Origin of the sequence: Rhizorhabdus dicambivorans (assembly GCF_002355275.1) — a bacterium.
In the GTDB taxonomy this organism is placed as follows: Bacteria; Pseudomonadota; Alphaproteobacteria; order Sphingomonadales; family Sphingomonadaceae; genus Rhizorhabdus; species Rhizorhabdus dicambivorans.
Genome location: NZ_CP023452.1, coordinates 1 through 40,865 on the forward strand (window position 1 = coordinate 1; position 40,865 = coordinate 40,865).

Annotated in this window: 46 protein-coding genes, 4 pseudogenes and 1 other annotated feature; of the genes and pseudogenes, 22 read left to right on the plus strand and 28 right to left on the minus strand. The window is 60.6% G+C overall.

The features are described 5' to 3' along the window. Window positions 1-540: 540 nt before the first annotated feature. The 7 genes and pseudogenes from CMV14_RS27310 to CMV14_RS25840 form a co-directional block, all read right to left on the minus strand. Entirely contained in the window at window positions 541-861 is a 321-nt protein-coding gene (locus tag CMV14_RS27310; RefSeq protein WP_331251149.1) for a TraR/DksA family transcriptional regulator, read from the minus strand. Window positions 862-887: 26 nt separating this feature from the next. Beyond that, window positions 888-1,139: a universal stress protein gene (locus CMV14_RS27315; RefSeq protein ID WP_238147338.1), complete on the minus strand. Its 252-nt coding sequence runs from the start codon at window positions 1,137-1,139 to the stop codon at window positions 888-890. Then, a complete protein-coding gene (locus tag CMV14_RS25820; protein ID WP_238147339.1) occupies window positions 1,031-1,729 on the minus strand; it encodes a universal stress protein in 699 nt (232 codons plus the stop codon). Before CMV14_RS25820 ends, CMV14_RS27315 begins: the two co-directional genes overlap by 109 nt. 11 nt (window positions 1,730-1,740) lie before the next feature. Then, complete coding sequence (locus CMV14_RS27320; protein ID WP_238147340.1) at window positions 1,741-2,271, minus strand: STAS domain-containing protein; 531 nt, start codon at window positions 2,269-2,271, stop codon at window positions 1,741-1,743. Window positions 2,272-2,365: 94 nt separating this feature from the next. Next, window positions 2,366-3,222 (minus strand): annotated as a pseudogene (locus CMV14_RS27325) (SulP family inorganic anion transporter). Window positions 3,223-3,308: 86 nt separating this feature from the next. After that, window positions 3,309-3,363: a sequence feature (sul1 is cis-regulatory element that is thought to sense ions involved in sulfur or methionine metabolism; They are found in Alphaproteobacteria), on the minus strand. Window positions 3,364-4,061: 698 nt separating this feature from the next. Then, entirely contained in the window at window positions 4,062-4,400 is a 339-nt protein-coding gene (locus CMV14_RS25835; RefSeq protein ID WP_238147341.1) for a hypothetical protein, read from the minus strand. A 63-nt stretch (window positions 4,401-4,463) separates the two neighbouring features. Then, window positions 4,464-4,700 (minus strand): hypothetical protein, encoded by a 237-nt coding sequence (locus tag CMV14_RS25840; RefSeq protein WP_008831822.1) that lies wholly within the window; start codon window positions 4,698-4,700, stop codon window positions 4,464-4,466. A gap of 463 nt (window positions 4,701-5,163) precedes the next feature. Between CMV14_RS25840 and CMV14_RS25850 the strand changes: the two genes are divergently transcribed. The 3 genes and pseudogenes from CMV14_RS25850 to istA (CMV14_RS25860) all read left to right on the plus strand — a co-directional run bounded on the left by CMV14_RS25850 (window position 5,164) and on the right by istA (CMV14_RS25860) (window position 7,285). Beyond that, window positions 5,164-5,352, plus strand: coding sequence for a hypothetical protein (locus CMV14_RS25850; RefSeq protein WP_238147342.1), 189 nt, complete (start codon window positions 5,164-5,166; stop codon window positions 5,350-5,352). 115 nt (window positions 5,353-5,467) lie between these two features. After that, window positions 5,468-5,737 (plus strand): hypothetical protein, encoded by a 270-nt coding sequence (locus tag CMV14_RS26970; protein WP_192876319.1) that lies wholly within the window; start codon window positions 5,468-5,470, stop codon window positions 5,735-5,737. A gap of 57 nt (window positions 5,738-5,794) precedes the next feature. Next, window positions 5,795-7,285: pseudogene (gene istA / locus CMV14_RS25860) on the plus strand (IS21 family transposase). Here the strand turns inward: istA (CMV14_RS25860) and CMV14_RS27330 are convergent. Further along, complete coding sequence (locus tag CMV14_RS27330) at window positions 7,195-7,401, minus strand: hypothetical protein (RefSeq protein ID WP_238147344.1); 207 nt, start codon at window positions 7,399-7,401, stop codon at window positions 7,195-7,197. The pseudogene istA (CMV14_RS25860) and the gene CMV14_RS27330 overlap by 91 nt on opposite strands. Here CMV14_RS27330 and istB point away from each other — a divergent pair. After that, a pseudogene (istB, locus tag CMV14_RS25865) lies at window positions 7,336-8,039 on the plus strand (IS21-like element helper ATPase IstB). The gene CMV14_RS27330 and the pseudogene istB overlap by 66 nt on opposite strands. Window positions 8,040-8,177: 138 nt before the next feature. Here the strand turns inward: istB and istA (CMV14_RS25870) are convergent. From istA (CMV14_RS25870) to CMV14_RS25900, 7 genes and pseudogenes are all read right to left on the minus strand, one after another. Further along, window positions 8,178-9,002: pseudogene (istA, locus tag CMV14_RS25870) on the minus strand (IS21 family transposase); the annotation flags it as partial. 195 nt (window positions 9,003-9,197) lie between these two features. Further along, window positions 9,198-9,629 (minus strand): DUF3768 domain-containing protein, encoded by a 432-nt coding sequence (locus tag CMV14_RS25875; RefSeq protein WP_096367892.1) that lies wholly within the window; start codon window positions 9,627-9,629, stop codon window positions 9,198-9,200. Window positions 9,630-9,955: 326 nt separating this feature from the next. Further along, window positions 9,956-11,236 carry a Fic/DOC family protein gene (locus CMV14_RS25880; protein ID WP_066969399.1) on the minus strand — a complete coding sequence of 427 codons (1,281 nt, stop codon included), beginning with the start codon at window positions 11,234-11,236 and terminating at the stop codon, window positions 9,956-9,958. Between the two features lie 3 nt (window positions 11,237-11,239). After that, window positions 11,240-11,500, minus strand: coding sequence for a hypothetical protein (locus CMV14_RS25885; RefSeq protein ID WP_006968047.1), 261 nt, complete (start codon window positions 11,498-11,500; stop codon window positions 11,240-11,242). A 147-nt stretch (window positions 11,501-11,647) separates the two neighbouring features. Beyond that, on the minus strand, window positions 11,648-12,520 hold the full coding sequence (locus CMV14_RS25890) for an ArdC family protein (RefSeq protein WP_066969397.1): 873 nt from the start codon (window positions 12,518-12,520) through the stop codon (window positions 11,648-11,650). A gap of 434 nt (window positions 12,521-12,954) precedes the next feature. Then, window positions 12,955-14,730, minus strand: coding sequence for a ParB/RepB/Spo0J family partition protein (locus CMV14_RS25895; RefSeq protein WP_066969395.1), 1,776 nt, complete (start codon window positions 14,728-14,730; stop codon window positions 12,955-12,957). Window positions 14,731-15,008: 278 nt separating this feature from the next. Then, window positions 15,009-15,260, minus strand: a complete 252-nt coding sequence (locus tag CMV14_RS25900; protein ID WP_238147343.1) for a hypothetical protein — start codon at window positions 15,258-15,260, stop codon at window positions 15,009-15,011. Between the two features lie 44 nt (window positions 15,261-15,304). Between CMV14_RS25900 and CMV14_RS25905 the strand changes: the two genes are divergently transcribed. After that, complete coding sequence (locus CMV14_RS25905) at window positions 15,305-15,997, plus strand: plasmid pRiA4b ORF-3 family protein (protein ID WP_066969391.1); 693 nt, start codon at window positions 15,305-15,307, stop codon at window positions 15,995-15,997. Between the two features lie 3 nt (window positions 15,998-16,000). On the opposite strand, the gene CMV14_RS25910 is transcribed toward CMV14_RS25905, so the two are convergent. After that, complete coding sequence (locus CMV14_RS25910; protein ID WP_061772305.1) at window positions 16,001-16,597, minus strand: recombinase family protein; 597 nt, start codon at window positions 16,595-16,597, stop codon at window positions 16,001-16,003. Window positions 16,598-16,769: 172 nt separating this feature from the next. On the opposite strand from CMV14_RS25910, the gene CMV14_RS26615 reads away from it, so the two are divergent. After that, window positions 16,770-18,194 (plus strand): ISKra4 family transposase, encoded by a 1,425-nt coding sequence (locus tag CMV14_RS26615; RefSeq protein WP_066488601.1) that lies wholly within the window; start codon window positions 16,770-16,772, stop codon window positions 18,192-18,194. 222 nt (window positions 18,195-18,416) lie between these two features. Here the strand turns inward: CMV14_RS26615 and CMV14_RS25925 are convergent, their stop codons facing one another. The 3 genes from CMV14_RS25925 to CMV14_RS25935 all read right to left on the minus strand — a co-directional run bounded on the left by CMV14_RS25925 (window position 18,417) and on the right by CMV14_RS25935 (window position 20,776). Further along, entirely contained in the window at window positions 18,417-19,007 is a 591-nt protein-coding gene (locus CMV14_RS25925) for a thermonuclease family protein (protein ID WP_020819817.1), read from the minus strand. After that, window positions 19,001-19,882, minus strand: a complete 882-nt coding sequence (locus tag CMV14_RS25930; RefSeq protein WP_007016055.1) for a DUF7146 domain-containing protein — start codon at window positions 19,880-19,882, stop codon at window positions 19,001-19,003. The genes CMV14_RS25925 and CMV14_RS25930 overlap by 7 nt, the downstream gene beginning before the upstream one ends. Window positions 19,883-19,993: 111 nt before the next feature. Further along, a complete protein-coding gene (locus CMV14_RS25935; protein ID WP_066969390.1) occupies window positions 19,994-20,776 on the minus strand; it encodes a replication initiation protein in 783 nt (260 codons plus the stop codon). Window positions 20,777-21,488: 712 nt separating this feature from the next. Between CMV14_RS25935 and CMV14_RS25945 the strand changes: the two genes are divergently transcribed. From CMV14_RS25945 to CMV14_RS26015, 14 genes are all read left to right on the plus strand, one after another. Beyond that, the gene (locus CMV14_RS25945; protein ID WP_004213195.1) at window positions 21,489-21,797 is read left to right on the plus strand and encodes a hypothetical protein; all 309 of its coding nucleotides are present in this window, start codon (window positions 21,489-21,491) and stop codon (window positions 21,795-21,797) included. Between the two features lie 397 nt (window positions 21,798-22,194). After that, window positions 22,195-22,860, plus strand: a complete 666-nt coding sequence (locus CMV14_RS25955) for a lytic transglycosylase domain-containing protein (RefSeq protein WP_004213200.1) — start codon at window positions 22,195-22,197, stop codon at window positions 22,858-22,860. Between the two features lie 21 nt (window positions 22,861-22,881). Further along, window positions 22,882-23,223 carry a TrbC/VirB2 family protein gene (locus tag CMV14_RS25960; protein WP_004213202.1) on the plus strand — a complete coding sequence of 114 codons (342 nt, stop codon included), beginning with the start codon at window positions 22,882-22,884 and terminating at the stop codon, window positions 23,221-23,223. A gap of 6 nt (window positions 23,224-23,229) precedes the next feature. Beyond that, window positions 23,230-23,574: a VirB3 family type IV secretion system protein gene (locus CMV14_RS25965; RefSeq protein WP_006949650.1), complete on the plus strand. Its 345-nt coding sequence runs from the start codon at window positions 23,230-23,232 to the stop codon at window positions 23,572-23,574. Beyond that, window positions 23,561-25,945, plus strand: coding sequence for a VirB4 family type IV secretion/conjugal transfer ATPase (locus CMV14_RS25970; protein ID WP_006949654.1), 2,385 nt, complete (start codon window positions 23,561-23,563; stop codon window positions 25,943-25,945). Before CMV14_RS25965 ends, CMV14_RS25970 begins: the two co-directional genes overlap by 14 nt. 13 nt (window positions 25,946-25,958) lie before the next feature. Continuing rightward, complete coding sequence (locus CMV14_RS25975) at window positions 25,959-26,672, plus strand: type IV secretion system protein (protein ID WP_066969388.1); 714 nt, start codon at window positions 25,959-25,961, stop codon at window positions 26,670-26,672. Window positions 26,673-26,683: 11 nt separating this feature from the next. Further along, window positions 26,684-26,980 carry an EexN family lipoprotein gene (locus CMV14_RS25980; protein ID WP_238147334.1) on the plus strand — a complete coding sequence of 99 codons (297 nt, stop codon included), beginning with the start codon at window positions 26,684-26,686 and terminating at the stop codon, window positions 26,978-26,980. Window positions 26,981-27,020: 40 nt separating this feature from the next. Then, a complete protein-coding gene (locus CMV14_RS25985; protein WP_066969387.1) occupies window positions 27,021-28,025 on the plus strand; it encodes a TrbL/VirB6 family protein in 1,005 nt (334 codons plus the stop codon). A 40-nt stretch (window positions 28,026-28,065) separates the two neighbouring features. Then, window positions 28,066-28,839: a type IV secretion system protein VirB10 gene (virB10, locus tag CMV14_RS25990; protein ID WP_238147335.1), complete on the plus strand. Its 774-nt coding sequence runs from the start codon at window positions 28,066-28,068 to the stop codon at window positions 28,837-28,839. Then, window positions 28,836-29,828: a P-type DNA transfer ATPase VirB11 gene (gene virB11 / locus CMV14_RS25995; protein WP_066969386.1), complete on the plus strand. Its 993-nt coding sequence runs from the start codon at window positions 28,836-28,838 to the stop codon at window positions 29,826-29,828. Before virB10 ends, virB11 begins: the two co-directional genes overlap by 4 nt. After that, window positions 29,806-31,707, plus strand: coding sequence for a type IV secretory system conjugative DNA transfer family protein (locus CMV14_RS26000; protein WP_066969384.1), 1,902 nt, complete (start codon window positions 29,806-29,808; stop codon window positions 31,705-31,707). Before virB11 ends, CMV14_RS26000 begins: the two co-directional genes overlap by 23 nt. Continuing rightward, window positions 31,697-32,878, plus strand: a complete 1,182-nt coding sequence (locus tag CMV14_RS26005; RefSeq protein WP_066969382.1) for an LPD7 domain-containing protein — start codon at window positions 31,697-31,699, stop codon at window positions 32,876-32,878. The genes CMV14_RS26000 and CMV14_RS26005 overlap by 11 nt, the downstream gene beginning before the upstream one ends. Window positions 32,879-32,917: 39 nt before the next feature. After that, complete coding sequence (locus CMV14_RS26010; RefSeq protein ID WP_066969380.1) at window positions 32,918-33,367, plus strand: hypothetical protein; 450 nt, start codon at window positions 32,918-32,920, stop codon at window positions 33,365-33,367. A gap of 59 nt (window positions 33,368-33,426) precedes the next feature. Continuing rightward, a complete protein-coding gene (locus tag CMV14_RS26015) occupies window positions 33,427-33,657 on the plus strand; it encodes a hypothetical protein (RefSeq protein ID WP_022684499.1) in 231 nt (76 codons plus the stop codon). Here the strand turns inward: CMV14_RS26015 and CMV14_RS26020 are convergent, their stop codons facing one another. The 9 genes from CMV14_RS26020 to CMV14_RS26060 form a co-directional block, all read right to left on the minus strand. Next, on the minus strand, window positions 33,658-34,701 hold the full coding sequence (locus tag CMV14_RS26020; RefSeq protein WP_004213271.1) for a relaxase/mobilization nuclease domain-containing protein: 1,044 nt from the start codon (window positions 34,699-34,701) through the stop codon (window positions 33,658-33,660). Next, a complete protein-coding gene (gene mobC / locus CMV14_RS26025; protein WP_004213273.1) occupies window positions 34,688-35,239 on the minus strand; it encodes a plasmid mobilization relaxosome protein MobC in 552 nt (183 codons plus the stop codon). The genes CMV14_RS26020 and mobC overlap by 14 nt, the downstream gene beginning before the upstream one ends. Before the next feature lie 191 nt (window positions 35,240-35,430). Further along, a complete protein-coding gene (locus CMV14_RS26030) occupies window positions 35,431-36,456 on the minus strand; it encodes a ParB/RepB/Spo0J family partition protein (RefSeq protein WP_066969378.1) in 1,026 nt (341 codons plus the stop codon). Further along, on the minus strand, window positions 36,453-37,211 hold the full coding sequence (locus CMV14_RS26035; RefSeq protein WP_004213275.1) for a ParA family protein: 759 nt from the start codon (window positions 37,209-37,211) through the stop codon (window positions 36,453-36,455). Before CMV14_RS26035 ends, CMV14_RS26030 begins: the two co-directional genes overlap by 4 nt. A gap of 30 nt (window positions 37,212-37,241) precedes the next feature. Further along, window positions 37,242-37,589 carry a hypothetical protein gene (locus tag CMV14_RS26040; RefSeq protein WP_238147336.1) on the minus strand — a complete coding sequence of 116 codons (348 nt, stop codon included), beginning with the start codon at window positions 37,587-37,589 and terminating at the stop codon, window positions 37,242-37,244. 9 nt (window positions 37,590-37,598) lie between these two features. After that, window positions 37,599-37,850 (minus strand): type II toxin-antitoxin system RelB family anti-toxin, encoded by a 252-nt coding sequence (gene relB, locus CMV14_RS26045; protein ID WP_007016081.1) that lies wholly within the window; start codon window positions 37,848-37,850, stop codon window positions 37,599-37,601. A gap of 108 nt (window positions 37,851-37,958) precedes the next feature. Beyond that, window positions 37,959-38,273, minus strand: coding sequence for a single-stranded DNA-binding protein (locus tag CMV14_RS26050; RefSeq protein WP_004213277.1), 315 nt, complete (start codon window positions 38,271-38,273; stop codon window positions 37,959-37,961). Between the two features lie 393 nt (window positions 38,274-38,666). Further along, window positions 38,667-39,359, minus strand: coding sequence for a recombinase family protein (locus CMV14_RS26055; protein ID WP_066969374.1), 693 nt, complete (start codon window positions 39,357-39,359; stop codon window positions 38,667-38,669). Beyond that, window positions 39,349-40,077: a sigma factor-like helix-turn-helix DNA-binding protein gene (locus CMV14_RS26060; protein WP_176489143.1), complete on the minus strand. Its 729-nt coding sequence runs from the start codon at window positions 40,075-40,077 to the stop codon at window positions 39,349-39,351. The genes CMV14_RS26055 and CMV14_RS26060 overlap by 11 nt, the downstream gene beginning before the upstream one ends. A 155-nt stretch (window positions 40,078-40,232) precedes the next feature. Between CMV14_RS26060 and CMV14_RS26070 the strand changes: the two genes are divergently transcribed. Further along, window positions 40,233-40,490: a helix-turn-helix domain-containing protein gene (locus CMV14_RS26070; RefSeq protein ID WP_066969372.1), complete on the plus strand. Its 258-nt coding sequence runs from the start codon at window positions 40,233-40,235 to the stop codon at window positions 40,488-40,490. A 32-nt stretch (window positions 40,491-40,522) separates the two neighbouring features. Next, window positions 40,523-40,783, plus strand: a complete 261-nt coding sequence (locus CMV14_RS26075; RefSeq protein WP_238147337.1) for a hypothetical protein — start codon at window positions 40,523-40,525, stop codon at window positions 40,781-40,783. Window positions 40,784-40,865 lie beyond the last annotated feature (82 nt).

Genomic DNA, 40,865 nt, shown 5'->3' on the forward strand with positions numbered 1-40,865 from the left:
TATCTGCCACTGGCGCGTGGCGCCGTGCTCAAATTAGCTGCCAATGTGCTCGCCCTCATCCGGCGCTGCTCGCAAACGAGGCGTCGCACTCACGCTGTCTGCCAACAGCTTCGACCGCCAGCGGGAGGTCGATCAGACGGCCATAGGCTGTCCCGTTTCTCCATCTGCACCGGGCAGTTTCGGGAAAAGCCAATCGGGAACACATTTCGGGAAAATGGCACCTCGTTGCCATCGAGCGCGCCTTGCCGCCGTCAGCCGTCCCACGCGACCTTCGTTTTTGGGAAACTGCTTATCGTCCGGGCGGGGGCGGTTCGTCGAACAGCATTTCCAGATCATCGGCCTCAAGCCCGCCCTTGGGGCGCTCGACGAGCGTGAAGCGCCATCGCTGTCCGCGCCGTAGCTCAGTGAACCCGGCGCGCTCCGCCGCTCGGACGTGGACAAAGACCTTGGGCTGCTTGTCGTCACGAGAGATGAAGCCCCAGGCCCACCACGGTCGAGGTATTTGATCGTTCCGGTCGGCATGATGCCTTCCTTTCGGGCCTAGCCCTCCTTGGCGCAGGCGAGGCACATCGTCGTCGCGGGCGCACGATCGAGGCGCTTGGCCTCGATTTCCTCACCACAGCGGACGCACCAGCCATAATCGCCGCTGTCGATCCGCATCAGTGCGGCGTCGATGCGGCTACATTCGGCTTGCCGGTGCCGCTGCGCCGCCAGTGCCATTGCCTGCACCTGCATGGCGTCGATCCGCGACAGGCGGCCGACGCTTTCCTGATCGAGCGTGACCGGGGCGCGTTTCCTCGGCCGCCGCATCATCGGCGACGAGCTGATCGCGAAGCGCCAGCAGTTGCCGACGCCGCGCATCAAGGTCCGGCGCGTCCCCGGCTATGTCAGCGTACCAACAGTACCGGGGCGCGAACGGTGCGGATCATCGTTGTCGTCGTGCTGCCGACGATCAGGGTGCGAAGCGGCGAGTGTCCATAGGCACCCATCACCAGCATCGCGCCGGGATGCGCCGCCATATGATCGCCGATCACCGCATCGACCTTGCCGTCACGCAGGACGGTTTCGGAACAGGCGGGCAGCGTTGCTGCCGCTGCGCCGAGCTGGTCGCGGTGTTTGCCATCATCCGGCCCCGCCATGACAAGGTGTACTGGCAAACCACCGAACAGCGGCGAGGTAGCGACATGACGGACAGCGCGGCAGGCGGCGGGCTGTTGTCGAAGGCGATCACCACCGCGTCAGGTGCCTTGGCTTCGCGTGAGGCGATCAGCACCGGCTTGTCGCTGGCACGCACGACCCGTTCGACCTTGGAGCCGATATGGTCGGTCGCGAACTCGCCCGACGCGCCGCGCTTGCCGATGATGACCAATGCAGCATCGGCTTCACGCTCGACGATCGTCTCCACGATCCCTCCATGCAGGTGCATCGACGCGACCGTGATGCCCTGCTCCTTCAAGCGAGTGCCGCCTGCGTCCAGCAGGATGCGCCCTTCCTCGATGGCAAGACGCCCCGCCGCTTCCTCGATGCGGGTCAGCTCTTCCAGCAGCTCGCTTTTGACACCGAGGCCGATCGCGCCGCTATGATCGTTGCGCGATGCCACGGCATCCTTGCGCTGGACGACGTGCAGCAGCTCGACATCGGCCCCGAGCCGGGTAGCGGCCCAGGCCGCCAGATCGACGACGCTGGTCGCGTAGGTGGATGCGTCGATACAGGCCAATATGCGGTTCATAAGCCCTCTCCTCAGTGGGCGCCGAGCGCTGCTTCGGCGCCGGGCTTGTCATGGACGGCGAAGCGATCGACCATCGTCGCGCTCGCCTGATTGAGGCCGATGACCTCGACATGGGTGCCTTCGCGGCGGAACTTGAGGATCGCCTTGTCGAGGCTCCCCACCGCCGAAATGTCCCAGAAGTGCGCGGCGGTCAGGTCGATGACCACATTGTCCAGCACCTCCTTGAAGTCGAAGGCGTCGGCGAACCGCTCGGACGAGGCGAAGAACACCTGACCCGAGACGCGGTAGGTCCGCGTCCTGCCATCCGCGCTCAGCTCGGATGCCACGTCGAACAGGCGCTTGACCTTGCTGGCGAAGAACAGACCGGACAGGATCACGCCTGCGACCACGCCTTGCGCCAGATCGTGCGTCGAGACGACAACCAGCACCGTCACCAGCATGACAACCGACGACTGCCACGGATGGCTCTTGAGGTTCCTGATCGATCCCCAGGAGAAGGTGCCGATCGACACCATAATCATCACCGCGACCAGCGCCGGCATCGGAATGCGGGCGACCAGCGGCCCAGTACGACGATCAGGAACAGCAGGAACGCGCCCGACACAAAGGTGGAAAGGCGGGTGGAGCCGCCCGACTTCACGTTGATGACCGACTGCCGATCATGGCGCAGCCGCCCATCCCGCCGAGGAAGCCGGTCAGAAAATTGGCGATACCCTGCCCCTTCATCTCGCGGCGCTTGTTCGATGGCGTGTCGGTCAGATCATCGACGATCTGCGCGGTCATCATCGATTCCAGCAGGCCAACCGCCGCCATCGTCAGCGAATAGGGGAAAATGATGCGCAGCGTTTCCAGCGTGAACGGCACCTGTGGGATGCCGAACGCTGGCAGCGACGAGGGCAGCTTGCCCATATCGCCCACCGTGTTGACCTTGATGCCGGCATAGATCGAGACGATCGTCAGGATCACGATCGCGACCAGCGGCGACGGGATCGCCTTGGTCAGACGCGGGAACAGGTAGATGATCGCCAGGCCCGCCGCGACCATCGCGTAGGTTTCCCACCCGACGTTCGTTAGCTGGGGAAGCTGCGCGATGAAGATTAGGATCGCGAGCGCGTTGACGAAGCCGGTGATGACCGAGCGTGACACATACTGCATCAGCAGGTCGAGCTTCAGGAAGCCGGCGACGCCCTGGATCAGTCCCATGAGGATGGTGCGGCAAAGAGGTACTGGACGCCGTGATCGCGGATCAGCGGCAGGACAAGAACCGCAATGGCGGCGGTTGCGGCCGAAATCATGCCGGGGCGTCCGCCCACGAGCGAGATGATGACGGCGATGGAGAAGGAGGCAAACAGCCCGACGCTTGGATCGACGCCGGCAATGATCGAGAAGCCGATGGCCTCCGGGATCAGCGCGAGCGCGACGACGATGCCCGCAAGCACGTCGGCGCGCGGGTTCGAGAGCCATTCGCGTCGAAGCGAAGTAGCAAATGTCATGTAGAAACCTGATCGCAATAGCGAGGGGCGCACGCGTCAGACGCGTTCAATCAACGATGCTCGGAAGCGAGGCCCAAATTCGCTAAGGTTATCCCGGGGATAGGCGCCGGGCCGAGCCACCCGAATCAATCCGGGTCCGTCGAAGGCCTCTAGATAGTCACTGATCGGACCATATTGCAACTGCGAACATCAGCAGCCTGCATTCCCATAATACCATCCCATTCGGGCCGGTCGCGGCCAGCGCGCTTCGACTGGTTCAGTCGTAAACGTATATCTGTGCCCGTTCTATGCGCCACCCGCTGTTCGCAAAAACCTTCCTTTCTGACGACCTTGCCGGCGGGCCATGACCGCAACGCATTTCTGCCGCCCGCCGCTTGTCAGAACTGTTCTGAAAACCTGCTTCGCAAAAGCGCGTGCCGGCGACGGGTTTGGAGAACCCACGGGCGGGAGCGTGAGCATGACGCCCCGTTTGCAAGCAGCGCCGGATGATGGCGAGCACACTGGCAGATAATTCGAGCAGGATGCCACCCGCCAGTGGCAGATAGCGTGAGCAGGAAATCTGGCTGTTTGCGAGCAGACGCCGTTATGATTGCAAGCGCCTACAGCTAGCCGTGCGTCGCCTCGATCTGCTGGGCCAGCTCGGCCAGGTGATCGGAATCAAGTAGATCCTCTGCGGTGAAATCGAGGCGAAAAATTCGCTGTCACGGGGAGGCGCGCGATCGGCGGCGAACGTAGCCAGATAGGGCCGCGCCTCGTCCGTGGCGATCCAGCGCCAGAAAGCATTGCCCTGGCCGAATAAGCCGCTCTCGAACATATCGAGCCGTGTTGTGCGAAGTCGGTCAATTTGCGTCTCCTGACAATCGGGCGGTTCGGCAAAAAAGGGAGGCCAAAGCCTCCCTTTGTCTTACTGGAACAGTTTGATGAAAGCGGGCGCCGAGGCCAATGACTGCGAGGACGAAACCGACGCTGCCGATGACCCAAGTTTGCGCCGTCAGCTTGCTTTCGATTCCCTTGTTCGCCTCCTGAACCTTCACGGCGATATACTCCTCAATAGCCTCTACAACTTCCGCTGCGGCGTCGTCGGACAGATTAGCCGCTTTCAGTGCTCTAAACAATTTGATGTGCATCCGGTTCAGCGGCGCGGCGGCGTCGATCTGGTCGGCCATCGTCTCGATCACGCGCGCGCCCCATGCCCAACGGATAGCGCCGGAAGCATCCGAGTAATCGGATCCTCCGTCAGTTTAATTGCCCGAGCGATTGCGCGACACGTCCGCATAAGGTTTGCGGCGGCACTGGCTGCACCGAAGCCGCGCGATCAGTTCGTATATGCGGGTATCGAAAGAAATGCGGCGCGAGCGGGCGAAGTCGCCCAGCGGGGCGACGACGCGGCGACCGCAAGCGCACTGGATGCGCAGATAGCAGCCTTGCCGATACCAGATAGGATCAATGGGCTTGGGGCGGTTGTAGTTCGCGGCCATGGGGCGCTTATGCGCCAAGCGGAACAGGAGGGGAACACGCCGCGCGAACGCCGGTTATTGGATTGGCAAGGGAAAAGGGCTATATAGGCAATGCTTCGTGTGCTGATTCATTTCACACACCTACCTGAACCCGCCGTGCTGTCACACGGCGGGTTCAAACATTTAGGGCGGGCGGCCCTGTCAGACCACCCGCCCCGCTGGATCAGCCCTTATCGGACTTCCCCAGCTTCACAATTGCGATCACGAGCGCGACGGCTGCGATCGTCAATTGAGCTGCTTCATATGCTGTCAAATCACATCACCTCCTTTGAGCGAGAGGATTTGCGAAGGGCCGCTGTCACAGTCCCTCGCCCTCGCTCGATGAGGGCTATACAACGGATTGGCGAGAATGCGCGCGAAGTGCTTCACATTTTCGTGAAGCCGTTGGATGATCGCCGGCGACCGTTGATGAAAAGGGGAAACTATGGACCTTGTATCGCAGGTTAGCGCCGATGACTGGGAAAGCGCACGGCGGATAGTTCGTCATCGCGAAATCATGGAACGACTGATTCCGTTTTGGGCCGTGCTTGGCGTTGCGCTGGTGCTGATGGGCGTGGACCTGGGCGGGCGTCTGCTGTGGACGCTGCCCATGATCGGATATGTCTTTGGGTGATGGCGGCCGATCACGGCCCTGATTACCGCGCCGCGAATTATTGGGTGCCGGTCCTGGGAAGCCAAGCGGCGGCGCTGCTACCTCTCATCGCCAAATTCTAGATCTCTCTGGAGCGGTGGCAGCTGCCACCGCTCCACGGGCGTCAAACTATGCCCTCGAAGCGGGCGATCGCCTGCTCCGCGACGGAAGTAATTTCGGCGGGGTCGGCGGTTTGAGTGCAATCGCCGCCTACAACAGTGCCGAGCGTGCCGCCCTCCAGTTGGACAACGTGGACACGCCACACATCGCGGCGGATTTCGCACTGATCGGGCAGAGGCCGTTTGAGAGCGGCGGTGCAAAAGTCGGCCACGGTAGCGGCGGAATAAACCAGCCGCGGGCGGAGTAAAATCCGGCCACCTATTTCCTTTCTGCAATGACGCAGGAGGGACAGGGGATCTACACCGTGGAACTATATCTGAAGGTTCGCCTGGCTGTCTCCGAAGGGATGACGCAGCGCCAGGCAGCAAAGCATTTCAACATATCTCGCGACAGCGTCGCCAAGATGGTGTCGTATTCGATACCGCCCGGCTATCAGCGGCGATCACCGATCCGGCGGCCGAAGCTGGATGCGTTCGTTTCGACGATCGAGCATTGGCTCGACGAGGATATGAAGGTGCCGCGCAAGCAGCGGCATACTGCCAAGCGGGTGTTCGACCGGCTGCGCGACGAATGCGGGTTCACCGGCGCTACACGATCATCAAGGACTACATGCGCGAGCGGGATCAGCGCCGCGGGAGGTGTTCGTGCCCTGTCGCATCCTCCCGGCCATGCGCAGGCCGACTTTGGCGAGGCGACTGTGGTGATCGGCGGCGTCGAGCAGAAGGCGCGCTTCTTCGTGCTCGATCTTCCGCATAGCGACGGCTGCTACGTGCGGGCCTATCCGGCGGCGGTGGCGAGGCCTGGGTCGACGGCCACATCCATGCGTTTGCCTTCTTCGGAGGCGTGCCGCAGTCGATCGTATACGACAACGACCGTTGCCTTGTGGCGAAGATCCTGCCCGACGGCACGCGCAAGCGGGCAGCGCTGTTCAGCGGTTTTTTGTCCCACTACCTGATCCGCGATCGCTATGGCCGTCCGGAAAGGGTAATGACAAGGGGAATGTGGAGGGTCTTGTCGGATATGCCCGGCGCAACTTTATGGTGCCGATCCCGCAGTTTGCGACATGGGATGCGTTCAACGATTTTCTGGAGGAGCAGTGCCGAAAGCGCCAGCGCGATAAGCTACGCGGCGAGAACGAGACGATCGGCGAACGGCTGCAGCGCGATCTTGCCGCCATGCGTCCCTTGCCGGCGTCGCCGTTTGATGCCTGCGACCAGACCAGCGCTGTTGTGACAGCCCAATCGCTGGTGCGCTACAAAACGAACGACTATTCCGTGCCGGTTGCCTACGGTCATCAAGACGTCTGGGTCCGGGGCTATGTCGATCAGGTGGTGATCGGTTGCCGTGGTGAGATCATCGCCCGCCATCCCCGGAGCTGGGAACGGGAAGACATCGTCTTCGACCCCGTCCATTACCTGCCGCTGATCGAGCAGAAGATCAATGCGCTGGATCAGGCAGCTCCATTGCAGGGCTGGGATCTGCCGGACGAGTTCGCCACGCTGCGCCGTTTGATGGAAGGCCGCATGGCAAAGCATGGCCGGCGGGAATACGTCCAGGTTCTCCGTCTGCTGGAAAGCTTCGAGCTTGCCGACCTGCATGCGGCGTAAGGCAGGCCCTTCAGCTCGGCGCGATCGGCTTCGATGCGGTCAAGCATCTGATCCTGTGCCGCGTAGAACGCCGACCGCCGCGATTGGACCTGTCGATCTATCCGTACCTTCCGAGGGCGACGGTCGAGAAGACCTCGGCGAAGGCGTATATGCGCCTCCTGTCGTCTGATGCGGGAGAGGCGGCATGAGCACCGAAGCACCTGACATCCTGCTCGCCCACTATCTCAAGACCCTCAAGCTGCCGACCTTCCAGCGCGAGCACCAAAAGCTGGCCCGACTCTGCGCAACCGAGGACGTCGATCACGTCGGCTACCTCTTCCGGCTTGCCGAGCGGGAGATGATCGAGCGCGATCGCCGCAAGGTCGAACGGCGGATCAAGGCGGCCAAATTCCCGGTCGTCAAAAGCCTCGACAGCTTCGACTTTGCCGCCATCCCAAGCTCAACAAGATACAGGTGCTGGAACTGGCCAGATGTGAATGGATCGAGCGCCGCGAGAACGTCATCGCTCTCGGTCCCAGCGGCACGGGCAAGACGCATGTCGCGCTCGGCCTCGGCCTGGTCGCCTGCCAGAAAGGCTTATCCGTCGGCTTCACCACGGCGGCGGCCCTGGTCAGCGAGATGATGGAGGCTCGAGACGAGCGGCGTCTGCTCCGCTTCCAGAAGCAGATGGCCGCCTACAAGCTGCTGATCATCGACGAACTGGGCTTCGTGCCGCTCTCCAAGACCGGTGCGGAATTGCTGTTCGAGCTGATCTCCCAGCGTTACGAGCGCGGTGCCACCCTGATCACCAGCAATCTGCCTTTCGATGAATGGACCGAAACCTTGGGATCAGAACGACTGACCGGCGCACTGCTCGATCGCATCACCCACCACGTCAACATTCTCGAAATGAACGGCGACAGCTATCGTCTCGCCCAAAGCCGCGCCCGAAAGGCTGGCTGAAACCTTTCAAAAAAATCGCCGCGCCCGGCTGAGACCCCGCTCGGGCTACGCCCTCACGGCGGTCTCAGCCGGGCGCAAGGGTGGCCGACTTTTGCTCCGCCCGGTGGCCGGAAATTGCTCCGCCGTTGACATGGCCTGTCGTCGCTCCATGCATTGTTCGACAAAGCGCGCGTTCAGCGCATCAAAGCTGGGCGCCTCTGGCCTCGGCACCATGAAGTGGCGCCGGGAATAACCGACCAGCCCCTCGACCTTGCCCTTGTCGTTACCCTTGCCGGGGCGCCCGAATTTGTCTTCGAACAGGTAATGGCTCTGGAGGGTCGAGAACATCCGGCTGCGCTCGCGCTTCCCGTCGCCCAGGATCTGCGCCACTGCCAGCTTGGTGTTGTCATACAGGATCGACTGCGGGATGCCGCCGAAGAAGGCAAAGGCCGCCACGTGCCCTTCGCAAAATGCCTCAGCCACCTCGGCAGGATAGGCTTTAACGAACGGCGCATCGCTGTGCGGCAGGTCCATGCAGAAATAGTGGAACCGCACCAACTTGCCGTCGATGATCCCGTCCGCCTCACCAAAATCCACCTGCGCATGCCCCGGCTTGTGGCTCAATGGTATGAACACCTCGCGGCTGCGCAACTTGGCGCCCGCCACATAGTCGCGAACAATGGTGATGCCGCCGGTGAAGCCATGTTCATCGCGCAGACGCTCGAAAATACGCGCGGCAGTGTGTCGCTGTTTGATGTGAACCTTGCGGTCATCCACCAGGATTTGGTCAATGATGTCGGTAAATCCGGACAGCTTGCGGCTGTAGGTTTGCCCGCTCCGGCCGTGCGCTGCTGGCTCTGGAAAGCACAGCATCTTGTCGACGGTCTTGCGATTGATCCCAAAATACCGGGCGGCAGCGCGACGGCTCATCCCGTCAATCAGCACGGCGCGGCGGACCTTCTGATAAAGCTCCACTCTCTTCATCCTCCACCTCCGCCCAAAAACGGAGGTCTAGCAGGACTGGCCCCTTTTTAATCCGGTGAGACTGGCCGATCCGTGGCCCCTTTTATTCCCGGTGTTCTCAAGAGATGTTCAACATCGCAGAGAGCTACAGGTGCTCGATCGAGACCGATGTTTACGAGATTGGAGGACAAGAGCGAGCCTGGTAGATCGCCATGTTCAATCTTTGTTCTTCAACATGGCCAAAATCGCAGCTTCGGGCCGACTGGGCCTGGTTAGGAGAATGGTGAGCACGCGGGTTGTGGCATCGGGATTCCACGGTTCGGCGCTGCCAAATTCAAGATCGCGGTCGTAATAGTCGAACTTCCACATGACCGAGAGGGCTGGGCGCGTGCTGTCGTCAGTCCAGCGGGTATGCCATTGGCCGATCACATCGCGATAAAGGAAACCAGCGTCATGCTCGCCGTGCGGGTCGTTGTCGGGTGTGAAATCCTCAAAGCCTTCGATCATCTTGAGAATGTCGGTCTGCGTATTCTCGTCCAGCGCCGCGATGCCTTGCGTAATCACGGTGCGACAAGTCACGCCCATCGTTCGCCGCGCAATGTCGTTCAGCGCCGCGACGGTGGCGATCTGGTCAGTTGTCGCTTCCATTTTCCTCACTCCTTTAGGCGAAGCCGCTGCCTGCGGCCTGCGGCTCTGACCCGCTGGCGAAGCGCGGGATGGGGAGGGGGAAGCAAAATCGATGGGAGTGGTGCGGGCGGCACGGTTAGGGAGGCCCCGGCGCGCGCGAGCGCGCCGGAACTGGCCGAACTTGGCGTGCAACCCGGTCCTGTCGATTATGCTTCGGGAACGAAAGGGCGGGTGCCCTTGGTGTTCCCCGGTGGCAGCTGCCACCACTGGCAAGGCGCGGCCCTGGGCCGCTCGATCCTATGTGCCAGCTGACAGACTACTAAGCGCGCGGCCCTGGCCGCTCATTTTCAGCGCTCGCGGTCTTTTGATTTCTCGGCGGCCTGTGTCGGTGATTTGCCTTCGCGCAATGTTGCGGCGACATGGGCCTTTGCGCTTTCGACGATCTGCGCCAGCTGTTCCTTCGATGCGCCGCGCTCGGTAGCTGTGGCGACGCGCTTATCAATGGCGATCTGGAATTGCGCGAACCTGGCATCGGCCCGGTTCTGCTCAGGCGAGTTTTTCTCGAATTGCGCGGCAAGGCGTAGATCAACCTGACTGACGCCGGGAGGCATGACTTGCAGACGTAGCGCGCGATCGGCAGCCTGAATGTCGCGATCGGTCATTTTCGAAAGGAAATCTGCGGCGCCCGCGCTGATGGCGCGGACTCTTTGCAGCGGGTCCATGCCCTCGGACCAATTGACTTCGATCTGATGATAGCGGCGTTGCTCAATCAGCTGAAGGTGGTGCATCGGCCCTTTGGGATCACGGAAAAAGGCAAGCTCTTGCGCTGAACGCGCGGCCAGCTGGCGCATGTCAGCGGACGTTTCCGCGATCCGGTTAAGCTGCTCATGCTGCCGCGACGCAACGGTTTGCGCAGTAGGTAGATAACGGCTGATCTGATCCTTGGCCTGCTCGATGCTCATCGAGCGCCGTTCCCCAACTGGCATGAGAGATTCCATCGAAGGCGGAAACGCGATGCCTGCTGGCCCTCGCGCTGGCTCGACGCGGTTCTGTTCAAGGGGCATTGCGTCGCGGATGACTTTGGCGAGGGAGGCGTGATTTCCGGTATGGAAGCTATCGCGGCTCGCCTCCATCCAGTCCTTCGGCCCCATTGCCTGGATCGAGACAAATTTTTCGGCCGCAAGGGAATGTAGCTGCAAGTGCAGCCGCATGGTGCGGCCATTGCCCTCACGGAACGGATGAACGGCATTTAATTCGGAAATATGCCGCCCCATGGTATCGGCAAAGCGATCACGATCCATCGACTTGAGGGTTTGGAGGTCGGGCAGCTGCTTAAATTCGTGCTCCATGCTGCGGGCAATGAAGTGCGCTCGGGCAAAAGTGCTGCCGGGTTTGCTTATGTCCACGGTCCGAAAGCGCCCCGCCCAATCATATACGTCCTGAAACAGATGATTGTGCAGTTCGCGATACTCGCGCGCGTTCGTCGCCGGCGCGGCGCGCTGCACGACCAGCTCGCCATGTCGGACAACCGAGAAGAAAGCTTCTCGCTCCTTGAGGATATTATCGTCGCGGATTCCCAGCTTGTTCCGAAGAACGTCGCTGTTACGCCAGGTGTAAGGGTCGCTCACCTGTCATGCAGCGAGTTTCTGGCGGGACAGAACATCACGGTTGTAGTCCTGCGCCAGACCAATCGCCACATCGACGGGAATTTGGGTTTCGACCAACAGCAAACAAAAAGAGTGGTCATCCGAAACCAATTCAAGTCCTTCAATCTTGCAATTTGCGATTGCTTCGCAATAAGCTGCCATCACGTCAGGAATCTCTTCCTGCCGACGCGGCTCATACCCCATCGCCTTGATGCGATTCCTGTAGGTGTCGATGATATTTTCCATTTTGCACCTAAAAACGACCTGCTCCCGCCCATAGTTAACATGTCGGGATTTGTATATAAACCACATTGAGTAGCCCCCATATTTCACTTTCCTGAAATGGGACGCCGCGCTTGCGCGGCGTCTCGTGCATTTAGCAGGGCGGGTCATTCAATCCGCTTGGTCGGTCATCATCGCCAACAGGTAGTCGGCGGCGTTCTGAGCCTCACGGGCAGCCTCGAAAATCGCGCGCTTGTCGTTGCGGAGCGCGGTCAACCAGTGCTCGATATACGCGGCATGGTCTTCGCGTTCCTCGACCTTGAAACCGACAATCGCGCCGATGAAGGATGCGCCCAGCTCGGCTACGAGCTCGTCCCTCGCATAGTCGGCGCGGCTCGTTGAAATCAGGGTTTTCCGGTTGAGGCGGCTTTCATGCCCTGCATGATGCACGGCCTCATGCGCAAGCGTTGCATAGTAGTCGTCGGCGGAATGGAACGCTTCAAAAGCGGGCATTTGGATATAATCGTCGCGGGTGTGGTAATAGGCTTGCGATCCGCCGATGCGAACGGTTGCGTCGATGCGAGAGAACATCACTTCAAGCTCAACGTCGCGGGCTTCGGGATTGGTGATGATCGGAGCGGGCGCGGGATATTTGCCGTCCAGTCCCTCGACCTGATCGGCATTGAAAACCGTATATCGTTTCAGGAACGGAATCGCGCGCTCGTCGTCCGTCTCGGAATCCTTCACGACAAGCTTGTTGGCATAGACAACGGTGGTTCCCTTGCTGCCCTTCCTGACATTGCCGCCCAGCTCCAACGCCTGTTTGAAGGTCAGCCAATAGGGCGAGGCGAAGCCCTGACGCATGGCGCTGGCCCAAAGGCTGAGGACGTTGATCCCACGATAGGCGACACCATTGTGCCGGAGCGGAATGGTCGGCCCACCGCTCCACGGCTTCACCCAAGGCTTGGTGCCCGCTTCCAGCATCGCAAGAATGTCGTCGGTGACGGCCTGATAAATGTCGATCCGGTTCGTTTCCTTAGCCATTTTCCTCACTCCTTTAGGCGAAGCCGCTGCCTGCGGCCTGCGGCTCTGACCCGCTGGCGAAGCGCGGGATGGGGAGGGGGAAGCAAAATCGATGGGAGTGGTGCGGGCGGCACGGTTAGGGAGGCCCCGGCGCGCGCGAGCGCGCCGGGACTGGCCGAACTTGTCGAGCAACCCGGTCCTGTCGATTATGCTTCGGGAACGAAAGGGCGGGTGCCCTTGGTGTTCCCCGGTGGCAGCTGCCACCACTGGCAAGGCGCGGCCCTGGGCCGCTCGATCCTATGTGGCAGCTGACAGACTACGAAGCGTGCGGCCCTGGCCGCTCATTATACGCGGCCGGTTTTACCGGCTGCGTTCTGTAAAATGGAGGCGGTGGCAGCTGCCACCGCCCCGCAAGTTTGCGGGGAGCGCGGGAGTGAAGCGCGCTCCCCGTGCCGTTATGCCGCTTGGCTTTCGTTGTCGGCGGCATCGGGCAAGGCAGAGGGTCGAAGGGCGGGGGGCAGGATGCGCCGCCCCGCAAGGCGCTCGTTGACCGTCACGGCAAGGTCAGAGCGCTTCATGGTCTGGCAATTCTCTGCGGCGTCGTTGCCGCAACCTTCGGCCAGCAGCTTCAAGAGCGTGGCCTTGCTAAGCTGGTCATAGAATACCTGATTAGGTTCCCACTTGTCGGCCATGTCGATCTGCGCGGCCCCGACGATCTGCGCCAGCTGGCGGTCGCGGTCGCTATGGAACGAAAGGCTCGTGATCTGCGAGGCCACGCAGTAGGCCAGCAGCCGCAATTTCGCTTCGCTGTCCATCTGGCGCATATCGTCCAGCGTGGGTGTCTCGGCCAAGCGGGCAAGATCGGCGCTCGCGATCTCGTCAATGTCGGCAATCGTGGAATGGCCCATGACCGCATCGTCAACATGAAAGCGGTTCTTTTCGGCGGTGATTTCGGCGGCTTGTTGCCACGAATAGGCGTTGCCGCGAACCTGCCCCAAGAGGCCCGTCAAGAGCACGTCCAGCGCCAGTTCCGGGTCGCTGGCAAGGGCTTCCCGAACCGCCATCGTGCGGATACCGCCCAGCTGATCCATGACCTTCTGCGAGTAGTCGGGCCGGGGAGGCTTGGGGGCATCGGCGGCGGTGCCCTTGGCGCTGCGCGTGAACGCAACCTGTTCGATACCGTCATGCCCGATGAAGACGATAAGGGAGTGCTCGGCCTTCTGCTCGGCGGTGAAGACGCGGCAAGCCGATACGATAGCGTCCTGCTTGCGGGTCAGGGCGCGCAACTCGTCGTCATAGTCGTGATCGTCCTCGTCCACCTCGCTTTCACGCTTGGCGATTGCCGCCTCGATCTGTGCCAACTGCGCGGTTTCTTCCTCGGTCGGCTCTCGCTCGCCTGCGGGTTCCAGATGGCCCCGCATCCAATAGGAATCGGGCCGGTAAAGCTGCCCCTCGGCATCGCGCCAGCCATCTTCGCGCGCCGCCTTGGCGATGGCGTCGAGCCGATCTTGCACAAGGTCCATGACAAGGCCCGCATCATCGCAATAGCGACGTTCTCCGAAAAGATCGGTGGTGAAGGTGCCGCCTGCGGCGCAATAGGCTTCCTCGCCCACAATGCGGAAATGCTTGTCGGTATCGGCAACCTTCTCCTGGGTGAGCATGGCCCGGATTTGGTGGGCGTTGTCGCCGGTGCGCTTGAAAACCTCAAGCTGGCGGTCCTGATCGTCTGTCAGCGCGAAAGCCTGCGCCGCGCCCATGCCGATTTCGTCTTTCTGGAAGGCTTTGAGAATGGTGGGGTGCAGCGCCGCCAGCTTCAACACGCGGCGGACATATGCGGGGGAGACGCCGAACGATGCTGCAACATCGTCAACGTCCTTGCCGCTGTCGATGATCGCCCGATAGGCGGCGATGGCATCAGCGGGGTGCATGTCCTCACGCTGCGCGTTCTCGGCAAGAGAGATTTCCAGCGCCTCGTCCTTGCTGCGGATTTCAACGGGAACCTCGAAAGTGCCGGGGATGGTCTTTGCCTTCTGCAACAGCTTCAAGGCCCGGTAGCGCCGCCCTCCGGCGCAAATCTTGATCTTGCCGTCCTCATCATAGCCGATCAGGTTTTGCAGCACGCCCCGCGCCTGAATGTCGGCTGCGAGGGCTTCGATTTCCTTGGGCTTCACCTTCCGCACGTTGAGGTCGGAAAGCGCCAGCTTGTTCAGTTGGATGGTCTGGATGGTCATTTCTCACTCCTTTAGGCGAAGCCGCTGCCTGCGGCCTGCGGCTCTGACCCGCTGGCGAAGCGCGGGATGGGGAGGGGGAAGCAAAATCGATGGGAGTGGTGCGGGCGGCACGGTTAGGGAGGCCCCGGCGCGCGCGAGCGCGCCGGAACTGGCCGAACTTGGCGTGCAACCCGGTCCTGTCGATTATGCTTCGGGAACGAAAGGGCGGGTGCCCTTGGTGTTCCCCGGTGGCAGCTGCCACCACCGGCAACGCGCGGCCCTGGCCGCTCATTTGTGCCTTAGAGGACGGCGAGTGCCAGCACGGCAACGATTGAACCGCACAGGGCAGAGAAGAGCACCAAGCGCGTGGTCGCAGCATTGATCGCGATCGTTGCGCCGGCACAAGCCCATAACATGGCAGCCGTGGGACCGCCCCGGTAGATCAGGAAGCCGATATAGCTGTTCGGAAGGAACTGCGGATAATCAACAATCAAACGTGCGACGATACCGCCGCCTGCGAGAATGAGCGCCGCGATCAGCCAGGGGGGCATAAAAAAGCTGGGGGTGACGGTGCTGATCCGGTAGCTTTAGGAGCATGTCGAAACCGGCTCCGCTTGTCGCTTACCGTCTGAAGGTCGGCCTCCGGGATATATCGCCGATGATTTGGCGACGCTTGCTGGTTCGCAGCGATCTGACGCTTTTTGGTCTGCACCGGGTAATCCAGATCGCGTTTGGTTGGGAAGATTATCATCTCCATGCTTTCAAGGTGCATGGGCGCCGTTTCGGCACGCAAAGGACGGGTGAGCGTCACCACCTTGTCGAGGACGGGAAAATTCTGAGGGAACTGACACTTGCCGACCTGTCGCTGCGAGTGCGGCAACGCATGATGTACGAATACGACTTCGGCGATTTCTGGGAGCACGAGATCCGCGTCGAAGCGCGTGAACAACCGAGCGCAGACAAGCCCTGGCCGGTCTGCACCGATGGTGCTCGCGCCGGTCCGCCTGAGGATATCGGCGGACCGGGTGGATATGAGCGATTGCTCGAACGTCTCGATGAATTGCGCTTCGATCAGGGAAATGGCCTGGATGACTTTCTGGATGAAAACGATACCAGCGACGGCGAGGAAGATGACGGCGAAGAGTGGACGCCAGCTGACCGCGCCGGGTTCGACGGTCCAGATGATCCGCTGCTGCGCTACGATCCAGATTCCATCGATCGCCGCGCCATCAATCTCGCGTTGAAGGCTGAGTTTGTCGGCAAGGACCGGCCAATGTCTGTGGACTGATGCTCAGGCAAGCTCGGCTTGAGCGCGTCTGTCATCGCGTACCCGCATGATCGTCTGCCGGCTTGTCGAGAACGCCTTGCTGAGCGCGGACACGGTTTCGCCGCTTTCAAGGCGGCGCTCGACCTCGGCGCGCTCGTCTGTTGTAAGGCTCGCAGGCCGTCCGATGGCCTTGCCCTCCGCCCGCGCGCGGCGTAGCCCGGCCTGGGTGCGTTCGATCAGCAGGTCGCGCTCGAATTCGGCGACCGCGTTGATAACGCCCATCGTGAGCTTGCCTGTCGACGAGGTGAGATCGACGCCGCCCAGCGCCAGGCAGTGGACGCGAACGCCCATGCGATCGAGATCGGCGACGGTGCTCGCCACATCCATCGCGTTGCGGCCGAGCCGGTCGAGCTTGGTGACGACGAGGACGTCGCCATCCTCTAGCCGGTCAAGCAACCGGGCAAAACCCTTGCGTTCTTTCGCCGCAACCGACCCGGAGATGGTTTCGGCGACGATCCGCCGCGGCTGCGCTGCAAAGCCAGCGGCCTCAATCTCGTGCAACTGGTTGTCGGTCGTCTGGTCGACGGTCGAAACGCGCAGATAGGCAAAGGTGCGTGACATGGATCCGGCCTCGATTGTCCGGAAGGGGTGTCCAGTAAAATTGGTGTGTCCGCAAGATGGTAAGGCTATTTTATGGACAGGGTTAGCTGTAGGTGACCGTAACCGGTCGGTTTCGGACGGCGGCACCGATGTGCCGGCCAATGAGTTCCCTTCTTCATGGAGGAATGAGCTCATGCGCTTCACCATCACCCTCACCGCAGCAACGGACGACAGGCCAACCAGCGGCATATCCATCGCCGTCATCGAACGCGACGACGACACGCTTACGATCGATGATCTCGGTCTCAGGATCGCGGAGAGCAAGCGACTGCTGGCCGCGCTGCAGCTCGCTGTGGTTCAGACCCAGGCGCTCGACTGGTGTCGCCGCCAGCGCGCTTGTCCGTGCTGCGGATCAGCAAGGCAAATCAAGGATCATCGTTCGATCATGGTGCGCACGCCGTTCGGAAAGATCGCCGTGCCAAGTACCAGGTTCCGGCGATGTACATGTAAACCCACAGCGGGTATCGCGGCGCCGATCGTGGCGGCGCTGCCCGAACGCGTCACGCCGGACCTTCTCGAGCTAGAGGCGCGCTGGGCTTCGCTCGCGTCCTACGGCATCACCGCGGAACGCCTTGCCGACGTCCTTCCGATCGGTGACGCGATCAACGCGACGACGATCCGGCAGGACACCCTACGCGTCGCGGAGCGTTTGGAAGCCGAGCTTGGCACCGAGCGACGCTGTTTCATCGAAGGCTGCGAGGCGGACTGGACCGATGGTCCGCTGCCAGGACCGCCTGTCACTGTCGGGATCGATGGAGGCTATGTACGATCATGGTACGATCGGCCGAACAATTTCGAGGTGATCGTGGGTAAGTCCGTCGTCGATCCGGGCGAGGATGGCGAAATTAGCGAGCCAACGCGCCGGTTCGGCTTCGTGGTCGGACATGACGACAGGCCGCGTCGTCGCCTTCATGAATTGCTGCTGGAGCAAGGCGTCGGGATGGACCGTGAGATCACCTTCATGTCCGATGGTGGCAGGAACGTCCGCAATCTTCAATGGGACATGCGGCCGAACGCCGAGCATGTCCTCGACTATTTCCACATCGCCATGCGGGTGACGGTCATGCAGCAGATCGCGCGCGGATTGCCGCCCCCATCCGAGACGGATAAAGACGTGGCCGTCGCCACTCTCGAGCGAGTTCGGCACTTCCTCTGGCACGGCAACTGGCGCCGTGCTCTCGACCTAATCGGCGACGTCGAGACCAGAATGCTTGGTGCGACAGATCCGGATGTCACCGACGAGCCGATGAGCCACCCACAGGTCTCGCCGCAAGCTCGCAATCTCCTCAAGCATTTGCGGGAGTTCGAAAGCTATATCAGCGCCAATGCCAGCATGATCCCGAACTATGGCGAGCGACGACGATATGGCGAAGCAGTCTCGACCGCCTTCGTGGAATCGACCGTCAACCAGGTCGTCGCAAAGCGCTTCGCAAAGAAGCAACAGATGCAGTGGACGCCCAGAGGGGTGCATCTGCTTGTGCAACTCCGCGTCCGTACCCTTGATGGCACGTTGGCCAATGACTTTCAGAGGTGGAGGGACGAACGGAAGGCGGCATGACCCCCAACTTTCTCATGCTCCCCAGCCACGCCGCGATTGCCTCGGCGCGCGGCGATGCCTTGTGCCTGGGCGCAGCCTGCATCGTCATTCGCGACGCATCATTCATGCTGATCTTCCCTTCCAGCCCTGACCGTCACCCGAATGGGCGGAGACGGCTTTGCTGGCTCCGTGGAGCCGCGCGGCGCAGCCGTGTGGTGGAATAGGGCAGGTTCCCGGCTCCGATCATTTGCACTTGTTCGGCAGTTGGCCCCTCTCGATCGCCAGATTCCGCATCGCCTCGTAATCGACACCCCAAAGCCCTCGCCGCTCGTCGGCTGCGTCTTTCATGAAACGGGCATAGGCGAGCCCTGAATGTTGCCTGTAATCAACGGCATATCCATGGCGTACCATCGTTGCCGAAACAGATGCCCCATTCGACCGAAACCGGCACGACAGGTTAGACCGGCCCCAGCTCGTCCGCCGCGTGTTGCATATCGGCTCGATCGTCAACTTTTCGTCCTGAAAATCGCTCGTGCAATCCATGCCGCCATTTTGCTTCACCAGCTCTTCCAAATAGAGCTGCGCTGCGATCTTGGGCACATTGCCCTTGCCGTCCTCATCCGGCGCATCAATTCCCGACAACCGCACCCGCTTTTTATCGAGCGTTTCGAGCGTATCGCCGTCGATAATGCGCGGGTTCTCGACATGGATTGAAACCGGCTCGCTATTCCTCGCCTGCATCTGATTGAACAGCGCGCCGAACGCGAAAACAGAGAGAATGGGCAACGCGATTTGCTGATTTCGCGGCCATTTTTTGAAACCTCGGATCAGCACCTGGCTCTCTCCTGAAGAATGTCGTTCCAGTCCATCGGCGCCGGGGCTGGCGGGAGGATGATTTTCAGTTCGCGGTCGTTGGCAGTGAGGTGGTCGCGCGCGTCCTCTATGGCCTGTGCGGCTTCCTGGCCGTGTTGCGAGTAGATGACGATTTTGCGGATGCGTTCGGGGATCGCGATCAGGCCATAGCGGCGAATGCCGCCAGCGCCCCACACCTTGAATTTCCCGTCACTAAGCTGGGTGACGGAAACGGCTTCCTCGAAGCCTTCCGCGAGGCGCAGAACATCGCCGGTTGGCTGGCCGCCGATCCGCATGGCGGCGTGTCGGACCAGGCCGAGCGTCAATTTCGCCTCGCGCAGCGCCGCATGGTAGCGTTTCTCGCCGGTTGCTGGATCGAGCAAGATCCGCTGCACGGCGATTATGCCTTCGTCGGCCTCGAACGGCACGAGAAGGGCAGGATGCTCTTCGCGGGCGTCGGGCGGACCAACGATGCAGCGCGGAGCGAAGCGGAGCTTGAGGCCGGTCGGGTCGATTGCGCGCGAACGCAGATAGCGTTCAGCCGCGGTGCCTGCGATCGGCACGGCGGAATCCCATAGTTGGAGGGCGAGCTTCCGGCGCGAGGGTTCGGGCGCGCGATCGACCGTTTCACCGCTCGTGTGGCGATTGATTTTGCGGCTGTTGAGCGCGGACCAGACGGCTTCCTGACTGCAACCGGCCCAACATTTGAATAGGACGGCCTTCTTGCCGGGGGTGACTTGGAGCGACGGATTGCGGTCGTTGTGGGCTGGACAGCAAACCATGCCATATGAGCCGCGCCAGTGGCCGCCCATATCCGCTACGATCTGACGTGCGCGTGCTTCGACGTCCATCTGCATCGAACTTCTTTCGTCAACGGTATCCCGACATTGGGATTTATACACATTTCACGATGGCGGGCAAACGGTCGGGATACATGCTAATATCGCGCATGGCCCGACTAGGGCCATTCAATATAAATATCTCCGCCGGTTATCTTCACTCGCGGATGACTCACGTTCTTTCGCCTCAATCGCTTCGCCCAAGCTGGCGAGAATGTCGGCCAGCTCGCGCTTGTCCCGCTCTTCGCGGGTTAGCTCCCATAGGGGCAGCTGATCCCTCATGCGCTCCATGTCGCGCGCGGCCTCGATCTGGCGATACTGTTCGCAAGCGGGGGCTGGATCGGCCGCGATGCCGCGACGGCGGCGAGCGGCGAAGATTTTGGAGAGGAAGGCGGGGAAGAGGAAGCGATAGGCGTTCGTGGCCTGCTTTATGCGCGGGCCAGCGCCTTGCGCTTCGTGATCGGGAACCGGCTCGTAGCGCCTGAACCAGTCGATAATGCGCGCGTTTTTGAGGCGCGAAAGCGCCTGAACGACGCAATTTTTGCTGAGGCCGGTTCCCTCCATGATGGTGTGAAGGCTGGGGAACAACGCGCCGGTGCTATAGTCGATGACGCGGGCCAGGAACTCGATAATCTGGATGCCGGCCTGTCCGATCGCACCATTGCGAATGCGCGGTGTGGTTGTCCGCCGCTGCGCGAGCGTTTGCCGCTCGTAGAGCTTTGCGGCTTCGATCATCTCGCGCATCTGGCGAGCATTGCGGATCGGTGTGTAAGCCTTGGCCCGCTTTTCGTGGCCTACGGCGATGCTGCCGGCCCAGACTTTGACGCGCGGTTTTTCGGCACGCGCAAGCAAGGCGCGGTCGATCGTGGCGAGGCCGGTGCTACGCAGCACGGCGCCTATGGAAGTGGTCATGCGGACCTCCCTTCGTCGGTCCCGCGAGGCCAAGCACCATCGCTCCCGAAAGCACGCTTTCGAGATTGACTTTCGCCGCAGCACCACCGATAAAGAGAGCCAAGTTAGAAGCGCTCACTTCGGTGGCACAAACAGCCCTCGCTCAGCCAAGCGAGGGTTTTTTGTTGCCTGTTGCAGATGGGGAGCCACCCCACACGCAACAGATGAATCACCGACTCCAAGGTGGAATCAGCGGGTCATAACTGGCTCAAGTTTCAAGGGTTGGCAAGAATAAGCGTGTCAACACGCTTATGGAGCGACTTCGGTCGCGTCCTTGCGATAGTGTCGCATGTAATCAGGAAACTCGATCCCGCGTTCGCGGAGTAGATTGATCGCGGCCTCTTCCAAGAGCGCAGAGACAGACGTTTGCTCGTCCTGGGCCAAAGCGTTTATCTCGTGAACCAGCTCGGGCTTCACCCATGTTGCCAGCGCGCGCGTGTTGGCGCGGCTCGGCCGACGCCGGGGCAAGGGAACCGGGAGAAGCGGGTCTTCCTGTCGTTTAGGTCGTGCCATAACATCGCATTGAATAAGAGGCGTTCTGTCGCGCTTATAAGCGTGCGCGCACATTTCATGGCGTTTATGTGCGCGCACGGCAAGAGACGACAAGCCGGGTTGCCCTCGCCTTCAAAGCGAGGATAGACATAGCCCAATCGGTAAAAGGGAATAAATCACGATGCCGCATAGCGATGATTGGCAGTATGATCCGATCCTGGAACGCGAACTAACCACCCGCCGCCCCGCTGGGGGAATGATCCAAGCAGTCGAGATTGCGCAACTGCCATCGAGCGAATGGATCATTAATGTGAAAGTATCGTGGCGTGGTGATAAGTGGCTGAATGTCTGCCTATTCGAGCAGCCGACGCTTAAAACCTACAAGCGACTGTCAAGTGCTGTGCGGCATGTCGTGCTCGATTACGGATATGAGGATGACCATATCCGATTGGTTCCCGACAAACAATGCAGCAACAAATTGGCGTTTTAGGCTTCCCTTTCCCCCTCATCGTGATATGTGCATAAATCTCGATGACGAGGGAGAAAGCGATGAAAGCTTTTAATTTCGCGCTCGCGACCGCCTTGGTGGGGGCTGCGGTGCAATCGACCCCCGCTGTAGCGTCGGATAATACTTGGGCATGTGAGGTTGTGCTGTGCATCTCCAACCCGGGTGGTCCGACGCAATATCCAGCCTGTGTTCCACCGATAACGAAACTGTGGCGCGTGCTGGCTCTCGGCGGCAGCTTCCCGACATGCACGGGCGGGGGCATCGCCAAGACCAAATACAAGAAGCCGGATGATGGGAGGCCTGGTCGCTTGACGGTCACTTGGACTGACGGGCGGCAACAGACCTACTATCAGCCGCGCAACTGACCGGGAGCGGGAACGTGTTCCTCGAAACCGGAGCCGTTCTTTCGCTGGCGGCGCAATGCGCCCCAGCGGTAGCGCCGCATACGATCGCCGCGATCGTGGATGCGGAATCTTCGAACTATGTTTTTGCGATCAACGTCAACGGCGTGGCCAGTCAGCCTCGCCGTCCGCGTAATGAGGCTGAGGCCATCGCAACCGCGCGCTCCTATGTGGCTCGCGGCTACAGCGTGGATCTCGGCCTCGGCCAAATCAATTCACGCAACATGGGATGGCTCGGCCTAACGTGGGACACTGTTTTCAAGCAGTGCTCCAATATCGAAGCGGCAGGCCGGGTGCTCCTGTCCAATTTCCGTTCGGCCAAGACGGGGCGCACCCCGCAAGAGGCCCTTCGGGTCGCACTCAGCATGTATAACACAGGCTCTCAATCGAGAGGTTTCCGCAACGGCTATGTCGCCCGCGTGGAGAACGCAGGTCGCCGCGTCAGCGGTCGGCCTGCGACCGCAATCCCGACTGTCATCGTGGGCGATCAGCCCGCCAGCGCCGCCATGAGCGACACTGGCGCCGGTCGTGTGCCGGTGGAGCTGGCGGAAATCGCAGCGGAGAACATGGAGGCGGCTCCACCGCCTGCACCGCCTGCGTGGGATGTTTTCGGCCGCGCCCAACACGCGCGGATTGGTTCGTAAGGCGAAGATAGGAGTTGTCGAATGTTTCGTATCTGGAAGATCAAGGCTGAATCCCGGCTCGATGCGCTGCTCGCGCGTCTCAAGCCCTCGCCGCTCATGGCGCGCGCGCTGCCCCTGTCGCTGCTGGCAAGCCTGCTCGTAGCGGAGCCGGCTTTTGCGCAGGCAAACTTTGAAGGCCTGGCCGACAACATTCTCGGCCTGCTGAGCAACGGTTTGCTCCGCACGCTTGCGATCATCGCGATCATCGTCGTTGGCCTTCTGTGGTTCCTCGGCCGCGCGTCGGTGCAGATGCTCGTCACGGTCGTAGTTGGCGTGGTGATCGTGTTCTCCGCGCCTTGGATCGTCGACACGATTACGGGGTGATCGGGGATGGACGGTCAGGAAGAAATGACAAAAGACCCGCTGTTCTTGGCCGTCACCCGCCCCGCTTTGTGGGCGGGTGTTCCCATTGAAGCGGGCGCGCTCATCATCATGGCGGGCGCAATCACGTTAGTTGGTTCGGGCAATCCTCTCTACGGCGGCGCGGCCGCCGTCGCGCTTTATGCGATGGCGCGGCTTATCGTTCGGCATGACGTGAACGCATTCCGGCTGATCTTCCTGTGGGGCCGGACCAAAGCGGCGAACCGGAACCGCGTCTTTTGGGGTGGATCGAGCTACACGCCGCTGCCGCTCTACGGAATCAAGCGAAAGGGATTTGGTCGTGGTGTTCGGTAAGAGCGCGCTCGCGGAGAAGGTGCCTTTTGACAAGGCCAAACGGGAGGAAATGCCCGAGAAATTCTTGCCGTATTCGCGGCATGTCAATGAGCATGTGGTCGCCCTCGATAACGGCGATCTGATGCTCATGCTCGAACTGGATGGACGGCCCTTTGAGACTTCGGACGTGCGCGATCTGAATGATTGGCACACGCGCCTCAACGGGGTCTGGCGCAATATCCATGACGAGCGGCTTTCGATCTGGACGCACATGTTGCGGATGCGCGTGCGCGACTATCCAGGCGGCACGTTCCGCTCGCATTTCGCCGCGAAGCTCGATCAAAAATACTATGAGCGGATGACGGCCGAACGCATGTTCCGCAACCGCTTCTTCATGACGGTCGTGATCCGCCCAACAGCAAACGCGACCGACAAGCTGATGGATTTCCTGCGCAAGAAGCAGGAGGACAAGAACGCCAATATCGCGGAAGCTCTAGAGCTGCTGGAAGACAAGGTGCGCGATCTGGAAAAGCTACTGCTGCGCGTTCGTCCGCGCCGTGTCGGCATCTATGAGCACCGGGGTCTCCTGTTCTCCGAACCGCTGGAAATATTGAACCAGGTGATGACCGGGCGCTATCGGCGCTGTCCTCTGGTCCGTGGCCGTCTCGGCTCGGCGCTCTATGCGAGCCGCGCCATCATCGGCGCTGAGACATTTGAGGTCCGCGACGCCGATCATTCGATGTTCGGCGGCATTTTCGGCATTCGCGAGTATCCGTCATCGACAACGCCGCGCCAGTTTGAATCGCTGCTTTCGGTCGATTTCAGCCTCGCCATAACGCAGTCGTTCACGTTCCTGTCGCGCACAGCGGCAACAGAACGGTTTCGGCTTCGCCAGACCCAAATGGCGAACGCCGGTGACAAGGCGATCAGCCAGATGGATGAGCTGATCGACGCGGCCGACGATTTGCAATCGAACCGCTTTGTGCTGGGGGACCATCATTTCACGCTGACGGTGTTCGCGGAAGATTTGAAGAAGCTGCGCGATAACATGTCGATCGCGCGCGCGGCGCTGGCCGATACGGGCATGGTCGCCGCCCGCGAAAGCGCGGCGCTGGAAGCTGCCTATTGGTCGCAGCTGGTCGGCAACTTCGCGTGGAGGGCGCGCCCCGCGCCGATCACGTCATATAATTTCTCGGCGTTCTCGCCCTTCCATACGTTCCCTGCAGGGCACGAGGACGGCAATCATTGGGGGCCTGCGGTCGCCTTGCTCAAGACAAGCGCTCGCAGCCCCTATTACTTCAATTTCCATTCGGCAGACCTGGGCCATTCGATGGTCATTGGTCCATCGGGCGGCGGTAAGACGGTGCTGGTCAACTTCCTGATGGCGCAGCTCGAAAAGTTCAACGCGCGCCATATCTTCATCGACAAGGATCAAGGCGCGGAAATTTTTGTCCGAGCCAGCGGCGGCACCTATCTCGCGCTGCGCAACGGGGAACCTACGGGCTTCGCTCCGCTCAAGGCGCTCGACAATACGGCTTCCCATCGCGCGTTCCTCGGTCGCTTCATCCGCCAGCTGGTGAAGCAAGAGGGGGCGCCGATCACGGTGCAGGAATCGCACCTGATCGACGATGGCATCGAAGCCGTGATGAAGCTGCCACGCGAGCAACGCTCGCTGTCGGCGCTGCGGACCATGCTCGGCATGTCGGACTCGGGCGGCGTCGGCGCGCGCCTAGTCAAGTGGACCTCCGAGGGGAACCTTGGCTGGGTTTTCGATAATGAGGAAGATTCCATGTCTCTCGAAGCCCGTTTCGTGGGCTTCGATATGACCGACTTCCTCGAAAACGCGGAAATCCGCACGCCGGTCATGCTCTACCTGTTCGAGCGGATAGACGCGCTCCTGACAGGCGAGCGCATGGTTATTGCGATTGACGAATTTTGGAAGGCGCTGGCCGATCCGGCGTTCACGGCATTCGCGCAGGATGGCCTCAAGACATACCGCAAGCGCAATGCGTTCCTCGTCTTTGCAACACAGTCGCCTGCGGACGCGCTGCGGTCCACGATCAGCCATTCGATCTTGGAGCAGGTCGCGACGAAAATCTTCCTGCCCAATCCGTTCGGCCAGCGCCGGGATTACATCGAAGGCTTCTCGCTCTCGGAGGCGGAATTTAAGCTGGTGCGCGAAGAGCTGTCGCCGGAAAGCCGCAAATTCCTCGTGAAGCAGGGCCATGACTCCGTTGTGGTCGGCCTGGATCTCATTGGCATGGACGATGAACTGGCCGTGCTGTCGGGGCGCGCTGAAACAACGGGCGTGGCCCGCGAAGTGATTGCCGAACTGGGCAATGATCCGAAGCTCTGGTTGCCGGAATTTCACCGGCGCCGGCGCCCAAGCTGAAAGGAGTGAGACTATGAAGCAGCTTATCTTGGCGGCTGTGTCGATCGGGAGCCTTGCGGCCGCGACGCCAGCCAGTGCGCAGGGTATCCCTGTGTTCGATAGCACGTCCGTGCTCAAGCATATCGAACAAATCCAGAAGACCATGCAGATGATCGAGCAAGGTCGCCAGCAGATTGCGGAAGCGCAGCAGCTCTACCAAGGGTTGAACCAGCTGACGGATGTTTCCTCGATCGCCAACCAGCTTAAGACGGATTCACTTCGCACCCTGGGCGTTGATGTGAACTCGCTCGAACGCATGGCGCGCGGCGATTTTGGCGGCGGCGGCAGCTATGGCGGGCGATCTGATGCGATCTATCAGGACATGCTCGAACGTCTCGGCGTGTCCGCGAATGGCGATCAGACTGATGTTCGCTATCAGTCCGCGCGCTCGATCGCGATGGACAAGGCCATGGCCGAAGGGATGGGCGAAGCGGCCACATCGCGTGGCGAAGGCCTGGAAGAGCTGCGCAGCCGCCTAGCTTCGGCATCAACGGCCAAGGAAGTTGCTGACCTTCAAGCGCGCATCCAGCTTGAAAGCGCGTCGATGATGAACGACCAGCTCCGCGTCGATGCCATGGAGCGGGCGCGTCGGGCCGAACAAGCGGCCAAAACGGCGGAAGCGCTCTCCAGCTATTCCCGCGATCGTGAAGAGCAACTGGCCCGCGCGCGGGCAGCGGCGGGAATGTAAGAATGCGGAAGATGGCCTTAGTAGCATTGAGCGCAGCCGGCATAATCGCCGGCTGCCAACGCGCGCCCGTTTTCCCTGAAATCCTCATGACCTACCACGACGTGGAATGGCTCAAAGCCAATGAAGATCAAATTCCGGTGATCGTATCGGAGTGCGACAAGATCATGAACAGCGAACTCAAACAATCCGATCTTCCCATTCCCGTCGCCAAGAATTGCGGAGGCATCAAGTCTGCCATCGCCTCGATCAAATATTCCCGTGACCGAGAAGATCAGATGGCTCGCGCACGCAAAGCGGCGGGAATGTGACAGCTCGAAGGTCGATTGAATAATAACGCGGAGCGATCTGGTGGAATACGATCTATTCACGAATGCCTATCAGGGCTTTGTCAACGAACTCAATTCGTCTGTAGTTTCAAACTACGCTGGGTTCGTTGGCTGGATCGCTGGGCCGCTCCGCACGGGAATGGTGATTTATATCATACTGCTCGGCTACGCTATCATGCGCGGTGCTGTGCAATACCCATTCCGCGAATACGTCTATCGCTCCCTCATGCTCGCTGCACTCTATTGGGCTGTGACAAGCCTTTACGGAGCATCAATTGCACAAATGATCGTGACGGGGCTGCCTAATGAGTTTGCCTCAATCATCGGAGGCTCGCCAAATGGCGTCGGTGGGTCGTTTGATACGATGTGGGCGCGCGTCGATGTTGCGCTGATAGGTATGCAGGATGCCACCAAGGAATATGCTGAGCAGAACGCCAGCATGTGGGATTTGCAGGGGGCAGCGACTGCGATCATCCTGTGCATCGGCGCAACAATAATCATCTTGCTAACCGCTGTAGCCGCGTTGTTCGCGCTCGCGGTTGGCTTTGTGATCGTGCTCTATGCGCTGTTCGCGCTGGCCTGTCTGGCGGTGGTTGGTCCGATATTCGTCGGTGCGCTGCTGTTCGATTCCACCAGAAGCTACTTCTTCTCGTGGCTCGGTAGCGTCCTGAACTTCTTGATGCTGTCTTTGTTCGCGCTGTTGCTGGTGCTTGTCGTCGCCAACGTCGCAGAATCCGCAACAGCATCCTTCGACGGTCAGTTCGAGCACGTCTGGGACACATGCGTTCGCATCATCGCCTTCTACGTCCTCGCCTGCTTTTTCTTCCTACAGATCCCCGGAATTGCGGCGTCGCTGGGCGGCGGTGCTGCTGCGATGGTTTCGCAGTTCGGTAACGCCGTAATGAGCGGTGGCGGGGCAGTGGCAACGGGCGCAGGGCACGCGGCCAGCGATGACGGAAGTGCCGGCGCTCGATGGAAGCCAAGCGCCCCGCACAGCCGGTGCAAGTGGCCGCCCCCAAAAGTCTGAGGGGCAAGTCATTGCAGAGGCACAGCGCCGTGCCGGAATCATGGCTTATGGTGGCGAAAACGGCGGCGGGGTCGGTGGTGCGGTGGCAGCTGCCACCGGCCTGCCCATGGGCGGCGGCACAGGAGCACAGGGCGCGCAGTTGATTGGTGCGTCGGCCGATGGCGATGGGCAAGGTGGATCGCGGCGGACCAATCTCGAAAACATGCGCCAGACCTCGCAAATTGATCGGGTGTCAGGCCGCGACATTGGCAACCGCGATATGCTGATCCTCGCGGGGTCGTTCATTCCATGCGTGCTGCAAACCGCGATGGATTCCAGTCAGCCCGGATATGTCAGCTGCATCATTCCCCGCGACATTTATTCGGACAACGGCCGCGTCGTTCTGCTGGAAAAGGGAACGCGCGTCCTGGGCGAATATCAAACCGGCGTCCAACGCGGGAAATATCGTCTCTTTGCGGTATGGAACCGCGCGGTCACGCCTCGCGGCGTGGCGATCGACGTAGGTTCGCCCGCCAGCGATGCGCTTGGCCGTTCAGGTATGGCGGGCGGCGTGAAGAACTTCTTTTGGGAACGCTTCGGCGCGGCGCTGTTGTTCAGCTCGCTCAACGATGCCGCCTCGATCGCCGCCTCGGAAGTCTCCGACGCCGATAATGTCACGCGGGTTCCCAGCCAGGCGTCAGACACGATCTTGCGGGATACGATGCAGATTCAGCCGGTGCTTCGTATCAACCAGGGCGCGGAAGTGGGGATCATGGTCGCGCGCGACTTCGATTTCTCCAACATCTATGGCCTTCGGCTTCGGCGCGGCCAATGAGCAATACGGCTGTCCTCGAAAACGCCTTGCTGCCGCTGCGCCCTCTGCTCGCGCGTGATGACGTAACGGAGCTGGTGATTAACAAGGCTGGCGAGGCGGCGATCGAAACGCGCGATGGGTGGTCCTGGGAGACATTGCCCGACCTCAATGAAAAGTCGCTGCTCGCGCTCGCGCGGGCAGCGGCGGCTTTCACCCATCAGGACATAAGCCAGTCAACACCGATCTGCTCCACGATCCTTCCCAGCGGCGAGCGCGTGCAGCTGGTTGTGCCACCCGCTGTCCCTGCCGGCACAGTCTCCATCACCATCCGCAAACCGTCATCCGTGACGTTGACGATGGAAGATTTCGAGCGCGGTGGGTTGTTTAGCGAGACAAAGATTGCAACCCGGCAAGTCTCGCCGCTCGATGTTGAATTGCGCGATCTGCTCGACGCGGGAAAGCATGTCGAATTTTTCCAAAAGGCAGTCCAGGGCCGCAAGAACATCCTGATTTCCGGCGCTACCGGCTCGGGAAAGACGACGCTCTCTAAGGGGCTGATCCAGCTTATCCCGCCGCATGAGCGGCTGCTGACGATCGAAGACACGCGGGAGCTGGTGGTTCCGCATCGTAACGTGGTCCACATGCTCTACGCGAAGGACAAGCAGGGCACCGCGAAAATCTCTGCAAAGGATCTTCTGGAGTCGGCCCTGCGTATGCGGCCTGACCGGATACTGTTGCAGGAGCTGCGCGACGGCACCGCGTTCTTCTATCTCCGCAACGTCAACTCGGGCCATCCTGGCTCGATCACGACGATCCATGCGGACTCGGCCGAACTCGCGTTTGAACAGCTAACATTGCTGGTCAAGGAAAGCGAGGGCGGCGCCGATCTGGCCCGTGACGACATTCGCAGCCTGCTCAAGCTGCTGGTTGATGTGGTCGTGCAGACCAAGAAGGTCGAAGGCCGCTTTCGCGTGACGGAGATATATTTTGATCCAGAAAACAGGCTCTAACCGGCTCGCACTGGCCCTTGTCCTCCTTCCGATCACGCTCCTGCTGATCGGCCTGCTGACCGGCACGGTGGCGTGGTTCTTCCTCAAGATGCCCGCCGCGGCTTACGATCCGCTCAAGCTCCCCGGCTTCTTTTGGTATTACCGGCATGATCCTGTCGTGACCGAAGCGCTATGGCGAGGCGCGGTCATAGGCGTGCCGCTCCCGGTGTTGCTCATGGCGATCGTCCTGCGGCCGAAAAAGAACCTTCATGGCGATGCCCGTTTCGCGCGCGAAGGTGAAATCCGCAAGGCGGGCCTTCGCGCGAAAAAGGGCATTGTGCTCGGCCGCGTCCGCAACCGCTTTCTCATGGTTGGCAAGATGGAGCATGTATTGCTCGAAGCGCCCACCGGATCGGGTAAGGGCGTTGGCATCGTCATTCCTAATCTGTTGCAATGGCCTGATTCGGTTGTCGTGCTCGATATTAAGCGCGAGAACTATGAAATCACGGCGGGCTTCCGCCGCAAGGGCGGCCAAAAGGTTGTCCTGTTCAACCCTACGGACAGAGAAGGCCGCACGGCCCGCTACAACCCACTTAGCTACATCAACAGGGCCGATCCAATTGAGGTCCTGGTCGAATTGCAGAAGATCGCGACGATGCTCTTCGTGCCCCCGGAGAAGGGCGAGGCATTCTGGACGGAATCAGCCCGCACGGCCTTTGTCGGCATAGCATCGTGGATCGCGGCCAAGCCTGAACGTCCCTTCTCGTTTGGCGAGATATACCGGACCATCACGATGCCGGGGATGAAGGCATTCTTCGCCAAGGAAGCTGGCGATAGTGCGCTATCGGAAGGGTGCCGCGCCGCGTTGAGCGATTTTACGTCCAGCGCGGACAACACATTCACCGGCATTATCCAGACCGTCACCTCGAAGCTGAATCTCTGGATCAATCCCATTGTCGATCGCGCGACGGCCGAAAGCGACTTTTCCCTGACGGACCTTCGCCGCATCCCGACCTCGATCTATCTCGGCGTCTCGCCGGATGAACTCGATAGGGTCGCGCCGCTCTACAATCTGTTTTTTCAGCAGCTGATCGACCTCAACACCCGGCAACTACCCGACGATAGCGAAAAGCTGTCCGTGCTGCTCATTCTGGATGAATTTGCGCGGCTCGGCCGCGCCCAGGTTATTGCAAATGCGTTCTCCTATGTGCGCGGCTATGGGCTTCGTCTGCTCCCCGTCATCCAGTCCCGGTCCCAGCTGCGGAATGTCTATGGTGAGCATGGCGCGGACGAAATCGTATCGAACTGCGGGGTCGAAATTGCCTTCACGCCGAAGGAGCTGCGGGTCGCAAAGGAACTGTCGGAACGCCTCGGTTTTCTCGGTCAGGATGCGGAAAGCCGGTCCCTGACGATACACGGATTGCTCGCCAATCGAAGCAAGACGATCTCGGAACAGCGCCGCGCGTTGATGCTCCCGCAAGAGCTGATGCAGCTGCCCGAAGACGATATTCTCGTCATCCGTGGCGGTATCCCCGTCATTCGCGGGAAGAAAATCCGCTATTTCAAGGATTCCGTTTTCCGCTCGCGCCTGACGACTGCCCCGGCAGTGCCAGCGCTGCCCAAGCCGGCCGCGCCGATCGCGCCCGTCGATGATCTGAGCGATGAAGAGTTGGCGGCTTTCAACGACTATTCCGCGCTGGCCGATGACCAGGTGCAGGACATTCCCGAAGACGTTCTCGCCCTCGATCGCGACATGCCGAACCTGACAGTGAAGGACGGCAGCATGGCTTTCGATGAAATCGACTTCGACGACATTATTGGTCCCGACCCGACAAAAGAGGAGTGGGAAGGCCAGCGCCGGGATCTAGTTCTAAGTGAAGGAGAAGAATATGGCCGATGATGACACAAGCCAGCGCGGTGCATCTGAGCCACGCCCTTTCGAAGTTCGCGGCGGACCGGGGAACAGCAAACAGTCGTTCGCTACTCTTCCCGATGCGATGCAGGCTTACGTCAAGGCGGACAATGGCGATCATTCGCTGACGATGCAGAAAGGTGGCAAAACTGCTTGGCTAGCATCCACGGACTGGCAGAACGATGGTTCGACGCCGGTGGGGAAATACTTAAGCCCTGCTATTAAGGAATATCATAGCGCCGTAAAACACGGCGCGCCTGCCGCCGAATTGGAGCAACGCGAGCGCGCCGCGTTAGCTGATATTGAAGCTTGGCCCCGAACGGTGAAGCGTGAAGCCGCACCGGCCGCCGTAACCGACAAATCGCTGAATATTCATGAAGGCGAACGGTCCAGGGCGGAACGGCAAGAGGCGTCAGCGCCCACTCGTTCCGATCCACCGTCAAAGGCGGCGGACCAAAGCAAGAAGGTCAATGACGCCGCCTTGGCGCTACCGGCCCAGCTCGAACGGAAATATCTGCGGGTCGGCGACGACCTGTTCCGTAGTGGACGCGACGACAAGCCCGATATGTCGATCAAAGGCCAGGACGGCATTCGGATCAACAAGGACCATGCGATTGGCGATGCGGTCGCCATTGCGAAGCATAATGGCTGGCAGTCGATCCGTGTTCATGGCAGCGATGATTTCAAGAAGGCGGTCTATCTGGAAGCCGCCCGCGCCGGTGTCGCCGTCAAAGACTTCGAGCCTTCTCCCCAGCTGAAGCTTGAGGGAGAAAGACTGGCGGCGCGTGACAAGGCGCGCGAAGCTCAAGACCCTACGAAAAGAGCGAGCATGGCAAAGCAAGACCCTACCGAGTCTCGCGCAGCGGCCGAACAATTCCGCCGCAACTCCCACCGCGAGAATGCGACCGATCCGCAATTCAAGGCCGCGCAGTCGCACGTCCTGGCGGCCTCAATCGAAGCTAAGACGCGCTTTCCCAAAAAGGAGGATCAGGCGCGCTACATCGAGAACGCGAAGGAAACGGTGGCCAAGCGGATTGAGAACGGCGGACCGATTCCTGCGGCACGCTTCGAGCAACAGCGCCAGAATGAGGCTACCCGCATAGCCCGCGAGGATTTGACGCTTCGCCAGCAGGAGAGAAAGCCGTCCCGCTCGCGCTAAGTGCATGGCACATGCCTTTTGGAAACAGGAAACCGCACGATGAACATTCCCCGGCCTGATCCGGTGCCATCGAGAGGCGTGTCCGATCTCGATCGTCACATTGAAACCTTGCTTCGCGTGATTCATTCCAGAAACCTCGCTTGGTCTGATCTAAGCGAAGTGGGTAAACAGTTGGAACGCCCTCTGACAGATGTTGAGCAATTGCTTACAAATGTGGGCGACGACGCCCATGAAATCACCCTTGCTACCGAGACGATCATAACAGCCCTCAAGCTGCAACGTGATGCGCTCGCAATCCAAAGCTCTCGCCGTAGAACACGCTTCGGCTCGATGCTTCTGCTCATGATCCCCGTGTTCTTCGTAGGTTTGATGATTGGCACATCATACGGGATAGATGAAGGTCGGGCGCGGGAGCGTGAAGCCTTAAAGTATCCGATGCTACCACAGCTGTCCGTAGATCGTGACAGGCTCAAAACTGACGGAAGGTAGAGCGGTGGCAGCTGCCACCGCTTGCGATCTCTTGATGGGCTATGGCCTCATGAGGCACGATGAAGAAATCTGACAGGGCAAAGAAACATACCGTCAAGGTAATCGAGGCGGCTGCACGCGCTCATGAAGCTCTCGACTATTTCAACGGCAACGTCACAAATCCGTTCGATGAGCTAACATGGCCCAGCATTGCCGAAGGTTATCTTCTAGTCGCACAGAAGGCGGTATCAGACGCATTGGTCGCTTTGGAACGTGCAAACAGCGTTGGTTGGACCAAGCACGGCCAATAACTATCGTCCTGGCCCTTCCCGCGAACGATCGCGGTTCCTAGATCGTTCGCTCTGCCGCTTCCGCTCCATCGCGGCTACCGATCGCTCATGAATTGTAGGCGTTCGCCCTGCCCCCACAAATTGCCGCACCTGGTCGGCAAGCTGGCGGTCAGCTGGATCGCTGCTTGTCTCAAGCCGCTTGGCGGCAGCTAGATAGCGGTGTTGCGTCTCATTCCATGCCTGCCGCCCGCGCACCACGAAATCCGGAGCGGTTGACCGCCCCGCCAGCTGGTCTCGCGCGGCCGCAGTGATCTTCTGATTGGCAAACGGCGCAGGTGCGGTGCCGGCCATGTAGCGCTGCCTCATCCGATTCAGGGCCATGCTCTGACCGGCTCGGCCGACACCACGCGCTGCGCGAGGCGTTGCCTCGGCAGTAACCCCCCTCGCCCGCAATTCCTCTGCAAAGCGCTCCCGGTAATGATGCAGCGTTTGAGGTCGCGGGTTGAAGCGTTGCCCTGTGTCGCCGCGCGCCGCAACCGTCACATGCACGTGGGGCCGTGGTGTGTCCGTATGCAGCGCCAGGACGTAATCCCACTCATGCCCGATCTCGCTGCGCGCGACCTCGCGCACCGCTGAAAGAACCTTGTCGGGGTCTGTCCCTGCCGGCATCGAAAAAACCATGCTCACGGCGGCTACGGTAGAATTGTCACGCCAATAGACAGGATCGCCCCAATCGCGCGCCAGCTCCGCCCGAGCTTCCTTGTCAGTCAGAATGTCGCCATCACGCGTTTCAAGCGGCACATCGCCTTTCCGGCCGATATAGTCGAAATGCGCAGCCGCGTGGTTCTTGCCCTTCGGCCTGCCCGTAACCTTGACCATGACCTCCGGGGCACGGCTGACAACGCGAGCAAGCCGCGCCCGCGTGCTCCCGCCCTGGCCTGCCCGCCTCGAACTCAGCGAGCGCAGCAACATATCGGCCCCGCGCCTGTTCGGGTCGCTGGTCAGCTTTGGTTTGAACAGCGCGGCAAGCTGTCCCGCCTCAAAGCTGCTATCAAAGTCGCTCACTGGAAACCTCCCAATAGGACAGGTCAGCTTTCGTAGCGGCGCCGATACCTTCGACGGCCGCGCCGATCGCCGCGCGCAGGTCGTTGACCTTTTGCAGCTCGCCGGCGATCTCCGCTGCATTGTCCGCCAGCGCCATCTTGTTCGCGGCTCGGGCGATCTGATTCACGTTGCGCCCAATGCGCTGCAACGCCTGACGGCAATTCAACAGCTCTTCGCGCAATTCGCGATCGACAGGCGCGGCAATGCCGATGTGTCGCCGCACAAGAGCCATGGCCCAGGTCGCCGGGGTCATGCGGCGCTCTTTTGCGCGATGGCGGATCACGGCCAGTTCGGTTTCGGTCGGCCGAAGATAAAGGCGATGCTCGCCAGCGGCCTCGCGGTCGACAAGAGGTGCGGCCTCGCTGGCCGCCCCGGACTGCCGGAGCACGGCGTCAACCAGTTGACGCATGAAGGGGCCGCGCCCTCCCCTCGTCTGCGCAAGCGCGTCGATCTTTGCGAGCTTGGTTGCCTCGATCTTGAAGCCCAGCGTCTTTTCCATGTGGGGTAGGTATCTCCCAACCGTGAAGCGCGATCCGATAGGATTGAGCGTATCGGTTAACATTAGCCGCCGCAAGGCTTATCCTTGCCATACAGTAGATACCTACCCCACAAACAAAAAGCGGTGGCAACTGCCACCGCTCTAAATTCCACGTCGCCTCGATGCTGAGTGAACGTGGACGGTAAAAGCTATCAGAAGTCGAAGGTTTGGGGCGCGGCCTCGCCGTCGAACCGAACCGTGACCTGGCCGCTTAGAACAATCCCGCGACGGCCCTGAATGATGATAGCCGGTGCGTCGGTAGCCTCTTTCGGCTGACGGGGGGCGCGCGGCTTGTGATCGGAAGGATCGGCAAGCTCGGCCCCCTCCCCTTCCCGCTCGTCGTCGTGAGCGTCCAGTTCGGGCCGCTCCCGACGATCGTCCGTCGCACTGGTAGCAGCTGCCACCGACGCGCGCGATTCTTGGGGCGGCGCTGGATCGTTGATCGCTTTAGCGGCACCGGCCTGCGCGCTCTCTTCCTCGGGACTGCCTTGGAGCGTAGCAAGAAACTGCTCACAGGCGGCGGCTGTCGGATTTTCGTTTGCTGCCACGAAATTGCGCGTGGCCTGCTCGTCCAGCTCGATCGCGTGTTTGATCGCGACGGCGGCACGCGGAGAACAATTCTTCAACGCGGCAAGAATGTCCTCGGGCAAGGTGCGCAGCGAGTAGAGCCGCTTCACTTCCGAATGCGGCTTGGCGATGCGCGCGGCTAGATCCTTTGTCGAGAGCGTGTCACTGACGCGGCTCGCGATGAAACTGACGCGCTCAGCCAGACTTAGGGCTTGGCGTTGCTCGTTCTCAAGAAACTGGTCGAGGCCAATATCGCGCTCGGCGTCCGCCTGATCCAGAACGGTGTCGATCTGGTCGAAACCAAGCTGGCGGCACGCGCGATAGCGCCGCTCTCCGTAGCGGATGATGTAGCGACCGTTCGATGTTGGCGCGACAACGATGGGTTGCAGCAAGCCGCGGTCCTTGATGGTTGCAGCCAGTGCATCAATCTCGGCCTGGTCGAACTCCCGGCGAACCTGCGTGGGGTCTGGATCAATGTCATCGAGCGGAAGGCGCTGAAACCGTCCAGCTGCCTTGAACTCGGTATTCGCGGGGACGGCCGAAAAGTCCATCGCGTCCATATCGAAGTCGGCAAAGCTCTTCTTCGCCGGTTTGACAGCTGCCTTGCTCATGCGGCTTCCCTCTCAGCTTGATCGACAATGTAGGAGACGACTTCGCGCACGATCGGCGCGCTACGCCGCGTGTCCTTTGCCAAGCGCCAAACGGGAATTTCGAGTAAAGCCGCCTCGCGCATGTGCTCGCGGTGCGGAATGGTGTGCGGCACCACATTGGCAGGAAGCGCCTGCCCAATGCGGTCCATCAGCATTTTTGAAACTTCGCTCGTTGTCTGAACGCGGTTGAACACGATCCCGAACCGGGTCGCGTTACCCTCCCCGCGCACCTTGTTTGCAAGGCTGATGCTTTGCGAGATTTCGTTGAGCGACTGACGTGCGGTTTTGTCGGGGTCCAGTGGGACCGCGACATAATCGGATGCAATCAGGGCCATGAGGTTCCGGCCATCCCACGCGGGCGCAGTGTCGATCACGCAGTAATCGTAGTGCTTGGCAAGGCCGGCACGAATGGCGCGCACATAAGCGCCGATGTGCTGGCCTTGCTGCGGGCTGTCAGTCGTCAACTCGACGATCTGCCGTGTGTTTTTGAAACAGGCCAGCGCGGGAGGTTCTTCGTTCGGGTCGAAGTCAAGAATCGACTGAACCGGGCCGATCTGCTCGAACTCGGCTTTCAGCATCCCGGCACTGTGGCATTGCTTGTCCAGGTCCAGGACCACGACACGCTTGCCCTGCTCGGCCAGATGCCAGGCGATATGACAGGTAAGCGTGGTCTTGCCGATGCCGCCGCGCTCATTGGTCACTACGATTGTTCGCATTGAGAATCCCTTCAATGGCTGCGCCACGGGCTACTTGTGCCAGCGGTTATGGGCGGCGCTGTTTCCCGATCCGAAGCGATACTGCGACTGCATATACCATGGGTTCGGATCGTCATTCAGGTTGAGGCCCTTGCCCTTGCGACGCGGGCCGGTCTGTTCGGTTGGTGGGTCTTTGCCGAAGAAAACGATCAGCACGAAGAGGGCGACGGCTCCCACTCCTAGCCAGCCAAAAGCGAAATAGGCCGCGAGTCCGACTGCAAGGACGACGATCAGCGCGGTTGCCGCGATCGCAAGCCACAGGGCAAGCGATGCCCAAAGCATGACAGTCCGTAGCACGCTGGCTGCGCGCCGAAGTTTGCTGGCAATCTCACGGCGCATAGCGGCCTCCTAAGCTGTTCGGCTCTCGCCTCGCTCGGAGCCGATCAACTTAGGGAAAGGCTGCTCCCTGAAGATGTTCGGCACCTCGGTTCGCAGGGCACGCGACATACGTAGCGCCGTCAGCAAAGTGGCGTCCTGTCTGCCGTTCTCGATGGCCGCGACTGTTTCAGGAGAGACTTGAATCCTCGCTGCCAGCTCGGATTGCGTAAGTCCGGAAGCGACGCGCAAGCTCGCTACACGATTGAACAGTTTGGCTGCCACAGATGCCTCACGTAGTTAAACCCTATTCTTGTTAGGGTCTGTGAAAAGCGTTGTCCACAAAAAAGGGCGACCGCCAGGCCGCCCGTTTTAGGTGAAAGGGGAGGGGGCTTAGTCAGCCCCGCCCCGAACCAAGATACCCAGCCCCTCAGCGATCAGGTCCACCGAGTAGCGGGTTTCGCCATTGCTCTCGTAGCTGTTCTGGCGGACCCGTCCGGTGATGTGAACCAGGTCGCCCTTGCCCAAGTCAGCGGCGCGCTCTGCCAGCTGGCGGAAGAACGTCACGCGGTTCCAGTGCGTATCGGTCTTCCATTCATCGCCATCCTTGCGGTTGTAGTTCGCGGCGACGGAAACATGGGTGACCTTATCGGTCGTATCGACACTGCCAACGCGGCCGATGATCCGAAATTCAGCGATGTTCTGCATGGTAGTCTCCTTTGGATAAGCGTTGCTGACGGATTTTTTGCGGCGGAGCTGAGCCACGCGGGCAAGCTGAAAATGGGAGGGTCCGCTTGCGGAAACCCAAGGCCGAAGGCCGGTTTTCTGCTTGCCCGCATTAGTGGCGATGCGGAGTTCGTATCCGTCAGACAGCAACGCCCAAAGGAAACGGCCCGAGTAGATGCAGCAATTTGGACTGGCGGCGGTGGCAGCTGCCACCGCCCATTGGCGCCCATAGGTCGCTGCGCTCGATCGGCGCGGCGGCGATTGGAAAACCCTGTAGCGGTTCCGTTGCTCTTTCCCTGGCTGGTAGTCCGATGACGCGGGCAGGGGACTGCCGGTGGCAGCTGCCACCGGCTTGAAGCCGAACAGAAAGGGCGATCAGCGATTCCGCTCATGGTGATTTCGTTGAGGGCTGGGTTCTTGCACCTGGGCGGCACGATGGGCCGCCCATACCCGCTTGACGGTGCTGCGGTCGCAATCGGCCAGCTCTGCGGTTTTGGCGATGCTCTTTCCCGCTTCGCGCAATGCCACAATGCGGGCGTGCGTTGCCCGATCGCCTTTGCGCCCTCCGCTGCGCCCTGCGGCCTTTGCCAAGGCGATACCTTGGCGCTGTCGCTCGCGGCGATCGGTGTAATCGTCGTGAGCCATCTGCAGGGCGATCTTCAAGAGCATCGCCTGAACAGATTCGAGCACGATGCGGGCGATGCCATCGGCATCGGCCGCTAGGTCGGACAGGTCCACGACGCCGGGAATGGCAAGTCGCGCGCCTCGCGCACGAATTGTCTCAACCAGCTGCTCGGCCTCGGTCAAGGGGAGACGACTTATCCGGTCGATCTTCTCCGCGATCACTACTTCGCCGGGTTGAAGATCGGCAATCATGCGCAAAAGCTCGGGGCGGTCGGCACGGGCTCCCGATGCCTTCTCTCGATAGACCGCCGCGACATAGTAGCCTGCGGCCTTTGCATCGCCCACGATCGCATCTTGGCGACGCAAGTCCTGCGCGTCGGTGCTGACGCGCAGATAGACGCGGGCAATCTGTGGGGCAGGGGAAAGAACGTTCTCAGTCAGCAAGGTCAGGCCCCTCGGGCGGCGATGAGCGAAGCTTGGCAATGCCGGCGTCCGCTTGTGCGATTTCAATTCCGCACTGGCGCGCTCTTGCGCGCAATCGCTTAATCTCGGAATTGCGGGGGAGAAACATGCGAACGACCCGACTTCGTCCTTCTAGCGCGATTATGCGCTGCGCAAGATAAGCCGCCTCATCATTCAATGCCTGGTGCTGTTCCTCCGCCTTGCGTAGCTGGCGCTCCCACGCTCGCTTTCGAGCTTTCGCGCGCCGCCTTTCATCGCGGTGTCGAGCATCAATCCTTTTTTGGTCCTGCTCTCTGGCCGCTGCTTCGGCCGCGCTAGCGGCAATTTCCTCTTCCCGCGCCCTATCAGCATTTCGCTTCGCAATGAGCGCATCGAGCACGGCCGCGTCCGTGCCGAGATTGTTCATCACCCATCGCATCCGTCTGTAGGCCTTTGCTTCGATCTGTCCGATCGAACCAGGAGAAAGCCCCACCACACTTGCCACTGTTCGCTGCGTTTGCGCTTCCCCCTCGGGACCACCAATCCTTAGGCGCACAATTTGCTCTTCTCGCGGTTCGAGAGTTGCTAGCAGTTTGTCCATGATGTGAGGATCGTTGATCCGCTCGATCGCGCCGCCGCTGAGGCTATCAGCCGAAGCCGTTGCGCTATGGTTCGCCGTCTTGGCAAGCTTCGCATTAAACAGCGCGATCGGTGACTGCATGTTCATTATCCCATGTCCCAGCACGAACATGGCGCACAATCTATACCATCTGCGCTAGGCGCGGAAGCCATAGCGCAAATAGCTGCTTGGGCAACCCTATTGCGCCATGCTGCCCGTGCCGACATTCTGCGCCTAGTGAGAAGGACGCGAACACGATGCCAACCATATACCTGAAACGAACATCGCCGTTGATGACCCAGCTCGGGGCGAACATCACTCGCGAGCTAAAGAAGCTAGGCATAACTCAAGGGGAGTTGTCCGAACGCTCGGGCGTTGCGGCGTCGCATATCTCATACATGGTTCGCGGACAAGGCAATCCAACGCTTGCTACCTTGGAGAGCCTTGCCGGTGTTTTCAGTTTATCGATTGTCGAATTATTGGCAGAGGATAGCACTTCCGATGATAAGTCATGAAAGGCAGTCGCTTTATTTGATTGGAACAATCTATGTCCAGTAACCCGCCCCACGAATTTGACCGTCTGCTACAAGATGCGCCGCTGGTGCGGGCAATGGGGGGAGCACTCTCGATGTTTGCCACGCTGCTTGCGCGTCAAGGCATTGTCGAGACGGGAGAGGTCGCAAACTTGCTGGGTATCTATGCGGTCGCGACAAGCGAAGTCGATAATGAAGAGGGCATGATTTTGGGATGCTGGGCAGCTATGATCCGCGACGTAGCGGAACAACAGCGCAAAGCTGCTCGCGGCTAACCTTGGCGCGCATGGCGCTAGCTGTAGGGGCTCGCAATCGTAGCGGCGTCTGCTCGCCAACAGCGCGATTTCCTGCTCACGC

What these genes read in the sequence shown, in the direction of transcription:
- CMV14_RS27310 (WP_331251149.1), bottom strand. Translation starts at nt 861, where the DNA reads ATGCGCGGCGTCGGCAACTGCTGGCGCTTCGCGATCAGCTCGTCGCCG.
- CMV14_RS27315 (WP_238147338.1), bottom strand. Translation starts at nt 1,139, where the DNA reads ATGGCGGGGCCGGATGATGGCAAACACCGCGACCAGCTCGGCGCAGCG.
- CMV14_RS25820 (WP_238147339.1), bottom strand. Translation starts at nt 1,729, where the DNA reads ATGAACCGCATATTGGCCTGTATCGACGCATCCACCTACGCGACCAGC.
- CMV14_RS27320 (WP_238147340.1), bottom strand. Translation starts at nt 2,271, where the DNA reads ATGCCGGCGCTGGTCGCGGTGATGATTATGGTGTCGATCGGCACCTTC.
- CMV14_RS25840 (WP_008831822.1), bottom strand. Translation starts at nt 4,700, where the DNA reads ATGGCCGCGAACTACAACCGCCCCAAGCCCATTGATCCTATCTGGTAT.
- CMV14_RS25850 (WP_238147342.1), top strand. Translation starts at nt 5,164, where the DNA reads ATGGACCTTGTATCGCAGGTTAGCGCCGATGACTGGGAAAGCGCACGG.
- CMV14_RS25875 (WP_096367892.1), bottom strand. Translation starts at nt 9,629, where the DNA reads ATGGAAGCGACAACTGACCAGATCGCCACCGTCGCGGCGCTGAACGAC.
- CMV14_RS25885 (WP_006968047.1), bottom strand. Translation starts at nt 11,500, where the DNA reads ATGGAAAATATCATCGACACCTACAGGAATCGCATCAAGGCGATGGGG.
- CMV14_RS25890 (WP_066969397.1), bottom strand. Translation starts at nt 12,520, where the DNA reads ATGGCTAAGGAAACGAACCGGATCGACATTTATCAGGCCGTCACCGAC.
- CMV14_RS25895 (WP_066969395.1), bottom strand. Translation starts at nt 14,730, where the DNA reads ATGACCATCCAGACCATCCAACTGAACAAGCTGGCGCTTTCCGACCTC.
- CMV14_RS25900 (WP_238147343.1), bottom strand. Translation starts at nt 15,260, where the DNA reads ATGCCCCCCTGGCTGATCGCGGCGCTCATTCTCGCAGGCGGCGGTATC.
- CMV14_RS25905 (WP_066969391.1), top strand. Translation starts at nt 15,305, where the DNA reads ATGTCGAAACCGGCTCCGCTTGTCGCTTACCGTCTGAAGGTCGGCCTC.
- CMV14_RS25910 (WP_061772305.1), bottom strand. Translation starts at nt 16,597, where the DNA reads ATGTCACGCACCTTTGCCTATCTGCGCGTTTCGACCGTCGACCAGACG.
- CMV14_RS26615 (WP_066488601.1), top strand. Translation starts at nt 16,770, where the DNA reads ATGCGCTTCACCATCACCCTCACCGCAGCAACGGACGACAGGCCAACC.
- CMV14_RS25930 (WP_007016055.1), bottom strand. Translation starts at nt 19,882, where the DNA reads ATGCAGATGGACGTCGAAGCACGCGCACGTCAGATCGTAGCGGATATG.
- CMV14_RS25935 (WP_066969390.1), bottom strand. Translation starts at nt 20,776, where the DNA reads ATGACCACTTCCATAGGCGCCGTGCTGCGTAGCACCGGCCTCGCCACG.
- CMV14_RS25945 (WP_004213195.1), top strand. Translation starts at nt 21,489, where the DNA reads ATGCCGCATAGCGATGATTGGCAGTATGATCCGATCCTGGAACGCGAA.
- CMV14_RS25960 (WP_004213202.1), top strand. Translation starts at nt 22,882, where the DNA reads ATGTTTCGTATCTGGAAGATCAAGGCTGAATCCCGGCTCGATGCGCTG.
- CMV14_RS25965 (WP_006949650.1), top strand. Translation starts at nt 23,230, where the DNA reads ATGGACGGTCAGGAAGAAATGACAAAAGACCCGCTGTTCTTGGCCGTC.
- CMV14_RS25975 (WP_066969388.1), top strand. Translation starts at nt 25,959, where the DNA reads ATGAAGCAGCTTATCTTGGCGGCTGTGTCGATCGGGAGCCTTGCGGCC.
- CMV14_RS25980 (WP_238147334.1), top strand. Translation starts at nt 26,684, where the DNA reads ATGGCCTTAGTAGCATTGAGCGCAGCCGGCATAATCGCCGGCTGCCAA.
- virB10 (WP_238147335.1), top strand. Translation starts at nt 28,066, where the DNA reads ATGGCTTATGGTGGCGAAAACGGCGGCGGGGTCGGTGGTGCGGTGGCA.
- virB11 (WP_066969386.1), top strand. Translation starts at nt 28,836, where the DNA reads ATGAGCAATACGGCTGTCCTCGAAAACGCCTTGCTGCCGCTGCGCCCT.
- CMV14_RS26005 (WP_066969382.1), top strand. Translation starts at nt 31,697, where the DNA reads ATGGCCGATGATGACACAAGCCAGCGCGGTGCATCTGAGCCACGCCCT.
- CMV14_RS26010 (WP_066969380.1), top strand. Translation starts at nt 32,918, where the DNA reads ATGAACATTCCCCGGCCTGATCCGGTGCCATCGAGAGGCGTGTCCGAT.
- CMV14_RS26015 (WP_022684499.1), top strand. Translation starts at nt 33,427, where the DNA reads ATGAAGAAATCTGACAGGGCAAAGAAACATACCGTCAAGGTAATCGAG.
- mobC (WP_004213273.1), bottom strand. Translation starts at nt 35,239, where the DNA reads ATGGAAAAGACGCTGGGCTTCAAGATCGAGGCAACCAAGCTCGCAAAG.
- CMV14_RS26030 (WP_066969378.1), bottom strand. Translation starts at nt 36,456, where the DNA reads ATGAGCAAGGCAGCTGTCAAACCGGCGAAGAAGAGCTTTGCCGACTTC.
- CMV14_RS26035 (WP_004213275.1), bottom strand. Translation starts at nt 37,211, where the DNA reads ATGCGAACAATCGTAGTGACCAATGAGCGCGGCGGCATCGGCAAGACC.
- CMV14_RS26040 (WP_238147336.1), bottom strand. Translation starts at nt 37,589, where the DNA reads ATGCGCCGTGAGATTGCCAGCAAACTTCGGCGCGCAGCCAGCGTGCTA.
- CMV14_RS26050 (WP_004213277.1), bottom strand. Translation starts at nt 38,273, where the DNA reads ATGCAGAACATCGCTGAATTTCGGATCATCGGCCGCGTTGGCAGTGTC.
- CMV14_RS26060 (WP_176489143.1), bottom strand. Translation starts at nt 40,077, where the DNA reads ATGCAGTCACCGATCGCGCTGTTTAATGCGAAGCTTGCCAAGACGGCG.
- CMV14_RS26070 (WP_066969372.1), top strand. Translation starts at nt 40,233, where the DNA reads ATGCCAACCATATACCTGAAACGAACATCGCCGTTGATGACCCAGCTC.
- CMV14_RS26075 (WP_238147337.1), top strand. Translation starts at nt 40,523, where the DNA reads ATGTCCAGTAACCCGCCCCACGAATTTGACCGTCTGCTACAAGATGCG.